This window comes from Streptomyces sp. NPDC035033 (assembly GCF_040636735.1).
Lineage (GTDB): Bacteria > Actinomycetota > Actinomycetes > Streptomycetales > Streptomycetaceae > Streptomyces.
Genome location: NZ_JBEZUZ010000026.1, coordinates 1 through 54731, shown reverse-complemented (window position 1 = coordinate 54731; position 54731 = coordinate 1). Strand labels below are relative to the sequence as shown.

Here is a 54731-nt window from a genome sequence, read left to right as displayed (position 1 = left end):
CCACGTCAGCACCTCCACCCTCCACCGGTACTGCAACGGCGACGCCGTCCCGACCGACTTCGCCCCCGTGGAACGGCTCGGGCGGCTGTGCGGGGCCACCCGGGAGGAACTCGTCGCGCTCCACCGCGCCTGGATCGTCGCCGACGAGACCCGGGGGCGGGGCGGCGAGCCGGCCGGGGCGGGTGCGGCCGGGTTTGCTGAGCTTGCCGGGGCTGGTGGGGCTGGTGGGTCTGGTGGGGCTGGCGGGCTTGACGGGTCCGGTGAGCTTGGTGGGGCTGGTGGGGCCGTCGAGCCCGTTGGGCCTGCTGAGGCCGTCGAGGCCGTCGAGTCGGTCGAAGCTGCCGGGTCGGTCGAGGCTGCCGGGTCCGTCGGGGCCGTCGTCGTGACGTCAGAGGGCGCGGGCGGTGCCGGGCCCTCGCGGGGCCGGTTCAAGAGCGCCCTCGCCGCCGTGGCCGTCGTGGCCCTCGCCGTGCCGGGGACGTATCTGGTGGTGCGGGACGGGGAGAAGGAGCCGCGCGCGGGTTCGGCCGCGCCCGCCGCGCCCGCACCGCTGAACGCCGGCATCAGCTCGTACAACTGGGCCCAGCCCTGCGGGCAGTACTACGTCCTCGACCAGAAGCCGCAGCACGTGCCGCCGCCGCCCCCGCCGCAGGACACCCGGCCGTGGGCCCGCGCGCTCGGTGGCGTCGACGGCGGGCACATGCAGCTCCAGGTCACCGTCACCGGCCGCACCCAGGAGCCCGTCGTGCTGTCGCGGCTCCGCGTCCGGGTCGTCGAGCGGGACCGGCCGCCGGCGCGGACCGCTTACTCCATGGGCGACGGCTGCGGCAGCGGGGTCACCCCGCAGACCTTCGACGTCGACCTCGACGCGCCCCGGCCGTACGCGAAGGCGGTCGCCGGACAGGACGGGGACCTGGTCGTGCCCGCCAAGGACTTCCCGTACAAGGTCGCCACCGGCGACCCGCAGGTCCTCAACCTCGACGTCCACACCGAGGAGCACGCCGTCGCCTGGTACCTGGAGCTGGAGTGGAGCACCGGGGACCGGAGGGGGACCGTACGGATCGACGACGGCGGAGAGCCGTTCCGTACGCAGGCCATCGAGGGCCGTACGGTCTACGGCTACTGGCCGGACAAGGGCGAGTGGGTCGCTCAGGAGTGACCCACCCGCCCCGGCGGCGTCAGAGGCGCTCGGGCGTCCGGATGCCGAGCAGGGCCATGCCCCGGTGGAGCGTGCGGGCCGTGAGGTCGCACAGGAAGAGGCGGTTCTCGACCTGCTCCGGGGTGTCGGCCTTGAGGACCGGGCACTCCGAGTAGAACGTCGTGTACAGCGAGGCCAGCTGGTACAGGTACGCCGCCAGCTTGTGCGGGGCGTACTCCGCGGCGGTCTCCGCGATCACCTCGCCGAAACCGTCCAGGTGCAGGCCCAGCGCCCGCTCCGACGGCGCCAGCTCCAGCTCCGGGCGGGCCGCCGGCTTCGCGTCCCCGGCCTTCCGCAGGATCGACTGGATGCGGGCGTACGCGTACTGGAGGTACACCGACGTGTCGCCGTTGAGCGAGACCATCTGGTCCAGGTCGAACTTGTAGTCACGGGCCGCCGAGGTCGACAGGTCCGCGTACTTCACCGCGCCGATGCCCACCTGGGTGCCGCGCTCGGCGATCTCCTCCTCGGTGAGGTCCTGGGCCTTCTCGCGGACCACGGCCGAGGCCCGGTCGATCGCCTCGTCCAGCAGGTCCACCAGCCGGACCGTCTCGCCCTCACGCGTCTTGAACGGCTTGCCGTCCTTGCCGAGGACCGTGCCGAAGGCCAGCTGGACGGCCTTCACCTCGTCGTTCAGCCAGCCGGCCCGGCGGGCCGTCTCGAAGACCATCTTGAAGTGCAGCGACTGGCGGGCGTCCACCACGTACAGCAGCGTCGACGCCTTCAGGTTCCGCACCCGGTCGCGGATCGCCGACAGGTCCGTCGCCGCGTAGCCGAAACCGCCGTCGGACTTCTGGACGATCAGCGGGACCGGGTTGCCGTCCGGGCCCTTGATGTCGTCGAAGAAGACGCACAGCGCGCCCTCGGAGCGGACCGCGACGCCCGACTCCTCCAGGATCCGGCACGTCTCCTGGAGCATGTCGTTGTAGCCGGACTCACCGACGATGTCGGGGTCCCGGATGTCCATGTCGAGCTTCTCGAAGACCGAGTAGAAGTAGATCTTCGACTCGTCCACGAACCGCTGCCACAGCGCGAGGGTCTCCTCGTCCCCGGCCTGGAGGTCCACCACGCGGGCGCGTGCCCGGGTCTTGAACTCCTCGTCCGCGTCGAACAGGGCGCGGGACGCCTTGTACAGCCGGTTCAGGTTCGACATGGCCTCCTCGCCGGAGACCTCGCCCCCCTCGGAGTGGTCCAGCTCGTGCGGGTGCTCGATCAGGTACTGGATGAGCATGCCGAACTGGGTGCCCCAGTCGCCGATGTGGTGCCGGCGGACCACGGTCTCGCCCGTGAACTCCAGGATCTCCACCATCGCCGCGCCGATCACCGCCGACCGCAGGTGGCCGACGTGCATCTCCTTCGCCACGTTCGGCTGCGCGTAGTCGATGACCGTCGTGCCCGCCGCCTCGTTCAGCGGCACGCCGAGGCGCGCGTCGGCCGCGCGGGCCGCCAGCGTCCGCACGATCGCCGCGTCCGACACCGTGATGTTGAGGAAGCCGGGGCCGGAGACCTCGATCTCCTTCAGCACGTCGTTCGCCGGGATCGACTCGACGACCTTCGTCGCCAGCTCACGCGGGTTGCCCTTGAGCCGCTTGGCCAGCGCCAGGATGCCGTTGGCCTGGAAATCGGCCCGGTCGCTTCGTCGCAGCAGCGGGTCGGCGGAACCGGCCTCCGGCAGGGCTGCCGAGAGGCCTTCCGCGAGGCGCTGCTGCACGGTCGAAGCGAGGGAAGGGACCGAGGCCATGAGCTTCCGTTCCTGTTGTGTCGTGTCCGGGTGTCCCGGTGGTCTATATCGCTTGTCAAGTGTCCCATGGGTGGGCAACGTGTTTTCCCCGCCTGTGGACAAGCCGCGGCCCGGCCGCCGAGGAGAATCCCGCCTGTGGACAACCTCGGGGCGACCGGTTCCGTCTGGGACAATGGCTGTCGTAAGGCTTCGAGGGATTCCCGCAAGGATCTGGAAAGAAGGACGTACCGACCGTGGCTCAGAGCAGCACCGAGACCGACTGGGTCTCCCGTTTCGCGGACGAGGTCATCACCGAGTCGGAGCGACGTGCGCCTGGCAAACCGGTCGTCGTCGCCTCCGGCCTCTCCCCCTCCGGCCCGATCCACCTCGGCAACCTCCGCGAGGTCATGACCCCGCACCTGGTCGCCGACGAGATCCGCCGCCGCGGGTACACCGTCCGCCACCTCATCTCGTGGGACGACTACGACCGCTACCGCAAGGTGCCCAACGGCGTCGAGGGCATCGACGAGACCTGGGCCGACCACATCGGCAAGCCCCTGACCTCCGTCCCCGCCCCCGCCGGCTCGCCCCACCCCAACTGGGCCGAGCACTTCAAGGCCGCCATGGTCGAGGCCCTGGCCGAGCTCGGCGTCGAGTACGAGCCGATCAGCCAGACCGAGCAGTACACCTCCGGCGTCTACCGCGAGCAGATCCTGCACGCCATGCGCCGCCGCGGCGACATCGACGCCATCCTCGACCAGTACCGGACGAAGAAGGCCCCGAAGAAGCAGTCCCAGAAGCCGGTCGACGAGGCCGAGCTGGAGGCCGCCGAGGGCTCCGGCGCGGCCGGCGAGGACGACGGCTCCGGCGGCGGCGCCGGCTACTTCCCGTACAAGCCCTACTGCGGGCAGTGCGAGAAGGACTTCACCACCGTCACCGCCTACGACGACGACACCACCGAGCTGAGCTACACCTGCTCCGCCTGCGGCTTCGCCGAGACCGTCAAGCTCAGCGAGTTCAACCGCGGCAAGCTCGTCTGGAAGGTCGACTGGCCCATGCGCTGGGCCTACGAGGGCGTCATCTTCGAGCCCTCCGGCGTCGACCACTCCTCGCCCGGCTCCTCCTTCCAGGTCGGCGGCCAGATCGTCACCCTCTTCGACGGCGTCCAGCCCATCGGCCCCATGTACGCCTTCGTCGGCATCAGCGGCATGGCCAAGATGTCCTCCTCCAAGGGCGGTGTGCCCACCGCGGCCGACGCCCTGAAGATCATGGAGCCGCAGCTCCTCCGCTGGCTCTACGCCCGCCGCAAGCCCAACCAGTCCTTCAAGATCGCCTTCGACCAGGAGATCCAGCGGCTCTACGACGAGTGGGACAAGCTGGAGGCCAAGGTCGCCGACGGCACCGTGCTGCCCGCCGACGCCGCCGCGCACGCGCGCGCCGCCCGCACCGCGGCCGGCGAGCTGCCGCGCACCCCGCGCCCGCTCCCGTACCGCACCCTCGCCTCCGTCGTCGACATCACCGCCGGCCACGACGAGCAGACCCTCCGGATCCTCACCGACCTCGACCCGGAGTCCCCCGTCACCTCCCTCGACGAGGTCCGGCCGCGCCTCGACCGCGCCGAGAACTGGATCACCACCCAGGTCCCGGCCGACCAGCGCACCATCGTCCGCGAGGAGCCCGACACCGAACTCCTCGGCTCCCTCGACGACGAGGGCCGCGAGTCGCTCCGGCTGCTCCTGGAGGGCCTCGACAGCCACTGGTCGCTCGACGGGCTCACCACGCTCGTCTACGGCGTCCCCAAGGTCATGGCCGGCCTCACCCCCGAGGCCAAGCCCACCCCCGAACTGAAGGTCGCCCAGCGCTCCTTCTTCGCCCTCCTCTACAAGCTCCTCGTGAGCCGCGAGACGGGCCCCCGCCTGCCCACCCTCCTCCTCGCCGTCGGCGCGGACCGGGTGCGCAAGCTCCTCGGCGCGTGACCTGACCACACACCGAAGGGCCGCCCCCGCGCTCGGGGGCGGCCCTTCGGCGTGTGCGTGCGCGCGGCGCGCGGATCAGGAGGCGTCGAACTCCTCCATGTCCTGGCGGACGCGCTCCTGCACCTCCGGCGTCATCCGCTGGAGCAGGTCCGACTGCGTGGCCGGGAACCGCTGGATGCCGTACGCGTACGCCATCAGCTGCTCCAGCTCGTACGGCGTGGGGAAACGCCGGTGCTCCTGCGCGAAGCCGTACGTGACCTTGTACGCGGTCTCCTGGAAGTCGTCCAGCGGCACCTCGGGCTGCGGCTCGGCCTGCTCGCCGTACTCCTCGTACTGGACGAACTCCTCCGGGAGGTTAGGGTCCTCCGGGACCTGCTGCTCCTCGGCCGACACGGCCTGCGGGCTGTACGTGCCGCCGTACCCCTCCGGCGTGACCTGCGGGGTGTCGAACCAAGGGCTCTCGTGGTTCGGGTGGAGCTGCTCCTGCGGCAGTTCGCCCTGCGGGAGCCCCTCCTGCGGGAGCCCCTTCTGCTGGGGGTGGGGCTGCTGGGGGTGGGGCTGGGCCTGCTGAGCGGCCTGTGGCTGCGGCTGGGCCTGCTGCGCGGGCTGAGGCTGGGGTTGTGCCTGGGGCTGCGGCTGCGGCTGAGGCTGTGCCGCCGGAAGCTCCTGCGGGCCTGCGGCCGGAGCCTGCGCCACCGCCTGGACGATCCCGGGAGCCTGGGCCTGCGCCTGGGCCGCGACCAGGGTCGGGTTCGGCGGCAGCAGAACCGGCTCCACACCGGCCGCCGCCAGACCCGCCGGAGCCGTCTCCGACAGCGGGACGCCGTACCGGGCCAGTCGCAGCGGCATCAGCGCCTCCACCGGCGCCTTCCGCCGCCAGCCACGCCCGAAACGGGCCTGGAGCCGCGCCTGATAGATCAACCGTTCCTGCTCCAGCTTGATCACCTGGTCGTACGAGCGCAGCTCCCACAGCTTCATCCGCCGCCACAGCCGGAACGTCGGCACCGGCGACAGCAGCCAGCGGGTCAGCCGCACGCCCTCCATGTGCTTGTCCGCCGTGATGTCGGCGATCCGGCCGACCGCGTGCCGCGCCGCCTCGACCGCCACCACGAACAGCACCGGGATCACCGCGTGCATGCCGACGCCCAACGGGTCCGGCCACGCCGCCGCGCCGTTGAACGCGATCGTCGCCGCCGTCAGGATCCACGCCGTCTGCCGCAGCAGCGGGAACGGGATCCGCAGCCACGTCAGCAGCAGGTCCAGCGCGAGCAGCACACAGATGCCCGCGTCGATGCCGATCGGGAAGAAGTACGAGAACGTACCGAAGCCCTTGTGCACGGCAAGCTCGCGCACGGCCGCGTACGAACCCGCGAAACCGATCCCCGCGATGATCACCGCGCCGCCGATGACCAGCCCGATGAGTATGCGGTGTGTGCGTGTCAGCTCCATCGCGGCCACCCGCGATCCCCTCCCGTGTTCGACGTCTCGCGGGCCCCAGAGTGGCACACATGAACGAAGCCCGACCCCCTGGGGAGGGACGGGCTCCGCTCGCACACACCTGTCTGTGTTGATTTGTGTCGCTACCCGACGCGACCGAACCGGGTTGGCCGCCACCGGAGACGGGTACGACTCCTTGATGGCCGCTCCCCGCCGGCCCCTCCGTGCCGGTCGCCGGTCGCCGGCGGTTACTTGTTGGCCGCGGCCACCGCCGCCACCGCTTCCTTCGCCGCCTTCGTCGCACCCTCGACGATCTTCTTCGTCTCCGGCGTCGGCGCACCCGCGTACCCGGCGCCGTTGTACGACAGCAGCACCAGCACATTGCCCGTACGCGCCACCACCGAGGCGTAGACGAAGTCCTCGCCGGTCTTCTTCACCGTGTACGTGACCGTCTTCGCCTCGTCACCGATGCCCGCCGCCGCCACGGTGTTCATCTTCTTCGCGCCCGTGGTGGCCTGCACCTTCCCGAGCTCCTTGACGAAGTTCTCCCGCGCCCGCTCCTGGCCGCTGCCCAGCGACACCTCGGAGTCGTACCGGTAGAACGACACGTCGAGCCAGCGGTACTGCGAACCCTTGACGCCCTTGTCCTCCAGGCCGTTCCACGAGCAGCCGCCGCGCTGCGACAGATCCGTGGAGGCCGCGGCCGTGCCCTTCGGGCTCTTCGCCTTCGGAACCAGCGAGCCCGTCGTCTTCGCCGCGATCGCCTTGCACGCCGACGGCAGCTCCGAGAACTTCGCGGGCTCCACCGTCGGGGTCGGCGAAGGGGTCGCCGACGCCGAAGCCGACGCGGACGCCTTGCCCGGCGCCGTACCGCCGGACCCCTCCCCGCCGCTGCCCGAATCCGAGGAGCAGCCGGCGACGACGAGCATCACCGGGACGGCTGCGGCGGCGAGAATGCGGGTGAGACGCGGAGCTGATCGCTGCATGGTTCCTTCAGTCGCTTGTCGAACGGCCGGCGCCGGTCGGCGGCCCTGGGTACGCCGACACGTTACGTGGTCCCCTCGCCCACCGGGGGGCCGCGCGGATCGGAGGGCGATCCGCTACTCCTCCAGCCGGTCGGCCAGCAGGCGGGCCAGGTTCTCCGCCCTGTCCTGCAGTTCCTTGCTGTCCGGAGCCGGCGCCACACCCGTCGTCCGCTGCTGGTACTCGACCGTCACGATGACGTTCGATGTGCGGAACACCACGCTCACGATCCGCTGCTGCCCGTTCGTGCTCGCCGTGTCGAGCCTGTCGTCGACGAACGCGACGTCACCGAGACCGCCCAGCAGCCGCGGCTCCAGACCGGTCGTCGCCGGCGCGGCCGGAGAGGCCGGACCGGAGGCGCCGGACGGGGCGCCGGAGGCGGGGGTGCCGGAGACGGGGGTGGTACCGGTGGTGGTGGTCGCGGCGGTGCCGGTGGGCGTGGGCTGGGTGGTGGGCACGCCCGTGCTCGTGGCCGTGGCCGTGGATGTGCTTGTGGCGGTGGCCGTGGGCGTCGGCGGGGGTGTGGTCGGTACGGCGATCCCGGCCGCGAGCTGCTTGCGGTTGTAGACCTCCTCCGCCCGCGTGGCGTCGCTCACCGTCGGGTCGTACGAGACCACCCGCTCCACGTCGAGCACCAGCCGGTGCGCCCCGTCCTCGGCGTCCGCGCTCCAGGTGCAGCCGACGCGCCGGTCGGTGTCGTACGTGACGGCGGCGGTCCCCCGGAGCGCCTTGGCCCGCTCGGGCTCGGCCAGGGCGGCGGTGCCGGGGAGCAGCTCCCGGAGGGTCGCCTGCGGGACGGCGCCGCAGGGCTCGAAGAGGGTGCGGTAGCGGCCGGGCGGCGCGACGGGCGCGGCGGCGGCGCCCGCCTTCGCGTCGAGGGTGACGTCCTCGGCGCTGTCGGCGGCCGAGCAGCCGGTCAGGGCGCCGAGCGTGACGGCGAGACCGGCGCCGAGGCCGAGGAGGGCGGCGGGGGCGCGGCCGGGTGTGTACCTCTTTCGCTGCACCGTCCCAGGCTCCCTTCTCCCCGAAGTCTTTCCCGAAAACTGTTTGCCGCCCTCTGAAGGCGGATGGACACAATGTCTATCGCACGCACAGCCGTTGATGCCGGTCCGCCGTCACCTGTACGGGCTTTGGCTCCGGTTTTTGCGTTATCAGGCTTTTCGGGGGAATTGAGGGAGTATGTCGTACGTAGAGGTACCGGGCGCGCGGGTGCCCATCCGGATGTGGGCCGATCCTTCCACGGTGGAGGGCGGCGCGATGCAGCAGCTGCGGAACGTGGCGACGCTGCCGTGGATCAAGGGCCTGGCGGTCATGCCGGACGTGCATTACGGCAAGGGCGCCACGGTCGGCTCGGTGATCGCGATGAAGGACGCCGTCTGCCCGGCGGCGGTCGGCGTGGACATCGGCTGCGGCATGTCCGCGGTGAAGACCTCCCTGACCGCGAACGACCTCCCGGGCGACCTCTCCCGCCTCCGCTCCAAGATCGAGCAGGCGATCCCGGTCGGCCGCGGCATGCACCGCGAGGAGGTCGACCCGAAGCGGCTGTACCAGTTCCCGACGGCCGGATGGGACGACTTCTGGTCCCGGTTCGACGGGGTGGCGGACGCGGTGAAGTTCCGGCGGGAGCGGGCGGCGCTGCAGATCGGAACGCTCGGATCCGGAAATCATTTCGTGGAGCTTTGTATAGATACGTCCGATTCGGTGTGGCTCATGCTGCATTCGGGTTCCCGCAACATCGGCAAGGAGCTCGCCGAGCATCACATCGGAGTGGCGCAGAAACTGCCGCACAACCAGGGGCTGATCGACCGGGATCTGGCGGTGTTCGTGGCGGAGACGCCGCAGATGGCCGCCTACCGGCACGACCTCTTCTGGGCGCAGGAGTACGCGAAGTACAACCGCGCGATCATGATGGCGCTCTTCCAGGAGGTCGTCCGCAGGGAGTTCCGGAAGGCGAAGGTGACCTTCGACCCGGTGATCTCCTGCCACCACAACTACGTGGCGGAGGAGCGGTACGAGGGCATGGACCTGCTCGTGACCCGTAAGGGCGCGATCCGGGCCGGCTCCGGGGAGTTCGGCATCATCCCGGGCTCGATGGGCACCGGCTCCTACATCGTGAAGGGCCTCGGCAACGCTGCCTCGTTCAACTCCGCCTCGCACGGCGCGGGCCGGAAGATGAGCCGCAGCGCGGCGAAGCGGCGCTTCTCGACGCGGGACCTGGAGGAGCAGACGCGGGGCGTGGAGTGCCGCAAGGATTCCGGCGTCGTGGACGAGATCCCCGGCGCGTACAAGCCGATCGAGAAGGTCATCGAGCAGCAGACGGACCTCGTGGAGGTCGTCGCCAAGCTCAAGCAGGTCATCTGTGTGAAGGGGTGACGGCTTGAAGGGCTGACCGCCGGGGGGCGGGGTTGAAGGGCTGCGGGGTTGAAGGGCTGCGGGGCGCCGAGGGCGTCCCGCAGCCCTTCTGTCGCTCGGCGGGGGTCGTGGTCCGGCCGGTGCGCGGTCCTACGGCTCGCGGTGGAGCTTGGTGTTGGAGGCCTGGGCGCGGGGGCGGACCACCAGGAGGTCGATGTTGACGTGCGGGGGGCGGGTGCAGGCCCAGGTGATGGTGTCGGCGACGTCGTCGGCGGTGAGGGGTTCGGCGACACCGGCGTAGACGGCGGCGGCGCGGTCGGTGTCGCCGCGGAAGCGGGTGGTGGCGAACTCGTCGGTCTTGACCAGGCCGGGGGCGATCTCGATGACGCGGACGGGGGTGCCGACGATCTCCAGGCGGAGGGTCTCGGCGAGGACGCGGGCGCCGTTCTTGGCGGCGACGTAGCCGGCGCCGCCCTCGTAGGTGCCGTGGCCTGCGGTGGAGGAGAGGACGACGACGGTGCCGTCGCCGCTCGCGGTGAGGGCGGGCAGCAGGGCCTGGGTCATGTGGAGGGTGCCGAGGACGTTGACGTCGTACATGCGGCGCCAGTCCTCGGGGTCGCCGGTGGCGACGGGGTCGAGGCCGAGGGCGCCGCCGGCGTTGTTGACGAGGACGGCGAGGGTGCGGAAGGCGGTGGCGAACTCGTCGACGGCGGCGCGGTCGGTGACGTCGAGGGCGTAGGCGGTGGCCTGGTGGCCGGCTTCGTTGATCTCGGCGGCGAGGGCTTCGATGCGGTCCTTGCGGCGGGCGGTGAGGACCACGCGGTAGCCGGCGGCGGCCAGCTGCCGGGCCGTGGCGGCGCCGATGCCGCTGCTCGCTCCGGTGATGACGGCGATGGGGGCGGACATGGCGGTGGCTCCTCGCACAGGTGGTCGGTCGGTGTGGTGGTCAGGATAGGCGGCGGGGCGGGGCGGCCCGGAGGTGCGCGGGGCGGGCGGGGGACACGCGGTCTGACGGGTTGTCAGAAAATGGGATGTTCTGTGGTTACTTTTGACGTATGCGTGTGATGTCGAAGGGTGTGCTGGGGGCCGCGCTCGCGGCGCTCGTGGTGCTGGGTGCCGGGACGGCCGCCGGTGCGGCCGGCGGCGCGGCGGGTGACGTGGTGGGCGAGGCGGTCGGGGGCGAGGCGGACCTGGCCCATCACGGGCACGTGTCGCTGTGGGACGGGCGGGTCGGGGTGTGGCTGGTGACGGAGAACCGCGGTCCGTCCGACGTCGCCGACGCCACCGTCCGGCTGGCCTTCTCCGTGCCGATGGCGGGTGGGCAGGAGTTGCCGCCCGGCTGTCTGTGGAGCAGTGCCCGGGTGGTGTCCTGCCGGACGGGGGCGCTGGCGGGCGGTGGGGCGGCGGGGGAGCTGGCGCTGGACCTGCGGGCGGTGGGACGGCCGCAGGAGCTGACGGTGGAGGTCGGTACGGCCTGGCGGGCCGGCGGGGTGGACCGGAACCCCCTCAACGACCGGCACCGGGTGCTGGTGCTCGCGACCGGGGATCCGTACGTCTTCTGAGGGCGGGGGCCGGTCACCGGTCGGTCCACAGGACGTAGCCGTCGGGGCGGACGAGGACGGTGGTGCGGCGGGCGGGGTCGGGCCAGGTGGCGTGGACGGTGCGGGCGGTGGTGGTCGGGGCGGTCGGGGGGAGGGCCGGGGCGGCGCCCTGGGGGGTGATGAGGACGAATTCGCCCGCGCGCAGGAGTGCGTGGAGGCGGCCCTCGCGGAGGGCGACGTCGGGGGCGCGGCGGCCGGAGGTGCGGCCGCCGCCGGGGGCGGGGGCGTAGGAGATGCCGAGGCCGCTGAGGGTGCCGAGGGCCTTGGCGGAGGCGGGGCGGAGCGTGTCGAGCGCGGTGGTGGCGAGGGCGCGCAGGGCGCGGGTGGCGGGGGTGTGGGCCATGGCGAGGCGGATGAGGGCGCCGCTGGTGCGCAGGACCATGGCGCCGACGGGGTGGCGTTCGGCCTGGTAGCTGTCGAGGAGGGCTTCGGGGTCGGGGGCTTCGCCGCGGTGGACGGCGATGAGCTTCCAGGAGAGGTTGGCGGCGTCCTGGAGGCCGGTGTTCATGCCCTGGCCGCCGGCGGGGGAGTGGACGTGGGCGGCGTCGCCGGCGAGGAAGACGCGGCCCACGCGGTAGGCGGGGGCCTGGCGCTCGTCGCTGTGGAAGCGGGAGATCCAGCGGGCGTCGTGCATGCCGTGATCGGTGCCGAGGGCCCGGCGGGCGAGGGCGCGGACCTCGTCGAGGTCGACGGGTTCGCTGTCGGGTACCTGGCGGGTGCGGTCCCAGCCCATGACGCGGTACCAGCCGTCGCCGAAGGGGGCGACGAAGGCGAAGGTGTCGCCGTTGCCGTTGACGGTGAGGGACGCGGCGGGCTCGTCGGTGAGGCGGACGTCGGCGAGGACGATCGAGCGGATGACGCTGGTGCCGGGGAAGGGGAGGCCGAGGGCGGTGCGGACGGTGCTGCGGTGGCCGTCGGTGCCGACGAGGTGGTGGGCGCGGAGGGTGCGGGGGGTGCCGTCGGGGTCGGTGAGGTGGGCGGTGACGCCGTCGGCGTCCTGCTGGAGGGCGTCGAGGGCGGTGCCGTGGCGGAAGGTGACGCCGGCGTCGGCGGCGCGCTGCTCCAGGAGGCGTTCCACCTCGTACTGGGGGGTGATGAGGAGGTGGTTGTAGCGGGAGGGGAGGCGGCTGAGGTCGAGGGAGAGGTGGCCGAAGAGCCGCATCCGGGTGAGGCGGGTGCCGGTGACTTCGAGGGCGTCGGCGAGGCCGCGGGTGTCGAGGAGTTCGAGGGTGCGGGCGTGGACGCCGAAGGCGCGGGTGAGGTTGGAGCGGCCGGCCGGGCGGCGCTCGACGAGGGTGACGCGGAGTCCGGCGGCGGCGAGGTCGCCGGCGAGGAGGAGTCCGGTGGGGCCGGCGCCGACGACGATGACGTCGGTGTCGGTGGTGGGGCGGTCGCCGGTGCGGGTGTCGGTGGTGCTCATGGCTGGCCTCCGATCGGTCAACGCTTGTTGGCCTACGCTTGTTGACAAAGGTAGGGGTGTCCGGCGTGAAGTGTCAACGCCTGTTGGCCTACACTTGTGGGCATGACGACCGCACGCCGCTCCGACGCCACCCGCGCCGCGATTCTGGAGGCCGCCCGCGAGCGCTTCGCCGCCGACGGGTACGAGCGCGCCACGATCCGGGCCATCGCCCGCGACGCGGGGATCGACCCGTCGATGGTCATGCGCTACTACGGCAACAAGGAGGGGCTGTTCGCCGCCGCCTCCGAGATCGACCTGGCCCTGCCCGCCGTCGGCGCGCTGCCCTCCCGGCACATCGGCGCCGTACTCGTGAACCACTTCCTCGACCGCTGGGAGCGGGACGACGTGCTCACCGGCCTGCTCAGGGTCGGCGTCACCAACGAGGCGGGCGCCGCCCGCATGCAGGCGATCTTCGGCGCGCAGCTCGGGCCCGTCGCCCTCGGCGTCTGCCCGAAGCCGGAGGAGGCCCCGGCCCGGGCGGCGCTCGTCGCCTCCCAGATCCTCGGCATGGCGCTCGCCCGCTACGTGCTCCGGCTGAAGCCGGCCGTGGACATGAGCCGGGACGAACTGGTGGCCTGGCTGGCGCCGACCGTGCAGAGGTACCTCACCGCCGAGACCCCCTGAGGGGGCGGCGGGCCCGTCAGGAGGCGGCGGCGCCGAACTCCCGCACCGCCTCGTCGACGATCGCCTCCAGGCGGGCGTGGTGGGCGCCCCGCCAGTAGACCCGGTCGCACTCCTCGCACCGGGCGAAGACGTCGTACGTCTTCTCGGTGCCCCGCTCCAGGCGCTCGCGGACCTCGTCCTTGCCCGTCTCGGTCAGCAGCCCGTTGCAGGCGGTGCAGCGGGTCCAGGGGGCCAGCGGGGGCGTGAAGCGCTCCAGGACGTCACGGAGCTGGTCGTCGGGCCGGTCGCTGTACACGTACGCCCCCGCCCACAGCTCGCGGCGGCGCAGCAGCCCCCGGTCGCGGGAGAGCATGACCCGCCGCTCCCGGGCGGAGAGCGCGGCGAGGGCCGGATCGCCGATGTCCTCGCTCTCGTACGCGGCGTCGACGCCCAGCAGCCGCAGCCGCCGGGCCAGGGTGCCCAGGTGGACGTCGAGCAGGAACCGGAGGGGAGCGCCGGGCACCGGCTGCGGGCGGGCGACGCCCTCGACCTCGACGGTCTCGCCGGCCGCCGGCACGTGCGCGGGAGCCACGGGGCGGCCGTCGACGAGGAGCCGCCCGGCCTCGGTGAGCGGGACGCCGAGGGACTCGACGACGTGGCCCAGCGAGGAGACGCCGTCGGTGACGACGGCCGTGCGCCCCGAGCGCCGCTCGGCGGCGACGAAGACGGCCAGGCCGGGGGCGAAGCTGATCTGGATCTCCGGTCCGTTCACGGGGACAGGATCGCACCGGGCCGGGACGGCGGGCCAGGCATTTCCCGGCTCCGGCACGGGGAGGACCGGTCACGGGGGCGGCCGGGGAGCCGGCCGGCGCCGGCGGGGAAGGGGCGTGGCTGGGGAAGGGGCGTGGCTGGGGAAGGGGCGTGGCTGGGGAAGGGGCGCGGCCGGGGAAGGGGTGTGGCCGGGGAAGGGGCGCGGCCGGGTTACCGTCCCCGCATGAAGATCATCGACCTCGAACCCGGCGACCCCCGGCTGGAGAGCGATCTCCTGCCGGTCCTCGTCGAACTGCGCCCGCATCTCACCCCCGCCCTCTTCCAGGAGGTGTACGAGCGCGGCCACGCGCAGGGCCTGCGCTTCTCGGCCGCCTACGGCGACGACGGCCGCTGCGTCGGCGCGGCCGGCTGGCGGCTCGTCTTCAACACCAGCTCGCTCAGCAAGCTGTACGTCGACGACCTGGTGACCGCCTCCGCCGTGCGCTCCACCGGCGTCGGCCACGCGCTCCTCGCCCACCTGGAGGACCACGCCCGCGCGGCCGGCTGCCACGAGCTGAACCTCGACTCCGGCACCCACCGCACCGGCGCCCACCGCTTCTACCTGCGCGAACGCTTCGACATCGCGGCCTTCCACTTCGTGCGGCCGCTCACCGATCCGCGGTAGCCCCGAGGTCGAGCCGCCAGTCGCTGCAGCGCATCGGCCGTCCCGGCGGGTATTCGAGGTCCTGCTCCCCGAGCAGGACGAACCCCGCCTTGCGGCACACCGCGTTCGACGCGGCGTTCTCCACCGACGGGAAGGCGTGCAGGTGGCGGTGGAGGCCCGCGGCCCGGGCCCGCTCCGCCACCGCGCGCGTGGCCAGGGTCGCGATCCCGCGGCCCTGGAAACCGGGCAGGACCGCCCAGCCCGTCTCGTAGACCGGCTCGTCCCGCCACGTGCTCGCCCAGAAGCCGATGCTGCCCATGGCCCGCTCCTCCGGCAGCAGCACGATCCGGAACATCCGGCCCTTGCCCGTGGTGTCGGCGCTCAGGTCCACGTACCGGCGGTGGCGGCGGTCCAGCTGCTCCTCGGTCTCCGGCCCGCCCAGGTGCTCCATCAGCTCCGGCGCGTTCAGGGCGCGCAGCAGTCCGGCGTCCTCCTCGGACCAGGCTTCGAGGCGTACGGCCGTCTCAGGGGTTCCGCTGCTCAGCTCGCTCATGGGCGCACCGTACGTCAGGGCACCGACAGTCCCCGGGCGTAGGCGGTGGGGGAGAGGCCCAGGGCGGCGGTGAAGTCGCGGACGAGATGGGCCTGGTCGCTGTAGCCGAGTTCGGCCGCCACGCCCGCCCAGTCCGGCGCGGTGTCCGTCCCGGCCCGTTCCAGGGCCTCGTGGAGGCGGTAGCGGAGGATCACCCACTTCGGGCCGACGCCGACGTGGGAGGCGAAGAGCCGCTGGAGGGAGCGGGGGGAGAGCCCCGAGAGGCGCGCGAGCCGGCTCACCCGCCGGACGGTCCGGTCGGCGCGGACCAGTTCCACCAGCTCCGTAGCCAGTGCGGCGGCGGGGTCGGGGGCGGGCCCGCGGGCGAGGAGGAAGGCATCGAGCGCCGCCACGCGCGCGCGGTCGTCTTCGGGGGCGAGGACGGCGGAGAGGACGGCCTCGTCGGCGGACGGGCCGTGGGGGAGCGCCGCGGTGTCCGGGAACACCTCGGGCAGGGGGACCCGGCGGCCCGTCCACGCCGAGACCGGCCGCGCCGGGGCGAAGGGACGGAAGCCGCCGGGCCGGAACTGCACCCCGCAGACCCGGCCCGCTCCTTCGAGCCGTCGCGTGAAGAGCCCCAGCCCGATCCCGGACACCTCGGCGGCCGAGCGGGCGCGGGAGGGGGAACCGAGCGGCCCGTACCGCTCGAAGACGACGTTCACCGACGGGTGCGGGACGACGTGGGTGGTGTACGGCTCCGGCAGCGCCCAGTCGATCAGCCAGTAGTGCTCCAGGTACGGGCGCAGCTCCGGCGCCGGGAGGTGCCGGCGGAAGCGGACGCGGGAGAGCAGTTCGGCCGGGGCGACGATGCCCCGGGTGTCCCGGCGCGGGGCGGGGTCGGGCATGGTGCCGATCCTAGGCAGCCGGACGGCGTGGGCGGCCGGACGGTGCCGGGCGGACAGGCGTCGTCCGGGTGGTCAGGCGGCGGACGACGGCGGCCGGTCAGGCGGTGGGTGGTCGGACGGCGTCCGGACCCGGGGGCGGGTGGGCTTTGGCCCGGGCTGCCCCTAGGGGGGCGGGATCCGGGGCGGGCCGGGGTCGTGACGCGTTTTTTCAAGACGGGCCCGGGGAGTTTTCCTAGCGTCGGGGCCATGACGTACGACGACACGCACTCGGGCACCGACAGCACGAACGTTCGCCACGACGACACGCACCTTGGTCTCGAGAATACGGATCACCGCATCAGCGATCTCCTCCGCGCCGCCGCCGACCGGGCCGTCCCCCTGGTCGGGGGCCTGGAGGACGCCTCGCTCGGCGCGCCCACGCCCTGCGCCGAGTACGACGTGCGCGCGCTGCTGAACCACCTGTTCTCGGTGGTGGTGAACTTCCAGGCGCTGGCGGCCAAGGGGACGCCGGACTTCTCCACGACGCCGGACCGGGTCGCGGAGCCCGGCTGGCGGGAGGGGTTCGCGGTGGAGACGGGGCGGCTGGTCGAGGCATGGGCGGCGCCGGGGGCCGAGGAGGGGACCTCGGGGGCGATGGGGTTGCCGGCCCGGACGGTCGGCTCGATGGTGCTGCTCGACCTCACCGTGCACGCGTGGGACCTGGCGCGGGCGACCGGGCGGGAGTTCGTGCCCGATCCGGCGGTGGTGGCCGGGCTGACGGACGAGGTGGAGCGGATGGCGCCGATGGCCCGGAGGATGAACGTCTTCGCGGAGACCGTCGACCTGCCGGCCGGGGCGAGCGCCTTCGAGCGGCTGATGGCCACGACGGGCCGGGACCCGAGGGCCTGGCCGGCCGGCCGAGGGGCCGGGCGGGGCGTCAGCGCAGGCGGCCCGAGGAGGTGAGGGAGAGGCGGGAGACGACCTGGCCGAAGGCGAGCTCCTCCGCCGGGGTCAGCGGCACCGACTCCTGCGGGTGCCAGACGCGGTCCAGCGGCGTCGGCGTCCGGGCCCGGCGGCGGGCGCGCAGGCCCATCGTCAGCCAGATGCCGGTCGCGACGGCGAGGACGGCGAAGAGGGTGAGGACACGGGGGTCGGAGAACTGGCCGGGCACGGTCATGACGGTGACTCCAGGGCGAAAGGGCCGGCGTGCGGGGCACGCCCCGGCAGGTGGCGCGCGCGGGCACGGCGGCGCAGACGATTCCTACTGCTTCCTCCCGACCCGTTCAGTTAACACCAAGCCGGGGGACTTTCGGCAGGGGGGCCGGGACCTAAGTCCCGAGCGGGGCCCCGGGAGGCGCTCCGGGGCTGGGGGGGAGAGGCCCTCTTGTGCGGGGCGGGGAAGCGCTCGAAGGTGGCGGGGAGGCAGATTCCGGCCGGGGAGGAGCAGCCGCATGTCCGGAACGGGTGCGCACGGATGGGGTTTCACGGACGACAGGGGGGCGGAGCTGAGGGCGCCGGCCGGGCCGGCGAGGGTCCTCGCCTACGTACGGGCCGGGGCCGCCCTGCTCGACCTGGGGGTGGTGCCGGTGGCGGTGTACGGCTCCGCGCACGACGGGGCGGAGCCGGATCCCGCGAAGGACGGCGGGCTCACGGTGGCCGGGGTGCCGTACCTGGGGCCGGGGCGGGCCCTGGACGAGGAGCGGCTGCGGGAGCTGCGGCCGGAGCTGGTGGTGGACGTCACCTATGACGGGAAGAGCCCGTACGCCGTGGACGAGGGGGTCGCGGAGCGGCTGGGGGTGCCGCTGGCGGCGCTCTCCGTCGGCGGCGACCTGAGCCTGGCGGCGATCGTCGGCCGCTTCGGGGAGCTGGGGGCGGCGCTCGGCGCCCCGGTTCCGGCGGCGGGCGCGGGGGAGCTGGCGGCGGCGGAGGCGGAGGTGCGGGCGGCGGCCGGGGCGGCCGGGGCCGGGTGCGGGGTGCTGGCGCTCTCCGGGGGCGGCGTCGATCAGGTGCACCTGGCGCGCCCGGCGGCCTGGCCGGAGCTGGCGCGGCTGGCCGGGCTGGGCGTCCGGCTGCTCGACCCGGGGCCGGGGCCCGGCGCGAGCTGGCTGACCACGGGGTGGGACCGGGCCCTCGGCCTCGCCCCCGCGCTGGTCCTGTACGACAGCAGGGCCCACGCGCTCCGGCCCGAGGGCCCGGAGCGGCTGCCGGCGGGCGCCCGGCTGGTCCCCTGGAACCCGGAGCTCCCGCCGAGCCCGACGGCCTATGCCCGCTTCTTCCGCGCCCTGGCCGAAGCCTTGCGCCCCTGACGTCGTTCCCGCCCGTCGCCCGTCGCCCGTGGCCCGTGGCCCGTCGCCCTACCGGACCCAACTCGGCAGGCCCCACTCGGCGGGCCCCATCGGGCCCCATCGGGCCCCATTGAGTCCCTTCAGGCCGGAGGGGTGGGGTGGTGGGGTCAGGGGGTGAGGCGGGAGCGGAGGGAGGTGGCGAACTCCTCGGCGCGGGCGAGTTCCACGCGGAGGTCGGCGACGCGGGCGGCGGCGGCCTCCTCGTAGCGGCGGACGCGGGCGACGAGGGCCTCGCGTTCCTCCGGGTCGAGGGCGGTGTCCGTGTCGGGGAGGTCGGCGGCCAGGCGGTCCATGGCGGTGAGGAGTTCGCGGGTCTCGGCCAGGCCGAAGCCGAGCGGCTGCATGCGGCGGATGACCATCAGCCGGGCCACGTCGTCGTCCGTGTAGAGCGGGAAGCCGCCCGGGGAGGCGGCCGAGGGGCCGACGAGCCCGCAGTCCTCGTACTGCCGGATGGTGCGCAGGGGCAGTTCGGTGCGGGCGGCGACCTCGGAGAGTTGCATGGGCCGGCCGGCGGCGGTGCCGGTGCCGGTGCGGGCTCCGGGCATACGGGCTGCGGACGTTCGTGTTCCGGTCACGGCGGGGACCTCCTCGTACGGCGCCTCTGTGATCCAACCTCCACGCATTACATCCGATTCGTCCTAATTTCAGGCGCTATGACGGTAGGAAACGCGGGGAGAGCCAGCCGTCAGGGCCAGACCAGGCAGTACGGCTGGTGACCGGCCTCGTGGAGGCGGACGGAGAAGTCCTGCCACTCGTGGAGCAGCTGGTAGACGTCGAAGGCGTCGCGCGGGCCGCCGCGGTCGGGGACGGTGGACCAGATGAAGGCGGCGGCGCCGACCGACTCCTCGCCGATCGCGCGCAGCGGGTCGACCACGGTCGTGGGGAGCTTCACCACCGCGTAGTCGGGGTGCAGGACGACCAGTTCCAGCGGAGGGACCTTGTGCAGCGGCAGGCCCTGGATGCCGGTGAGGACCATGGCCGCTATCGTCTCGGGCTTGATCTTGGAGAACATGCCGCCCATGCCGAGCTCGTCGCCACCGAGCTCCTCCGGGCGCATCGAGATCGGGACGCGGGCCGCGGTGGCGCCGTCGGGCGCGCCGAAGTACCTGTACGTCACCGCCAAGCCGCGGCCCCCGAGGGGCGGATCCGAGGGGGGCTGCTCCGGGGACGCGCGATGGTCCGGCGTGGCCGGGTCCTCGGCCCGTCGCCGCCGGTGCCTCCCCCGCCGGACAGGCTCCGGACCCAGATCGTCCGTCCCCTCGCCCGGTCCGCCACCGCGATGCATATCTCCACCCGACTGCTTTTTCTCGGCAACACGACCCCGCCGCGCAACCCGATCACCGTGTCAGTGACCTCCCCCACGTTCTTACGGTGAAACACCTGTCCGCAAGAAACGACGTGGCCTCTGACACCATGGATTGTGTGAGCCATCCCTATGACGCCCCAGTCGCCCCAGTTTCGCAGACGCGGAGGACCGCCGCCCCGGCGTGATTCACAGGGTGCCCACACCGTCCCTCCGTACCAGACGTCGTACTCGCAGGTCAGGATCACTGTGTCGTATTCATACGAAGCCCCAGTCTCACAGACGCTTTTCGACCGCGCGTCCCTTGTGACGCCCGGCGGCGTGAACTCACCGGTGCGGGCCTTCCGGGCTGTGGGCGGAACGCCCCGGTTCATGGTGTCCGGCACCGGTCCGTACCTCACCGATGCGGACGGTCGCGAGTACGTCGACCTCGTCTGCTCCTGGGGACCGATGATTCTCGGCCACGCCCACCCCGAGGTGACCGCCGCCGTGCAGGCCGCGGTGGCCCGCGGCACCTCCTTCGGCACCCCCGGCGAGGGGGAGGTCGCGCTCGCCGAGGAGATCGTGGCCCGCGTGGAGCCGGTGGAGCAGGTGCGCCTGGTCTCCTCCGGGACCGAGGCCACGATGTCCGCGATCCGGCTCGCCCGCGGGTTCACCGGACGCGCGAAGGTCGTCAAGTTCGCGGGCTGCTACCACGGGCACGTGGACGCGCTGCTCGCCGCCGCCGGCTCCGGCGTCGCCACCTTCGGCCTGCCCGACACGCCCGGCGTGACCGGAGCGCAGGCCGGCGACACGATCGTGCTGCCGTACAACGACCTGGAGGCCGTGCGGGCCGCGTTCGCCGCGCACCCGGGCGAGATCGCCTGTGTGATCACCGAGGCGTCCCCGGGCAACATGGGCGTCGTCCCGCCGCTGCCCGGTTTCAACCAGGGCCTGGCGGACCTGTGCCGGGAGAACGGCGCGCTGTACATCTCCGACGAGGTCATGACCGGCTTCCGTACCAGCCGCGCCGGCTGGTACGGCGTGGACGGCGTGAAGCCGGACCTGATGACCTTCGGCAAGGTCATGGGCGGCGGCTTCCCGGCCGCGGCCTTCGGCGGCCGCGCGGACGTCATGGGCCACCTCGCCCCGGCCGGCCCCGTCTACCAGGCGGGCACCCTCTCCGGCAATCCGATCGCCACCGCCGCCGGGCTCGCGCAGCTGCGGCTGCTCGACGACGCCGCTTACGCGAAGGTGAACGCGGTCTCGGAGGAGATCCAGGGCCTGGTCACCGGCGCGCTCGCCAAGGAGGGCGTGGCGCACCGCCTGCAGACCGCGTCCAACATGTTCTCGGTCTTCTTCACCGCCGACGAGGTGCGGAACTACGACGAGGCGAAGAAGCAGGAGGCGTTCCGCTTCAACGCCTTCTTCCACTCGATGCTGGCCGACGGGGTGTACCTGCCGCCGTCCGCGTTCGAGTCGTGGTTCGTGTCCGCGGCGCACGACGAGCGCGCGGTCGAGCGGATCGCCGCCGCGCTGCCGGCCGCCGCCCGCGCCGCCGCGGAGGCCACCGCATGAGCGACGACGCGCGGGGCACCGGGGAGGTGCGGGCACCGGAGGCCGCCGAGGGCACGAAGGGCGCCGACGACATCACCGTCGTCCACCTCATGCGCCACGGCGAGGTGCACAACCCGGACGGCGTGCTGTACGGGCGCCGGGCCGGCTACCACCTCTCCGAGCTGGGCCGGAAGATGGCGGACCGGGTCGCCGAGGCGCTGGCCGACCGGGACGTCACGCACGTCGTCGCCTCCCCGCTGGAGCGGGCGCAGGAGACGGCCGCGCCGATCGCCAGGTCGCACGGCCTGGACGTCGCCACGGACCCGCGGCTGATCGAGGCGGCGAACGTCTTCGAGGGCAAGACCTTCGGCGTCGGCGACGGGGCGCTGCGCCGTCCGGCCAACTGGCGGCACCTCACCAACCCGTTCCAGCCGTCGTGGGGCGAGCCGTACATCGAGCAGGTCGTGCGGATGATGGCGGCGCTGGACGCGGCGAAGGACGCGGCGCGCGGCCACGAGGCGGTGCTCGTCAGCCACCAGCTGCCGATCTGGATCGTGCGCTCCTTCGTGGAGCGGCGCCGGCTGTGGCACGACCCGCGGCGCCGGCAGTGCACGCTGGCCTCGCTGACCTCGTTCACGTACAAGGGCGACAAGATCGTCTCGGTCGGGTACAGCGAGCCGGCGCTCGACCTGGTGCCGGTGCACCTGCGGGCCGGCGCGAAGCCGGTGAAGGGCAAGGCGAAGGCCTTCGGCGCGTAGCGCGCGGTCCCGGGCCCCTGGACAGGGGGCCCCGGGAGGTCCACAGTTCAGGGCGTTCGGATGATGTACATGTCATTCGAGCGCCCTGAAATTTTTGTGCGAGTGACCGGAACCTCCGTGTTCATCCCTGCATCTCACTCATTGTCGGTTTGGATGATGTTTCGGGTCATACAGCAGCGCGAATGGGGATGACATGCGCGGGATCAGTCGAAGGGGCCTTCTCGGGGCGGGCGTCGGAGCGGCCGCCGCGCTCGGGATCGCCGGGTGCAGCGACAAGGGCCAGGGCGGCCCGGGCAGTTCGGGCCCGGACAAGGGCGGCGCCCCCACGGCCGGGAACGGCACCGCCACGCCCGCCCCGACCAAGGACGACGTCCGCCTCATCGGCGACGGTTCCACCGCGGACACCGGCAAGCAGCCGCACCAGCCCGACACCCCCGTCCCGCTGGAACCGGGCCAGACCCCGCCCCAGTTCGTGGTCTTCTCCTGGGACGGCGCCGGCGAGGTCGGCAACGGCCTCTTCCCCCGCTTCCTCGAACTGGCCCGCAACCACGACGCGGCCATGACCTTCTTCCTCTCCGGCATCTACCTGCTGCCCGAGTCGAAGAAGAACCTCTACCGGCCGCCGAACAACCGCGTCGGCGCCTCCGACATCGGCTACCTCACCGACGCCCACATCAAGGACACCCTCAAGCACGTCCGCCAGGCCTGGCTCGACGGCCACGAGATCGGCACCCACTTCAACGGGCACTTCTGCGGCGGCTCCGGCTCCGTCGGGAACTGGACCCCGGCGCAGTGGCAGAGCGAGATCGACCAGGCGGTGAAGTTCGTCACCGAGTGGAAGACCAACAGCGGCTGGACCGACCTCGACCCGCTGCCCTTCGACTACTCCAAGGAGCTCGTCGGCGGCCGCACCCCCTGCCTCCTCGGCCAGGACAACCTGCTGCCCACCGCCAAGCGCCTCGGCTGGCGCTACGACGCCAGCTCGCCCGGCGGCCGCCAGGTCTGGCCCGTCAAGCGCCAGGGCATCTGGGACTTCCCCCTCCAGGCCGTGCCCTTCCCCGGCCACTCCTTCGAGGTCCTGTCCATGGACTACAACATGCTCGCCAACCAGTCGAAGAACTCGACCCAGGGCATGCCCTCCCGCTATCCCGGCTGGCGCAAGCAGGCCACCGACGCCCTGGTCGCCGGCTTCACGCGCGCCTACGAGACCAACCGCGCGCCCTTCTTCGTCGGCAACCACTTCGAGCAGTGGAACGGCGGCATCTACATGGACGCCGTCGAGGAGGCGCTCAAGACGATGGCCGGCAAGAAGGACGTCCGGCTGGTGTCGTTCCGCCAGTTCACGGACTGGATGGACGCCCAGGACCCCCGCCTCCTCGCCCGCCTCCGCGGCCTCGACGTCGGCCAGAAGCCGGCCGGCGGCTGGACCTCGTACCTCACAGCCGCTTAGCCGATCTTGACAAGGGGCGTTACGGGCACGTAGGGGGGTGCCCAAGATCCCCCAAACGCCCATGCGAAACTTTTCACATGAGCCTTAGCCGTGGCCTCCGTCCTGCCCCCCGACGCGCCCTCGCCGCCGTCGGCGTGCTGTCCGCCGCCCTCGTGCTCTCCGCCTGCGGCGGCGGCGAGGACACGGCGGGCGCCGGCGCGGGCACCAACTTCGTCACCAGCAAGGGCGGCATCTCCACCGTTCCCAAGGGCGAGCGCGCCGGCATCAACACGATCGCCGGCGAGACCCTGGAGGGCGAGAAGCTCGACGTCGCCGACCTCAAGGGCAAGGTCGTCGTCCTCAACGTCTGGGGCTCCTGGTGCGGCCCCTGCCGCGCCGAGGCCCCGCACTTCGCCAAGGTCGCGAACGACCTCAAGGGCAAGGACGTGGCCTTCGTCGGCCTCAACACCCGCGACGGCAACAAGCAGCAGGCGCTCGCCTTCGAGAACGACTACGAGATCCCCTACCCGAGCCTCTACGACCGGGACGGCAAGCTGATCCTCTTCGGCTTCCCCAAGGGCACCCTCAGCCCCAAGGGCATCCCTTCCACCGTCGTCCTCGACAAGGAGGGCAAGATCGCCGCCCGCGCGCTCATGGCCATCGACGACGTCAAGCTGCGGTCCATGATCGACCCGCTCCTCGAGGAGAAGTGAGCCGGTGAACGAGACCGTCACCAGCGGAGCCCTCCTGCTCGCCTTTCCCGTCGCCCTCCTGGCGGGCCTGGTCTCCTTCTTCTCCCCGTGCGTGCTCCCGCTCGTCCCCGGCTACCTGTCGTACGTCACCGGCGTCTCCGGCACCGACCTCGCCGACAGCCGCCGGGGCCGGATGACCGCCGGCGCCGTCCTCTTCGTCGCCGGCTTCACCGCCGTCTTCGTCTCCGGCGGCGCCCTCTTCGGCTACTTCGGCTCCACCCTCCAGGCGTACAGCGACACCCTGAGCACCGTGCTCGGCGTCCTGATGGTCCTGATGGGCCTCTTCTTCGCCGGACTGATGCCCTGGTTCACCCAGCGCGAGTTCCGCTTCCACCGGAAGCCCGTCGCCGGTCTCCTCGGCGCCCCGGTCCTCGGCGCGCTCTTCGGCATCGGCTGGACCCCGTGCATCGGCCCGACCCTCGCCTCGGTCAACGCGCTCGCCGTCGAACAGGCCAGCGCCGGGCGCGGGGCCGTACTGGCCCTCGCGTACTGCCTCGGCCTCGGCGTCCCCTTCGTCCTCGCCGCCATCGCCTTCCGCAAGGCCCTCGGCGCGTTCGGCTGGGTCAAGAAGCACTACGTGTGGGTGATGCGGATCGGCGGCGGCATGATGATCGTCACCGGCGTCCTCCTCCTCACAGGCGTCTGGGACAGCATGGTCTCCACGATGCAGGGCTGGTCCAGCGGCTTCACGGTGGGAATCTGATCCATGAGCAAGACCGACACGAGCACGACCGACACGGGCACGCCCGACGAGACGGGCACGACCGACACGGGCACGCCCGACGAGACGGGCACGACCGACGCGCACCGGGCGCCCGGTGACGAGGCCGCGGGCGCGGACCTCTCCACCGCGCCCCGGGAGGAGACCGGGACGGAGACCCTCGGCGGCCCCGTCCTCGGGGTCGTCGGCTGGATCCGCTGGTTCTGGCGCCAGCTCACCTCGATGCGGGTGGCGCTGATCCTGCTCTTCCTGCTCTCCCTCGGCGCCGTCCCCGGCTCCCTCATCCCGCAGACCAGCGCGGACGAGATGAAGGTCGCCGACTTCAAGAAGGCGCACGAGACCCTCACCCCGCTCTACGAGAAGCTCCAGCTCTTCGACGTCTACAGCTCGGTGTGGTTCTCCGCGATCTACATCCTGCTCTTCGTCTCCCTCATCGGCTGCATCGTCCCGCGCACCTGGCAGTTCGTCGGCCAGCTGCGCGGCCTGCCGCCGGGCGCCCCCAAGCGGCTCACCCGCCTCCCCGCGTACACGACCTGGCGCACCGAGGCCGGTCCCGAGGAGGTCCGCGAGGCGGCCCTCGCCGTCCTCAAGGGCCGCCGCTTCCGGGCCCGTACCGCCGGGGACGCCGTCGCCGCCGAGAAGGGCTACCTCCGCGAGGCCGGCAACCTGGTCTTCCACCTCGCCCTGATCGTGATGCTGGTGGCCTTCGCCTGGGGCCAGCTCTTCAAGTCCGAGGGCGGCAAGCTGATCGTCGAGGGCGACGGCTTCTCCAACACGCTCACCCAGTACGACGACTTCAAGGCCGGCTCCCAGTTCGGCGTCGACGAGCTGGAACCGTTCAGCTTCACCCTGGACAGCTTCACCGGCACGTACGAGAAGAGCGGCCCGCAGCGCGGCACCCCCCGCACCTTCGAGGCGGCCGTCACCTACACCCGGGGCGACGGCGGGGACAGGAAGGCGATCGTCCGGGTCAACGAGCCGCTGGAGATCGGCGACTCCAAGGTCTACCTGATCGCCCACGGCTACGCGCCCGTCGTCACCGTCAAGGACGGCAAGGGCAAGGTCGTCTTCAAGGGCGCCGTCCCGCTGCTGCCGATCGACAACAACATCACCTCCACCGGCGCGATCAAGGTCATGGACGGCTACCGCGACAAGAACGGCGAGAAGCAGCAGCTCGGCTTCAAGGCGTTCTTCGTGCCCACCTTCGCGGGCGCCGGGCAGGGCAACATGTTCTCCCAGTTCCCCGCCCTCGACTTCCCCGTGCTGGCCCTCACCGGCTACCACGGCAGCCTGGGCGTCGACTCCGGACTGCCGCAGAACGTGTACCAGCTCGACACCTCCAAGATGGAGCAGTTCAAGATCGAGGAAGGCACCGGCGTCGCCCAGCGGCTGCTGCCCGGCAAGACGATGACCCTGCCCGACGGCGCCGGCTCGATCACCTTCGAGAAGGACATCAAGGAGTGGGCGTCCTTCCAGGTCACGCAGCAGCCGGGCAACGGCCTCGCCCTCACCGGCGCCATCGCCGCCATCGCCGGCCTGACCGGCTCGCTCTTCATCCAGCGCCGCCGGGTCTGGGTCCGCGCCGTCCGCGGCGAGGACGGCACGACCGTCGTCGAGATGGCGGGCCTCGGCCGCAGCGAGTCCGCCAAGCTGCCCGAGGAGCTCGCCGATCTCGCGGTCGCGCTCACCGCCACGGCGCCCCCGGCGCCCGAACCCGCCGAAGCCGAAGCAGAAGCATCAGAAGGGGCCGAGAAGTGATCCTCGCCGCCGAGACCAACGAGAGCCTGGCGCAGATGAGCAACACGCTCGTCTACTCCTCGATGGCCGTCTACACCCTGGCCTTCCTCGCCCACATCGCCGAGTGGGTGTTCGGCAGCCGCAGCAAGGTCGGCCGCACGGCCGCCGCGCTCACGCCGGAGACGGCCGGGGCCACCGTCTCGGTGCGGGTCAAGCAGGCCGGCGGCACCGCCGTCCTGGAGAAGCCGAAGGTCGTCACCCGCTCCGCGGCCGGCGTCCGCGACGTCCCGGACGGCCCCGGCGCCGCCGGCGGCACCGTCAAGGGCGACCTGTACGGCCGGATCGCCGTCTCGCTCACCGTCCTCGCCTTCCTCCTGGAGGCGGCCGGCGTGGTCGCCCGCGCCATCTCGGTGCAGCGCGCCCCCTGGGGCAACATGTACGAGTTCTCCACCACCTTCTCCACGGTGGCGGTCGGCGTGTACCTGGCCTTCCTGCTCGCGGGGAAGAACGTCCGCTGGATCGGCCTGCCGCTGGTGACGACGGTCCTGCTCGACCTGGGCGTGGCCACCACCCTGCTGTACACCGAGAGCGACCAGCTGGTGCCGGCCCTCGACTCGTACTGGCTGTGGATCCACGTCTCCACCGCGATCTTCTGCGGCGCCGTGCTCTACCTCGGCGCCGTCGCCACCCTGCTGTACCTCTTCCGCGACTCGTACGAGAACAAGCTCGCGAACGGCGGCACGCCGAGCGGCTTCGCCCGCTCCGTCCTGGAGCGGCTGCCCGCCGCCGCCACCCTCGACAAGTTCGCCTACCGGGTCAACGCGGCGATCTTCCCGCTCTGGACCTTCACGATCATCGCGGGCGCCATCTGGGCCGGCGACGCCTGGGGCCGCTACTGGGGCTGGGACGCCAAGGAGGTCTGGTCCTTCATCACCTGGGTCGGGTACGCCGCCTACCTGCACGCCCGGGCCACGGCCGGCTGGAAGGGCCGCAAGGCCGCGTACATCGCGCTCGTCGCCTTCGGCTGCTTCCTCTTCAACTACTACGGCGTCAACATCTTCGTCAGCAGCAAGCACTCCTACGCCGGCGTCTGAGCTGGCACGGCCCCCTTCGGGGGGCCACGCTGGAGGTATGAGCGAGATACCCCGGGGCAGGAGCGAGACCCACGACGGCGACACGCACCTGCTGCGGTACGTGATCGAGCTGCCGCACCCCCAGGAGGCGGTGTGGGCGAGGGTCGCCTCGCCCGAGGGGCTGCCCTCCTGGCTCTGCGAGGCGGACCCGCTGGAGCCGAGGCTGGGCGGCCGGGTGGTGCTGCGCTGGCTGAACGGCGACATCGAGGCCGCGGGCCGGGTGACCGCCTGGGACCCGGACCACGTGGCCGAGTACACGGTCGGCGCCCCGCACGGACGGATCCGGTTCCATCTGGAACCGGCCGACGGCGGGGCGGCGACCGTGCTGCGTTTCACCGGCGAGTTCCGCGGCGACCGGGAGCTGCTCCTCGACCGCCTGGCCGGCTGGCACGACCACTTCGAGCGGCTGCGGGACGCGCTGGACGGCCGCCCGACGAACTGGCGGGAGTGGACGACCGAGCGCTGGGGCGAGCTGCGGGAGCTGTACGCGCGGGACGAGGCCCCCTGGCCCCGGTGGGTGCCGTAGCCGGCGGACCGGGGAGCCCCCCCCGCCTATCCCTTCTTCGGCGGCAGGCAGGACGCCGCCGGCGGCCTGCCCTCCGGCCAGGCGGTCTGGACGAAGCGCTGGGTGCCGTCCGGGGCGAGCTCCACGATCGGGACCGCCTTGTTGTACGGGTTGCCGTGGTTGTCGAGGCAGATCCAGCCGCTCGCGCCCTGCACCCGCAGCGAGCCCTTGACCTGCGGCCACTGGGTGCCGACGTCGGCGAGCTCCGGGTAGGGGGCGTTCGCCGGGGTGGCCTGGCGGATCGCGTGGACCGCCGTCGCCATGGCGTCGTACGCGATGATCGCCTGCCCGTCCCGGAGCGGCACCGGCTTCGCGTCGGCGCGGGCGATGTCGGTCAGGAAGGTCTCGAAGGCGACCACCGAGCCGCCGGTCGTGGGCACCGGCCGGCCCGGCGCGGGCTTCCAGGCGTCGGGGTGGGCGAGGGCCGCGTACCGGACGGTGAGCTTCTTGCCGAGGGCCGCCCGGTTCAGCTTCTCGTCGGCGCCGAGGTAGGAGCCCTCGTCGCCGGTGAGGACGGTGAAGGCGCGGTCGGCGCAGCCGCGGGAGCCGAGCGCGTTGATGAACTGGCGCAGCTGGGTGTGGCGGCCCGCGAAGAAGACGGTCTCGGCGCGGGTGTCGCAGATCAGGTGGGTGATCTGGCGGAAGGTGTTGGCGGTGGTGCCCTCCTCGGTGTTGTCGGGCGGCGAGGTGTAGAGCTGCGGCTCGTAGGGGGCGCCCTTGAGGGAGGCGGCGAAGGCGGACCGCAGGGTGTCGATGTAGTGGTCGCCGGTGCGGGAGTCCTGGACGAGGATCGCGCGGGCGGCGTCGACCTCGCCGAAGTGGGCGAGGGCCTTCGCCTCGTCGCTGTTGGTGGGGGCGACCCGGGCGAGGCCGGGGAAGCGGTCGCGGCCGGGCCCGTTGGCGAGGTCGTCGGCGGTGATGGTGGTGCCGACGACGGCGATCCCGGCGCCGGTGAGGGCGGTGACCGCCTCCCGCACCTCGGGGGAGGAGGTGGCGACGCCGGAGACGGCGCGGAGCCGGTCGGGGGCGCCGGTCATGGTGGTGAGCCGGTCGACGACGGTGCGCCAGTGGGCGTTCTTGTTGCCGGTGTTGGCGAGGGCGAGCCGGATCTTGGGGGTCTCGCTGTTGGACTCGTGGTTGGCCCGGTACTGGTAGGCGTAGGCGCCCTGGAGCTCGCGGAGGACCTTCTCGCGGGTGCCGGGGTCGGTGGCGGTGAGCGGGAGCAGCACGGCGACGGTGGCGTACTCGCCGTCCTTGAGGGACGCGTTCTCGCGGCCGATGGCGGCGGCGACCGCGGTGAGGGCGGGGACGCGGAAGTCGTGCCCGGTGCCGTCCACGCCGACGCACTCCTCGCTGCCGGCGGGCCGGGCGACCCCCGGGGCGCAGGAACGGTCCTCCGGGGCGAGGTACGTCGTGAGTCCCCAGCCGCCGAGGCCGACGACGAGGGCGGTGGCGACGAGGAGGGTGAGGAATTTCTGCCGGGGGGTCCAGAAGAAGCGGCGGCGCAGTCGGTCGAGCATGGCGTCAGACTCCGTCCTCGCGCCCCGGCGGGAGCGAGAGCTCCCGCCAGGCGCGGATGTCCCGCGGCCAGTGGCCGGCCGCGTCCCACAGTGGACCGCTGCCGGTGAGGTGGCGGCCGGAGAGCCGGCGCAGTTCGTGCGCCAGCCGGTCGGCGACCTCCTCGTCGGGCAGCGCGAGCGGATCGGTGAGCAGCCATACGGCGTGCAGCAGCCGCCGTACGGAGAGGTGCAGTTCGGCGGCGTCGGGGCCGAGGCCGTCGGGGAGCGCCGGGTCGGGGTCCTGGCCGAGGGCGACGGCCCGGCGCGGATCGGGGCCGGTGCGGCCGCGCTCGCGCGGATAGGGGGCGGTGGCGACGAACCGCAGCAGGCCGAGCCAGCCGAGGACGTCGGGGCCGGGGAAGGCGAGCCGGAGGTGGGCGACGGCCTCGGCGGTCTCGCCGAGGGCCAGGTCGTGGTGGAGCCGGTACGGGCCGGGCTGCGGCCCGTAGTGGCGGCGGAGGGTCTCGTGGACGGCCCGCCAGGCGGAGTAGCCGGGGTGGTCGTCGTCCGCGAAGCGGAGCCGGTGCAGCAGCAGCGAGCGCAGCAGCGGATCGCCGACGAAGTGGCCGGGGTGCTCGGCCCAGTGCTCGGCGCGCAGCCGGTCGCGGACGCGGAGGGCGACGTCGCCGTCGGTGGACTCGGCGGGCAGCCGGGCCTGGGCGAGGCGGCGGGCGGACTCCTCGTCGTGGGCGGCGGCCAGCACCGCGTACGGCTCCGTCCGGGGGACCGGCAGGAGGGCGGCGAGCAGGGCGGGGGCGACGGGGACGGGGGCGGTGTCCTCGCGGAGGTCCACGGTGAGGTCGAGGAGGTCGGCGGGGGTGAGGCCGGCGCGGGCCGCGGGCGGGGCCTCGCCGGCGGCCCGGGCGAGCAGGTCGATGCCGAGGGGGCGGCCGCCGGTGAGCCGGTGGACGGCCCGGGACAGGGTGGCGGGGGTGCGGCCGGCCGGGTCGTGGCGGTCGAAGGCGGCGCGGGCCTGGACGGGGGTGAGCGGGGTGAGGTCGACGGCGAGCAGGCCGGAGCCGATCCGGCTGGTGCGCGGGCAGGGGGCCTGGTGGGCGGTCTCCGGCAGCCGGACGCGGGTGGCGTGGCGCAGCGCCTCGTGCTCCCGCAGCCGGGAGGCGGCGAGGACGACGGTCCGGTCGCGGCGGCCGTCGGCACGGGCCCGCAGAATCGGTTCGACGAGGGCGCGGCCGGCGGGCTCGTGGACGTTGTCGAGGAGGATCAGGGGCCGGCCGACGCGGCTGCCGGCCTTCAGCCCGGTGTAGGCGCGGCGCAGGTCCTCGGTGAGGGTGAGGACGAGGAAGGACTCGGCCTCCTCGCGGCGCGGGCCGCCCTGGGCGAAGTCGACGGCGAGCTGCTGGAGCCCGGCGCGGCCGCGGCCGCCAGCGGTGCGGTAGCCGCCGAACCAGTCCTCGGGCGGCTTCCTGAGGAGGCCGAAGAACTCCTCGACGACGGTCTCGACGGTGGCCTCGGCGACCAGCCCGGCGAAGGGCGCGCCGGCCTCGGCGGCGGTGCCGGCGAGTTTGGCGAGGACCTTGCCGACCCAGGAGGCGGCGGCGGTCCGCCCGGAGTCGACGGTGGCGAGCAGCGGCCCGAGCCGCAGCAGGTCGCGGCGGGCCCCCTCGTCGTCCTCCCGGGTCCAGCCGACCGAGGTGACGGCGACGAGGCCGAGCGAGAGCCGGGGGAAGGGCACGGCCTTGACGGCCCCGGACCGCTCCCCGAGCTGGACGGCCAGTTCGGCGAGGGCGCCGGTGACCGGGGACCAGCCGGCCCCGTGGTCGGCGGGCTCCTCGATCCGGGCGCAGTCGAGCAGGGCGAGCGGGGTGAAGGAGCGGTAGCGGTTGCGGACCTCCTTGAGCAGCACGGTCTTGCCCATGCCGCGCCCGCCGGTGAAGACGGTGACGGGCGGGTCCTCGCCGTGCTCGTAGGGCACGCGGCCCTTTCCGTACGGTCCGAGTCCGACGAGCCGCGCGGCGAGCCCGCGCGCCTCTAGGACCGCCTCGCGGCCGTACAGCTCTCTGTCCACCCGCCACCCCCCGGCTCCCACGAGATGCGCCCCGTCACATCCTCAAGTGACGATTATCGGCGGTGAGTTGACCTTCGGCCAGGGATTCGCCCGGATCGGCGGCGGGCGGACGCGCCTCACCCGCCGCCGATGTCCTCGTGCCACAGGGCCGGGTTCTTCCCGATGAACTCCCGCATGAGGGAGGCGCACCGGGGATCGTCGAGCACCACGACCTCCACGCCGTGCTCCGCCAGCCAGCCGTGCCCGCCGCGGAAGGTCTCCGCCTCCCCGACGACCACCCGCGAAATCCCGAACTGCCGCACGAGGCCGGAGCAGTACCAGCAGGGCGAGAGGGTCGTCACCATGGTCGTCCCCCGGTACGAGCGCTGCCGGCCGGCGGCGCGGAAGGCGGCGGTCTCCGCGTGCGCCGACGGGTCCCCGTCCTGCACGCGCCGGTTGTGCCCCCGCCCGAGCACCCTCCCGTCCGCCCCGTAGAGCGCGGCCCCGATCGGGATCCCGCCCTCGGCGAGCCCCGCGCGGGCCTCGGAGACGGCGGTGGCGAGCCACCGCCGTGCCAGTTCCTGGTCCATGCGGGGAGCCTTCCCCGGCGGGGGCCCGGCGTCACGCCCGGCGGGCGCAGGGCCGGGCGGGTCAGGCGGTGAGGCCGGCGGGCCGCTCGTGGGGGAAGCGGGCCAGGGGGGCGTCGCCGGCGAAGAAGGTGCGGGCGCGGTCCATCGCCCGCTCGTCGGCGCGGATCCGGCCGGGGCGGGAGGCGGTGCCGGTCAGGACGCCGCCGAACCGCATCCGCAGGTAGGCCGCCGAGTGGTGCAGCGCGGTCGTCAGCCCGTCCGCGACGGCGTGCTCGTCGTCCGCCATCGCCGTCACCCCCCACAGCGTGCCGCCCGCCATCCGCTCCTTGAAGTCCGAACCCGGCACGTTCAGCCAGCCCGACCAGTAGTCGAGGTAGCGCTTGGTCTGCGCGGAGAGGGTGTACCAGTACAGGGGGGAGACGATGACGACGTCGGTGGCCTCCACCGTGGCCCTCAGCAGCTCCTCCTCGACCTCCCCGGCCCGGTGGCCGGCGGTCTCGTGCCGGCCGTCCTGGAAGTCGGGCAGGGCCAGGCGGTTGAGGTCCACCCAGCGCCGCGGGACACCGGCGGGCAGGTGCGCGGCGGCCTCGCGGGCCAGAATCTCGGAGTTGCCGCCGGAGCGGGAGCTGCCGAGGACGAAGAGGAACGAGCGGTCCGCGCCGCTTCCGGCGTCGAGGGTCATGTCTGCTCCGATCCGGTGGAGGGACGGCCTGGGGTGTTCCGTTGCCAACCAGGCCCCCACCAGGGGTATTCCGGGCCCCATCGGCAGGGCCGATGGGGCCATCGGCAGGACGCCCCACCGGCTCGTGGACCGCCCCCGGCCCCCCTCCGTAGCGTCGTCGGCATGAGAAACGAAACGCGGGGAACCGTCGAACTCACCCTGGCCATGGTGCTCTCCGGCACCCTCGGCGTCTTCGTCGTCGAGTCGGGGGCCTCGCCCTTCGAGGTGGTGTTCTTCCGGTGCCTGTTCGGGGCGGTCGCGCTCGGCCTGTACAGCCTGGCGCGGGGCCACTTCAGGGGCCACGGCTTCACAAGGCGGACGCTCGGGCTGGCCCTCCTCGGCGGGGTGTTCATCGTCTTCAACTGGGTCTTCCTCTTCGAGGCGTACGCGGCGTCCTCGATCTCGCTGGCCACCGTCGCCTACCACACGCAGCCGTTCTTCCTGGTGCTGCTGAGCGCGCTCTTCCTGCGGGAGCGGATCCCGGCCGGGAAGCTGGGCTGGCTGGCGGTCGCCTTCGCCGGGCTCGTGCTGGTCTCCGGGGTGCGGCCGGGCGACACCGCCTCGCTCACCGGCCTCGGGTACGCGCTCGCCGCCGCCGTCCTGTACGCGCTCGCCACCTTCGTGACCAAGCGGATCGGAGGCGTGCGCCCGCACCTGATCGCCCTGGTGCAGGTGGCGGCCGGGGTGCCGCTGCTGCTGCCCTTCGCCGACCTCGGCGCGGTCTCCGGGCTCGGCGCCGGATGGGCGTGGCTGGCCGGCCTCGGCCTGATCCACACCGGGCTGATGTACGTGCTCATGTACGCGGCCTACGCCAAGCTGCCCACCCCGAAGATCGCGGTGCTCGCCTTCACCTACCCGGCGGTCGCGATGCTCGTCGACTGGGCGGTGTACGGGCACCACATCGGGCTCGTCCAGGCGCTCGGCGTGCCGCTGATCGTCCTCGCGAGCCTGAAGGTCACTCTCGGGCGAGCCGCCGCGCCTGCTCCACGAACAGTCGCACGTGGGCCGGAAGCCGCTTCCCCCGTCGCCACGCGAGCTGCGTGAAGAGCGTGAACGGCGCCTCCCAGGCGAGCGCCACCAGTGCCCCGGACGCCAGTTCCTCCTGGACGGTGATCCGGGGCAGCAGCGCGATCCCGAGCCCGGAGGCCACGGCCCGCTTGCTCGCCTCGATCGTGCCGAACTCCAGGAACTCCGCCCCGGACCCCGCCAGCTCCGCCTCGAAGAGGTCCCGGTAGGCGCAGCCCGGTTCGGTGCCGACCAGCGCGGTGCCCGCCAGGTCGGCCGTGCTCAGCTCCGTACGGCCGGCGAGCGGGTGGCCCGGCGCGGCGACCAGGGCCAGCGGCTCGGGCGCCAGGACCTCCGACTCCAGGCCCTCGTGCTCGGTCCCGGCCTCCATGAGGAAACCGAGGTCGTACGTGCCCTGCCGCAGCGCCTGCCGGGTCGCGTCGCCGAGGGTGGGGCGCAGCGAGAGCCGGACGGCCGGGTGGCGGTGGTGGACGTACTCCAGGAGCGGCGGGAGCCGGTAGGTGGTGAGGGACTCCATGGTGCCGATGGTGATCGTCCCGGCCGTCTCCCCGGCGGCGACGGCCGCCCGCGCCTCCTCGGCCAGCTCGGCCATGCGGCGCGCGTACGGCAGCAGCCGCTCGCCGGCCCCGGTGAGCCGGATGCGGCCGCCGAGCCGGTCGAACAGCTCGGCGCCGAGGGCGGTCTCCAGGGCCTTGACCTGCGCGGTCACGCTGGACTGGGCGTAGCCCAGCTCGGTGGCGGCACGGGTGAAGGAGAGGACTTCGGCGACCTTCTCGAAGGTGGCGAGGAGCCGCAGCTCCATCAGGCGTCCTTCTCCCCGTCGCCTTCCTCGCGCTTGCGCGGCTCGTCCTCGCGGCGCTCGGGGCCGGTCTCCCCGTCCTTGAGGAGGGCGTCGTCCCGGCGCGCCTGCTCCTGGCCGAGCGACTTCAGGAACTCGGGGTTGTCGTCGGGCGCGACCCAGCCGCCCCGCCCGCCGCGGGAGCCGGCGCGGCGCCGTTCCTTCCCGGTGGCGAGCCAGCCCACCGAGCCGACCAGCGGGAAGAGGAGGACCACGAGGACCCAGACCACCTTCGGGAGGTGCTTGACCTCGTCCTCGGGCGTGTTCAGGCAGTCGATGAAGGCGTAGATGAGCAGCGCCAGCGGCAGGAGGAACATCAGCGCCCTGAGCATGTGGACCAGCCCTCTGGAAGCGGTGGCGGAGGCGCGTCGAGGCGGCCCCGGTGACGAGTCCAGCCTAGCCGGTGACCGATACTTGCCCGTATGGCTTACGACGATCTCCGCTCGCTGCTCAGGGCCCTGGAGCGCGAAGGCGACCTCAAGCGCATCAAGGCCGAAGTCGACCCGTACCTGGAGGTCGGGGAGATCGTCGACCGGGTGAACAAGGCGGGAGGGCCCGCGCTCCTCTTCGAGAACGTGAAGGGCTCCTCGATGCCCCTCGCGATGAACGTGTTCGGCACGGACCGGCGGCTTCTCAAGGCCCTCGGCCTGAAGTCGTACGAGGAGATCAGCGAGAAGATCGGCGGGCTGCTCAAGCCGGAGCTGCCGCACGGTTTCGTCGGCGTCCGCGAGGCCTTCGGCAAGCTGGGCTCGATGGTCCACGTGCCGCCGAAGAAGGTGAAGGACGCCCCCGTGCAGGAGGTGGTCCTCACCGGCGACGACGTCGACCTCGACCGGCTGCCCGCGCTCTTCACCTGGCCGAAGGACGGCGGCTCCTTCTTCAACCTGGGCCTCACCCACACCAAGCACCCGGAGACGGGCGTGCGGAACCTGGGCCTGTACCGGCTCCAGCGGCACGACAAGCGCACCATCGGCATGCACTGGCAGATCCACAAGGACAGCCGGAACCACTACGCGGTGGCCGCCGAGCGCGGCGAGCGGCTGCCGGTGGCGATCGCCTTCGGCTGCCCGCCGGCCGTCACGTACGCCTCCACCGCCCCGCTCCCGGGCGACATCGACGAGTACCTCTTCGCCGGCTTCGTGCAGGGCAAGCGGATCGAGATGGTCGACTGCAAGACCGTCCCGCTCCAGGTCCCGGCCAACGCCGAGGTCGTGATCGAGGGCTGGCTGGAGCCGGGCGAGATGCTCCCCGAGGGTCCCTTCGGCGACCACACCGGCTTCTACACCCCGCAGGAACCGTTCCCCGCGCTGAAGATCGACTGCGTCACGATGCGGAAGCGCCCGCTGCTCCAGTCGATCGTGGTGGGCCGGCCGCCGACCGAGGACGGGCCGCTGGGGCGGGCGACGGAGCGCTTCTTCCTGCCGCTGCTCAAGATCATCGTGCCGGACATCGTCGACTACCACCTGCCGGAGTCGGGCGGCTTCCACAACTGCGCGATCGTCTCGATCGACAAGAAGTACCCGAAGCACGCGCAGAAGGTCATGCACGCCATCTGGGGCGCGCACATGATGTCGCTGACCAAGCTGATCGTCGTGGTCGACAAGGACTGCGACGTGCACGACCTGCACGAGGTGGCCTGGCGGGCCCTCGGCAACACCGACTACGCCCGGGACCTGACCGTCGTCGAGGGCCCGGTCGACCACCTGGACCACGCCTCCTACCAGCAGTTCTGGGGCGGCAAGGCGGGCATCGACGCCACGAGGAAGCTGCCGGAGGAGGGCTACACCCGGGACGGCGGCTGGCCGGACATGGTGGAGTCGGACCCGGCGACGGCCGCCCTGGTGGACCGCCGCTGGAAGGAGTACGGGCTGTGACCACGGCCGCCGTGCCCGGCGCGCAGCCCGGCCGTACCCGGGCGTTCCTCCGGCTCGTGATGATCGAGCACTCGGTCTTCGCGCTGCCCTTCGCCTACATCGCCTCGCTCACCGCGATGTTCCAGCTGGACAAGAAGATCGACTGGTGGACGCTCTTCCTCGTCACCGTCTGCATGGTGGGCCTGCGCACCTTCGCGATGGCCTGCAACCGGATCATCGACCGCGAGATCGACGCGCGTAATCCGCGCACGGCGGGCCGCGAGCTGGTCACCGGCGCGGTGTCGGTGCGCTCGGCGTGGACCGGGGCCGGGATCGCGGTGGTCGTCTTCCTCGGCGCCGCCGCGCTGCTCAACCCGCTCTGCCTGGCGCTCGCGCCGCTCGCCGTCATCCCGATGGTGGTCTACCCGTACGGCAAGCGGTTCACGAACTTCCCGCACGCGATCCTCGGCCTCGCGCAGGCCATAGGGCCCATCGGCGCCTGGCTCGCGGTGACCGGGGAGTGGTCGTGGGACGCGGTGATCCTGGGGCTCGCGGTCGGCGTCTGGATCGGCGGCTTCGACCTGATCTTCGCCTGCCAGGACGTGCAGGCGGACCGGGCGCACGGCGTGATGTCGGTGCCGGCCCGCTTCGGGATCCCGGCGGCGCTGTGGGGCGCCCGGGCCTCGGCGGCCGTCACCACCGGCCTGCTGGTCTGGTACGCGCTGGCGACGGACGCGGGCCTCTTCTTCTGGGCCGGCCTGGTGATCGTGGTCGCGGCCTTCTGCTACGAGCACTCGATCGTGAAGCCGCACGACCTGTCGAGGCTGAACAGGGCCTTCTTCACGACGAACGGCTTCATCGGGATCTCCCTCTTCGTCTGCGCCCTGCTCGACCTGCTGGTCCGCGGGCTCACCCTCTAGGCTCGGCGCCATGGACGACGGCAAGCGCATCCCCTGGGTCGTGGGGGTCTCCGGGGCGTCGGGGACGCCGTACGCCGCTTCGGTGCTGAGGGGGCTGCTCGCCGCGGGGGAGAGCGTGGACCTGGTGGTCTCGCGGGCCTCGCGGCTGACGCTGCTCGACGAGACGGGGATCGCCTTCCGGGACGCGCACTGGCGCGAGGACCTGGCGGCCTGGCTGGCGCGGGGGGCGGACGGGAAGCCGGACGCCTTCGACGTGCCGGTGGAGTCCCTGGAGGACGTGCGGTACTGGGCGGCCGGCGACCTGGCGGCGGGACCGTCCTCGGGGTCGTACCCGGCGCGGGGGATGCTGATCGTGCCGGCCTCGACCGCCGCGGTGGCGGGAGTGGCGCTCGGTCTGTCGAAGGACCTGTTGCAGCGGGTGGCGAGCGTGACGCTCAAGGAGCGGCGGCCGCTGGTGGTCGCGGTGCGGGAGACCCCGCTGAGCGGGCAGACGCTGAAGCAGATGGTGGCGCTGGACGAGGCGGGCGCCGTGGTGCTGCCCGCCTCTCCGGCGTTCTACGCGGGGGCGACGCACATCCAGGATCTGGTGGACTTCGTCGCGGGGCGGGTGCTCGACGCGGCAGGGGTGCCGCACGGGCTGTACCGCCGGTGGCGGGGGGAGCTCGGAGGAGCCGCCCGTGCCGATTAGCGCTTCTTCGCGGCCTTCTTCGGGGCGCGCTTCGAGGCGGAGGCGGTCTGGTGGGCACGCGAGCGGTTGGCCAGGTCCTGGAGCTCGCGCATGCGGGCGTAGGCCATCTCGATCGTGTACACGGTGTTTTCACTCCTGAAAGATCGTCGTTGATCTGTTGAAAGATTCGCAGGGTGACGGCCCTGCATGCCTTAGATTCTACACCCAAACTTGCGGTATCGCTGGACAATGGAAGGTCGTATACCTATGGACGCCGTGGACAGGCAGCTCATCCAGGCCCTGCGCGAGAACGGCCGCGCCTCGTACGCCGAGCTGGGCCGGCTCGTCGGGCTCTCCGGCCCCTCCGTCACCGACCGCATCAACCGCCTGGAGGCGGCCGGGGTCATCACCGGCTACCGCGCCACCGTGGACGCGGCCTCCCTCGGCCTCGGTGTCACCGCCCTCATCGGCATCTCGCTCTCCGACGCCGCCGACCACGAGGACGTGGCCCGCCGCCTGAAGGACCTCGCCGAGATCGAGGACTGCTGGTTCATCGCCGGCGACGACTCCTTCATGCTCAAGGTCCGCGCCAGCGACGTCGACGGCCTGGAGAAGACGATCCGCCGGCTCTCCGGCACCAAGGGCGTCTCCCGCACCCGCACCACGATCGTGCTCTCCACCAAGTGGGAGAACCGGGTCGGAGACCTGCCCGAAGAAGCCTGAGAGTACGGTGGGTGAAGCCTGATTTCGTCGGAAACATCATGGGAGGCGGCCGCATGGACGCGGGGCTCAAGCGGGAGCTGGAGCAGAAGGTGCTCGCCGGTGAACGGCTGAGCCGCGAGGACGGCATCGCCCTCTACGACTCCGACGACCTGGCCTGGCTCGGCGGACTGGCCCACGAGGTCAGGACCCGCAAGAACGGCGACGTGGTCCACTTCAACGTCAACCGGCATCTGAACATGACCAACGTCTGCACCGCCTCCTGCGCCTACTGCTCGTTCCAGCGCAAGCCGGGCGAGAAGGACGCGTACACGATGCGCATCGAGGAGGCCGTGCGCCTCGCCAAGGCGATGGAGAGCGAGAACCTCACCGAGCTGCACATCGTCAACGGGCTCCACCCCAACCTGCCCTGGCGGTACTACCCGCGCTCGCTCTCCGAGCTGAAGAAGGCGCTGCCGAACGTCTCCCTCAAGGCCTTCACCGCCACCGAGATCCACCACTTCGAGACCATCTCGGGGATGTCGGCCTCCGACATCCTCGACGAGCTCATCGAGGCCGGCCTGGAGTCGCTGACCGGCGGCGGCGCCGAGATCTTCGACTGGGAGGTCCGGCAGCACATCGTGGACCACCGCACCCACTGGGAGGACTGGTCCCGGATCCACCGCCTCGCCCACTCCAAGGGCCTGAAGACCCCCTCGACGATGCTGTACGGGCACATCGAGGAGCCGCGCCACCGCGTCGACCACGTGCTGCGGCTGCGGGAGCTCCAGGACGAGACCGGCGGCTTCCAGGTCTTCATCCCGCTGCGCTACCAGCACGACTTCGTGGACATGCAGGACGGCAAGGTCCGCAACAAGCTCCAGGCGCGCACGACGATGGCGACCGGCGCCGAGGCGCTGAAGACCTTCGCGGTCTCCCGGCTCCTCTTCGACAACGTGCCGCACGTCAAGGTCTTCTGGGTCATGCACGGCGTGCAGACCGCCCAGCTCGCGCTCCAGCACGGCGCCGACGACATGGACGGCTCGGTGGTCGAGTACAAGATCACGCACGACGCCGACAACTACGGCACGCCGAACAAGCTCACCCGCGAGGACCTGCTGGAGCTGATCCGCGACGCGGGCTTCCGGCCGGTCGAGCGGAACACCCGGTACGAGATCATCCGCGAGTACCCGGGACCGGACCCGGACCGGCGCGAGACGCCGCAGGCGATGCGCGTCTGACGTTCCTCCGGCGTTCCCGCGCGAAGAGGCCCGGTGGGTGATCCCCGCCGGGCCTCTTCGTCACGCCTTCGCGTGCTCCACCGGGATCCACAGCTCCGCCGCCGCCGTCCTCCAGTCCGCCGCCGGGCGGACGGAGAGGATCTCCGGGCCGGGCCGGCTGACGTACGGGTTGGACGGGAACCACTCGGTGAAGACGTCCCGCCACAGGTACTGGAGCGCCTGCGGGTAGGGGCCCTCGTTCTCGAAGACGGCCCAGGTGCCGGCGGGGAGGTCGAGCGCGCCGAAACCGTCCGGGTCGGCGCCCGGGCCCGCGGTCACGCCGTACCAGTGGTCCAGCTCGGTGCCCTCCTCGCGGTCGCAGGAGAGGTGGACGACGGCGGAGACGAGCCCGGCCGGCTCCCCCGTCGACAGGCCGGCGAGCCGGTCCAGGGCCTCCCGGCCGAGCCCGCGGATCTGCGCGGCGATCGCCGGGTTCTCGCCCTCGTGGACGAGCGGGACCCTGGCCCGGTCGCCGACGATCCGGAAGGCGTCCTTCTGGACGGTGCGGTACTTCATGCTGCTGTTCCCTTCGACGACGAGGCGGAAGGACATGCGCGGCTGGGCGGTGAGCGCGGCGCCGGTGCGGCGGGCCTCGCCGGGTCCGATGCCGTGGACCGCGCGGAACGCGCGGGCGAACGCCTCCCCGGAGCCGTAGCCGTACCGGACGGCGATCTCCAGCAGCGTCCGTTCGCCGGCGAGCACCTCGGCGCCGGCGACGGTGAGCCGCCGCCGGCGCACGTACTCCGACAGCGGCATCCCCGCGAGAGCGGAGAAGAGCCGCCGGAAGTGGTACTCCGACGTGGCCGCGATCCGGGCCAGCTCGGCCGGGTCGAGGTCGCCGTCGAGGCGCGCCTCGACGTGGTCGAGGGCCCGGTTCAGTCCGTCCAGCACGGCCGGTCCTTCCTGTCCGATGCGTTGTCCTCACCGTAGGGACGGGGTGCGGGCCGGCACCCGACAATCCGTGCCCGGTCAGGTCAGGGGCAGCAGCATGGTGATGTCGTCGCGGTAGTCGTCGGGGGCGACGCGGATGGCGCCGGGGACGCGCCCGACCTCCTTGTACCCGGCCTTCGCGTAGAAGGCGTCGGTGCCGGTGCCGCCGCGGACGCCGAGCCGGATGGCCTCGATCGCCTCGAAGCCGGGGGCGGTGCGGGCGGTGCGCTCGACGGCGGCCATCAGGTCGAGCCCGTACCCCTTGCCCTGGTGCTTCGGGTGCACCATCACGGTGTAGAGCCACACCCAGTGGGTCATCAGGCGGTGGGTGTTGAAGGCGAAGACGGCGGTGGCGGCTGTCGCGCCGTCCTCGTCCCGGCCGATCAGGAGCCGGTGGGTGCCCTGGGCCATGCCGGCGAGGTGCTGGCGGAGGGCGGGGCGGATGTCGTCGGTGGTGACGGGCGCGACGAAGCCGACGGCGCCGCCGGCGTTGGTGACGTCGGCCCAGAGGGCGAGGATGCCGTCGGTCAGGGCGGTGTCGACGGCCGGATCGGCCTCAAAGGTAAGGGTCATAGATGGACAGTATCCATTACCTCGGTGTCGGATCAAGGTACTCCCGCCACCCCCTTCCGGCCCCCGCCCCGCCACGTGCTTCACTGGAGTGGGCTCGTCCCGTATGGGAAGGTTCGGCACGGCTCGGAACGGCTCGGAACTGCTTCGGAAGGGAAGCGTGGACTGACATGCTCCGCTACTCGCTGATGCGGCTCGGCATCTTCGCCGGCTGCTTCTTCGCCCTGTGGGGCCTCGTCTACGTCGGCGCGCTCCCGCGCGGCCTCGGCGACTCCAACCTCCTGTGGGTCCTCCTCCTCTCCATCGTCGTCTCGGCCCCCCTGAGCTTCGTCCTGCTCCGCAAGCAGCGCGACTCCCTGAGCGCCGAGATCGTCGAGAAGGTCGACCGCGCCAAGGACCGCCTCCACGAGAACCGCACCCGCGAGGACGCGGTCTAGAACGCCCCGCCGCGCCCGGGGCGGGCCGCCTCGCGACCCGGGGAGCCGGCCGCCGCGCCGCCGCGCGCACCTTCCCGGGGCGCCCGACCGCAGTGAGAGCCGGAGGCAGGGACATGGCGGGCGATGCCTGGATCAGCGAGACCGCGCCGTACCTGGCCCCGCGTGAGCCCGGCCGGAGCGACGCGTGGACCGACGAGGCGGCCCGGCGCGGGCGCCGGGGCGGCCAGCGGCTCCTCCACGCGGGCGAGACGGAGGCGCCCGACGCCGTCCGTGCCGCCCTGGGACTGCCCGCCGGCGAGCGGGTGATCGTGAGGCGCCGGCTGATCCTGCTGGACGACCGCCCCGTGGAGCTGGCCGACTCCTACTACCCCCTCTCCGTCGCCGGCGGCACGCCCCTGGCGGAGCCCCGCAAGGTGCCCGGCGGTGCCGTCACCCTGCTCGCGCGACTGGGGTACGCCGGTGCCGAGGTCGTCGAGGACGTGAGCGCGGACCTGGCCACCGCGGAGGAGCGCGAACACCTGGAACTGCCCGGGGGCGGCGCCGTCCTCCGCCTGCTCCGCCTGACGCGGACCGCCGACGGGACGCCGATGGAGGCGTCCCTGATGACCATGCCGGCCGGGCGGCACCTCACGTACCGGCTCGGGGGGCGGGACGCGTGAGGGCCGGGGAGCCCGGCGCCGGATGTGACGGCCGGGTGTAAAGGCTGCGTAAGGTTCCTCACAGATCGCTCGCCCCTGGTGGGAGCTTCCCGGCTCTCACCAGGGGTGTTCTGTTTCGGGCAGGGGGTGACCGGTTCTCGCTCTCAAAGAACGGCTTTGAGGTTCTCAAAGTTCAAGTGTTAACGTATCGGCCATGACGACAGCAGTGCGCCTCTCTCACGCCCCGGGCATCCCGCTCGTGGCGCGCCTGCACGTCGATCTCTGCCGCTGTATGTCCGCGGCCTGTTGTCGCCGCGCGTCCTGAGGCTCCGGCCTCCCCGGCAGCATGCAGCGGCCCCCGCGCGTCAGCGCGGAAGTGTGCCGCACCCCGTCCCGTATTTCCCGATGCGCACCTGTGGAGTGTGTCCGTGTCCGCGTCCGCGTCCGCCACCGAGGCCAAGCCCTCGTCCCGGATACCCAAGGTCCCCTTCTGGGCCCAGATCGTCGCCGGCCTCGTGCTCGGCGTGCTGCTCGGCTGGATCGCCCGGAGCCAGGACGTCTCCTGGCTGAAGGAGACCCTCGCCCAGGTCGGCGACATCTTCGTCCAGCTGCTCAAGCTGGCCGTCGCCCCGCTGGTCTTCTTCGCGATCCTGGTCTCGATCACCAACCTGCGGAAGGTGAACAACGCCGCCCGGCTCGCCACCCGCACCCTGCTCTGGTTCATGATCACCTCGCTGATCGCGGTCGCCATCGGCCTCGCGATCGGCCTGATCACCAACCCGGGCGCCGGCACCGGCCTCACCCCGCAGGACGGCAAGCTGCCCAAGCGCGAGGGCTCCTGGATCGACTTCCTCACCGGCATCGTCCCGACGGACGTCATCACGCCCTTCACCGAGCTGAACGTCCTCCAGATCGTCTTCATGGCCGCCGTCGCCGGCATCGCCGCCCTCAAGCTCGGCGAGAAGGCCCAGCCGATCCTCACCCTCTCCGAGTCGGTCCTGGAGCTCCTCCAGAAGGCCCTGTGGTGGGTCATCCGCCTCGCCCCGCTCGGCACCGTCGGCCTCATCGGCTTCGCCATCGCCGACTACGGCTGGGACCTGATCGGCAAGTACGCGACCTTCACCGCCGACGTCTACATCGGCTGCGCCCTGGTCCTCTTCGGCGTCTACCCGCTGCTGCTCGCCACCGTCGCCAAGGTCAACCCGCTCCAGTTCTTCAAGGGCGCCTGGCCCGCCATCCAGCTGGCCTTCGTCTCCCGCTCCTCGGTCGGCACCATGCCGGTCACCCAGAAGGTCACCGAGCGCCTCGGCGTCCCGAAGGAGTACGCCTCCTTCGCCGTCCCGTTCGGCGCCACCACCAAGATGGACGGCTGCGCCGCGATCTACCCGGCGCTCGCCGCGATCTTCATCGCGCAGATCTTCGACGTGCAGCTCGGCGTCGGCGACTACCTGCTGATCGCCTTCGTCTCGGTCATCGGCTCCGCCGCCACCGCCGGCCTCACCGGCGCCACGGTCATGCTGACCCTGACCCTCTCCACCCTCGGCCTCCCCCTGGAGGGCGTCGGCCTCCTCATGGCGATCGACCCGATCCTGGACATGGTCCGGACGGCCACGAACGTCGCGGGCCAGGCGCTGGTCCCGGTGATCGTCTCCGCCCGCGAGAAGATCCTCGACGTCGACCGGTACGACGCCGTGTCGGCCTCCCCCGTCGACGAGCGCGAGCCGGCGCTGGCCGCCTGACGCCTCCCGCGCCGCACGCACCACGTGCCCCGCACCCGTTCCGGGGGCGGGGCACGTAGGCTTTGGCGGGCGCGCCGGATGATCATGGGCGGGACAGCGAGGGCGGAGAGAGACGTGGCGGGGACCAAGAGGCTGCCGCGGGCCGTGCGGGAGCGGCAGATGATGGACGCCGCCGTGGCGTGCTTCGCGCGGTCGGGGTACCAGGCGGCGTCGATGGACGAGATCGCCGAGCTGGCCGGGGTGTCGAAGCCGCTGGTCTACCTGTACCTGAACTCCAAGGAGGAGCTCTTCACCGCCTGCATCCGGCGGGAGGCGCAGGCGCTGCTCGGGGCCGTCGCCGCGGCGGTCGCCGACGGGTCCGCGCCGCCGGACGAGCGGCTGTGGGCCGGGCTGCTCGCCTTCTTCGGGCACGCGGCCGACCACCCGGACGCCTGGGCGGTGCTCAGCCGGCACGCCCGGACGCAGGGGGAGCCGTTCGCGACCGAGGCGGCGCGGATGCGGGAGGAGATCGCCGACTTCGTGGCGGGGCTGATCGGCGAGGCGGCGCGGGCGGCGCACGGGCCGGTCGGGATCGGCGAGCGGGACGTGGCGGCGCTGACGCAGGCGCTGGTGGGGGCGGCCGAGTCGCTGGCGACCTGGGCCAACGAGACGCCCGGGGCGACCGCCCGGGAGGCGGCCGCCACGCTCATGAACCTCGCCTGGTCCGGGCTCGGGAACCTCATGAAAAACGAACGCTGGTCTCCCCGTTGAGCCTTACCGCGCAGTAAGGTTACCGGCTAGTCAGACCTCCGCACGGCCGCACGACTCCGCTCCACGACGCACGACCCTTCGTCCATCGCGCAGACCGAGGAGCCGCCCGTGCCGACCGACCTCGCCATCGTCCGCGTCGACGGCCGGGTGCGGGAGGTCTCCGCCCCCGCCCTCGTGCCCCGGGTGGACCGCGGCTCGCTCGCCGACCTCCCGTACGACAACGCCCGCCAGGAACCCGACGCCGTCGTCTTCTCCCGGAAGGACGCGGAGGGGAACTGGCGGGACGTCACCGCCGCCCGGTTCGCCGCCGAGGTGCACTCCGTCGCCAAGGGGCTCGTCGCCCACGGGCTGCGCCCCGGCGACCGGCTCGCGCTGATGGCCCGGACGACCTACGAGTGGACGCTGCTCGACTTCGCCGCCTGGGCCGCCGGGCTCGTCACCGTCCCCGTGTACCCGACCTCCTCCGCCTTCCAGACCCGCTGGATCCTCCAGGACTCCGGAGCCGTCGCCTGCGTCGTCGAGGACGCGGAACAGGCCCGGCTGGTCTCCGCCGAGCGCCGGCAGCTGCCCGGCCTCACCCACCTGTGGGTGCTGGACGCCGGGGCGGTGGAGCAGCTGCGGCGGGCCGGGCAGCGGGTCCCCGACGAGACGGTGACCGCCCGGCGGGGGCTGCTCGCCCCGGACGCGCTCGCCACCCTCGTCTACACCTCGGGCACCACCGGCCGGCCCAAGGGCTGCGCCCTCACCCACGCCAACTTCTTCGCCGAGGTCGACAACGCGGTCCGGCTCCTCCACCCGGTCTTCGCCCCCGAGGGCGGCGAACCCCCGTCCACGCTGCTCTTCCTGCCGCTCTCGCACGTCTTCGGGCGGATGGTGGCGGTGGGCTGCGTCCGGGCGCGGGTGCGGGTCGGGCACGCGCCGTCGGTGGAGGGCGAGGAGCTCCTCGACGACCTGGCCGGCTTCCGGCCGACGTTCCTCCTCGCCATCCCGTACGTGATGGAGAAGGTCTACGACCGGGCGCGAGCCACCGCCGAACGGGCCGGGCGGGGCGCCGCCTTCGACCGGGCCGCCCGGACCGCCCGCCGCTTCGGACGGACCGAGGCGCCCCCGCTCTCCGTGCGGGCGGCGCGCGCCCTGTACGACCCGCTGGTCTACCGCCGGATCCGGCAGGCGCTGGGCGGGCGGGTGCGGTACGTGATCTGCGGCGGCGCGGCGCTGGGCGTGCGGCTCGCGGAGTTCTTCCGGGGCGCGGGCGTCGAGGTCTTCGAGGGGTACGGCCTGACGGAGACGACGGCCGCGTCCACGGTCACCCCGCCGCTCGCCCCGCGCACCGGCACGGTCGGCCTGCCGCTGCCGGGCACGGGGGTGCGGATCGCGGACGACGGGGAGGTGTGGCTGAGCGGGCCGCACGTCTTCGCCGGCTACTGGGACGCGGGGCGCGGCACCGCCGTGCCGTACACGGACGCCGGGGGCTGGTTCCCCACCGGCGACCTCGGCTCCCTCGACGAGGACGGCTACCTCACCCTCACCGGCCGCAAGAAGGACCTGATCGTCACCTCGGCCGGCAAGAACGTGGCCCCGGCCCCGCTGGAGGACTGGCTGCGGGCCCATCCGCTGGTCGCCCAGTGCATGGTGGTCGGCGACGGCCGGCCGTACGTCTCCGCGCTGATCACCCTGGACCACGAGGGGCTCTCCCACTGGCGGCGGATGCGGGGGAAGGAGCACCTGGCGCTGTGGGAACTGGCCCGGGACGAGGAGCTGCTCGCGGTGGTGCGCAAGGCGGTGGACGACGCCAACCGGCTGGTCTCGCGCGCCGAGTCGATCCGCGCCTTCCGGGTGCTGACCACCGAGTTCTCCGAGTCCTCGGGGCACCTGACGCCCTCGCTGAAGCTCAGACGGCGCGCGGTGCTGCGGGACTTCGCGCGGGAGGTCGAGGAGATGTACGGGGCGGAGCACGGCGCCCGGGACGCGTAGGCCGTTCCTTCCGGACCGGACCGGTCCGGACCGGACCGAGGAGCGGCGTCCGGCGCGCGGGTGCGTGCCGGGCGCCGCGGGACCGGCCCGGGGGCCCCGCGGGCCGCGCTCACACCGTGAGGGGCACCTCGTGGATCTCGTCGGGCGCGTGCCCGGTCCGCTCGTGGATCCGCTGCACGGCCTCGGCGGAGGGACCGGTCGACAGGCAGTAGACGGTGCCCGACGCGGGGTCCGCCCACGCCTTCTGGAAGTGGACGCCTTCCTCCTTCTCGATGGCGAGGTCGGCGCGGTGGGCTTCGAGGAGCTGCTCCTCCGTGATCCCGACCATGCCGCGGTGCACGTCCATGTAGGTGGCCATGGTTCTCACACCTCCCCTTCCATGGTGCGCCCTCAGGGCCAGAGCAGCTCCCTGGCCCAGCCGGCGGGGGCGGCGGGGTCCCGGCGGTAGCGGAGGCGGAGGTGGCGGCGGCGGGCGTCGCCCTGGAAGAACTCGACCTCGGCCGGCTCGACCACGTACAGGGTCCAGGTGGGGGCGTCGGCGTCCGGCTCGGCCTCGGCGCGGCGCCAGGCCGCCTCGCTCGCCTCGGCGAGGGCCGCGGGGGAGGCGAGGACCTCGCTCTGCCGGCCGGTGAGGGCGGCGGCGAGGGCGCCGGTGGTGCGGGCGTGCAGGTCCGCGTACGCCTCCTCGCGGCTCGCGGTGGCGACGGGGCCGCGGACGCGGACCTGGCGGCCCTGGACGGGCCAGTAGAAGCCGAGCGCGGCCTCGGGGCGGGCGGCGAGCTGGCGGCCTTTGGCGCTGGTGGCGTGGGAGGCGAAGTGCCAGCCGCGCTCGTCGGCGTCGTGCAGCATCACGGTGCGGACGTCGGGACGGCCGTCCGCGCCGGCGGTGGCGAGGGAGAGCGTGTGGGGCTCCGTCTGCCCGGCGCCGACGGCCGCGAGGAACCAGCCGTGGAAGAGGGCGAGCGGGTCGGCCGGCGCGGTCGCCGGGTCGAAGGCGGGCAGCTCGGTGTCCCAGACGCGCAGCGAGCGCAGGGCGTGGTGGAAGTCGCTCATGGGCCGAGCGTAGGGGGTGGGCGCGGGCCGCGGCGGTCAGTCGCGGCCCAGGACCACCGTGCCCGAGGAGCAGAACCAGCCGCCCGTGCCGGAGGCCACCGCGAGCCGGGGGAGGGAGCCGTCGGGGCGGCGGACCTGGAGGCCGGGGGCCTCGCCGCGGAGCTGGCGGACGGCCTCGACGAGGAGGAAGAGGCCGCGCATGCCGGGGTGGCAGGCGGAGAGGCCGCCGCCGTCGGTGTTGACCGGCACCGCGTCCTTCCCGGCGAAGTAGGCGCCGCCCTCGCCCTTGGGGCAGAAGCCGAGGTCCTCCAGGGTGACCAGGGTCATGTAGGTGAAGGCGTCGTAGATCTCGGCGACGTCGATGTCGGCGGGGGTGACGCCGGCGCGCTCGAAGGCGAGGCGGCCGCTGACGGCGGCGGGGGAGACGGTGAAGTCCTCCCACGCGGACATCGCGGTGTGGGAGACGTGTTCGCCGGTGCCGAGGACCCAGACGGGGGCCTTCGCGGTGTCGGGGACGTACTCCTCGGCGACGAGCAGGACCGCGCAGCCGCCGTCGCTGCGGATGCAGCAGTGCAGCTTGGTGAAGGGGTCGGCGATCATCGGGCCGGAGAGGACGTCGTCGACGGTGATCGGCTCCCGGAACATGGCCTCCGGGTTGAGGGCCGCGTGCGCCCGCGCCCGGACGGCGACCTCGGCGAGCTGCTCCGGGGTGGTGCCGTACGCGTGCATGTGGCGGCGGGCGGCCATCGCGTACTTGGCGACCAGGGTGTGGCCGTGGGGGACCTCGAACTGGAGCGGGCCGCGGGCGCCGAAGGAGAGGTCGGAGGTGCGGCGGCGGGCCCTGATGTCGGCGCGGGCGGTGGAGCCGTAGACGAGCAGCACCGCGTTGGCGTGTCCGGCGGCGATGGCGTCGGCGGCGTGGGCGGCCATGACCTCCCAGGTGGCGCCGCCGACGGCGGTGGAGTCGACCCAGGTGGGCCGCAGGCCCAGGTACTCGGCGACCTCGACGGGGGCGAGGGTGCCGAGTCCGGCGGAGGCGAGGCCGTCGACGAGGGAGCGGTCGAGGCCGCTGTCGGCGAGGGCGCGGCGGGCGGCCTGGGCGTGGAGCGCGTACGGGGTGGCCTCGTCGACCCGGCCGCAGTCGGAGAGCGCGACGCCGGCGACGGCGACCCGGCGCCGGCCCCGGCCGTGGGGTGAGGTGGTTCCGAGGGCGGTCATGGATCTGACGGTACATCAGATCTCTGCGATCGGGACCCGCGTCTCTCTGGGCAACCGGCGTGACTCCGCCCTAACATGACGCTCCGTCAGATACGGAGGGAGCCCCATGGAGATCGCCGACGGCGCGGAGCCCGCCGCGCTCACCGAGGAACAGCGGGAGATCCGCCGCACCCTGCGGAAGCTGCTCGCCCGGCACGCCGGACCCCCGGACGCCGCCACCGCCCCCGAGGGGTACGACCCCGCCCTGTGGGCCCGCATGTCCGGCGAACTCGGCCTCGCCGCACTCGCCCTCCCCGAGGAGTACGGAGGCACCGGCCGCGGCACCCCGGAACTCGCCCTCGCCTGCGAGGAGACCGGCCGCGCCCTCGCCCCCTCCCCGCTCCTCGCCACCAGCGCCCTCGCCGCCCCCCTGATCGCCGCCCTCGGCACCCCCGCCCAGCGCGCCGCCCTGCTGCCCCGCATCGCCGACGGCGGCCTCACCTGCGCCCTCGCCCTCCCCGGCGGCTCCCTCGCCCACGCCCTCGGCCTCACCGGCGACAACACCACCGGCGCCTGGTCCGGCGACGGCCGGGCCGGCGGCGTCCAGGCCCGGCCCGCCCCCGACGGCGACGGATGGCTCCTCTACGGCGAGGCCGAGCAGGTCCTCGACGGACACAGCGCCGGACTCCTCCTCGTCGCCGCCCACACCGGCGGCTTCGCCCGCAGCCGCACCCTCCTCCACCTCGTGACGCCCGGGGAGGCGGGCCCCGGCCTCGTCCGCGTCCGCCGGGCCGGCCTCGACCCCACCCGCTCCCAGGCCGGCGTCCAGCTCCGCGACGTACGGGCCGAACTCCTCGGCGAGGACCCCGCCGACCCCGCCGACGTCACCCGCGCCCTCGCCGCCGCCGGCCGCACCGCCGCCGTCCTGCTCGCCGCCGAGGCCGCCGGAGCCGCCCGCGGCGCCCTGGACCGCGCCCTCGGCCACGCCGGACCCGCGCGGCCCGGCCGGCCCGCGGACCACCGCCTCGCCGACCTGTACGCCCAGGTCGAGGCCGCCCGCTCGCTGACGTACCGCGCCGCCCGCGAACCCGGACCCGGCCCCGAGTGCGGCCCCCTCGCCCTCGCCCAGGCCCTCGACGCCCTGCGCGCCGCCGCCGGCGAGGCCGCCCGGCCGCACGGCGGACCCGGCGCGCCCCCGGCCCGCGACGCCCACCTCTACGCCGGCCGCGCCGCCGCCGACGAACTCCTCTTCGGCCCCGCGGGCCGCCTCCGGGACCGCGCGGCGCAGCGCACCGGACTCCTCGGAGAGGCGGCCGCCTGATGCCCGTCGGAGTGAGACTCGTCCAGAAGGTCTCCTCGACCCGGACCTTCGCCCGGATCGCGCCCCACGTCGTCCCCGCCCTCGACAAGGCCGTCCACCGGCTCACCCGGGGGAGGACGCTGCTCAGCACCCGGATGCTGCCCGGCGTCGTGCTCACCGCCACGGGCGCGCGGAGCGGCCGGGAGCGGACCACCCCGCTCGCCTGCGTGCCGGAGCCCGACCGGGGGACCTGGCTGCTCGTCGGCTCCAACTTCGGCCGCCCCGGCCACCCCGCCTGGACGGCCAACCTGCTCGCCCACCCGGACGCCGCCATCAGCTGGAAGGGCGAGACCGTCCCCGTGCGGGCCGAACGGCTGACGGGGGAGGAGCGGGCGGCGGCCTGGGCGGCGGCCCTCGCCTTCTGGCCCCCGTACGCCGCCTACCAGGCCCGGGTCGACCGCGAGATCCGGCTCTTCCGCCTCACCCGGCGCTGAGCGGACCCGGACGCGAGGACCGGACCCGGCGCCGGACGGGCCCGGACACGACGACGCCGACGGCGGCCCCGCCCCTCGCGGGGGCGGCGGCCGGCGTCGGCGTCGACGACAGGACGGGTGAAGGAGAGGGCTCCGGGCTATCTGGCCGGCTTCTTGCCGGTGATGCCCAGGTGGACCAACAGGGCCAGGTTGGGCTTGAGTTCGGCCTGCTTCACACCCCAGGTGGTGAAGCCCTTCTGGTGGCCGGCGACGGCGGCCAGCATCGCCACCAGCGAGCCCGCCATGGCGGCCGCGCTGACCTCCTTGTCGACCTTGCCCTTGGCCTGGAGCTCCTTCACCGCGTCCGTCAGGGAGTTGGTGACCGAGTTCAGGATCTTCATGCGGATCTTGTAGAACCGCTTGTCGCCCTCGGCGGCACCGAGGTCCACGACCCGGAGGATCGCGTCGTGCTTCCGCCAGAAGTCGAGGAAGCCGTCGACGAGTTCCTCGGAGGTCTGCCAGGCCGCCTTGCCGACCCAGGAGCGTCCGGAGACCAGCTCGGTCAACCCGGCGCCCTCCTTCGCCATTTCCTCCGCGATCTCCAGGACGGCGCCCTCGACGTCCGGGAAGTACTGATAGAACGTCGCGGGTGAAGTACCCGCCTTCCGGGCCACGTCGATCACCTTGACGTCCCGGTACGGCGAGGAGCTGAGCATCTCACCGAGGCAGTCGAGCAGCTTCTGCCGCGTCGCCTGGCCGCGTCGTCCGGCCACGCGGCCGTCGACGGTGCGTACTTGTCCTGTCATGCCGTCAGCTTACCGAGGGGGGGTCGGCGCGCGATTCGGCCGACTGCAAATGGGGTGCACCCCGTTCCCCGAGGTCGGCGGGGGTGTCCCCGGCGGGTCGCGGGGGCCGGATCCGGCCACGGGGACCGGACCCCCTCCCCGTGCCGACCACCCCTCTTATGAACAGGCTGTGGACAACTTCGGTGGACAACCCACCGGCCGCTCCCCGGACGGCGCACACCGGGGGCGCCCCCGGCCCCGCCGCCCTAGCGTGGAGACATGGCGGCATTCACAGAGGGCACCCCCTGCTGGGTGGAGGCGCAGCTCCCCGACCTGGAGGCGGGCAAGCGCTTCTACGGCGAGCTCTTCGGCTGGACCTTCGACGAGGACCGCGACGAGGCCCTGCTCGACGGGCGCCGGGTCGCCGGGCTCCTCCCCAAGCGGGACGGCCGCATGCCCACCACCTGGACCGTCTACCTCGCCACCGCCGACGCCGGCACCGTCGCCGCCCGGGTGAAGGCCGCCGGCGGGCAGATGGTCATGGAGCCGTATCCCGCCGGCCCCTTCGGCGTCCTCGCCCTCGCCGCCGACCCCGGCGGCGCCGTCCTCGGCCTGCGCCAGTCCGGCGACGAGGACGGCTTCGAGGTCGTCAACGAACCCGGCTCCTTCTGCTGGATGGAGGTGTACACCCGCCGCCCCGGGCCCGTGGACACCTTCTACGCCTCCGTCTTCGGCTGGCTCGGCCGCCAGGCCGACCCCGCGGAGGAGGGCAAGGAGCCCGGCTTCGACTACCGCGTCTGGTCCCCGCCCGGCTCCCGCCCCGGCGACGACAGCGCCTTCGGCGGCCGGGCCGTCATCACCGACGCCTTCCCCGCCGAGATGCCCGGCCACGTCCTCGTCTACTTCGCGGTCCGCGACTGCGACGCGGCCTGCGCCACCACCGTCCGGCTCGGCGGCCGGGTCGCCGAACCCCCCGTCGACACCCCCTACGGCCGGATCGCCGTCCTCCACGACAACCAGGGCGCCCGCTTCGCCGTCCTCGCCGAACCGGACGCCGCCCCCGTCCCCCCCGAGCCCCTCCTCGCCGAGCCGGAGGCCGCCGCCCCCTCCACCGACACCGTCCCCCTCACCCGCCCCGCCCCCGCCGCGTCCGTCCCCCCGGAGCCGCCCGCCACCGGGTGAGCGATCCGCTCCGTATGAGGTGTGACACCCCGATCCGCCCCCGGGTTCGCAACCAGGGCTCCGGACAGGAAGAATCAGGGGCCGGGGCCGTATCGTCATGGCCCGTACGGGGAGGTGGCAGGCAAGTGGAACAGCTGACGCAGCACGACCCGAGACGCATCGGGCCCTTCGAGGTGCTGGGCCGGCTCGGCGCGGGCGGCATGGGTCTGGTCTATCTCGCGCGGTCGGCGTCGGGCCGGCGCGTGGCGATCAAGACCGTGCGCACGGAGCTCGCGGAGGACCAGCTGTTCCGGGTCCGGTTCACCCGGGAGGTCGAGGCCGCCCGGGCGGTCTCCGGTTTCTACACGGCCGCCGTCGTCGACGCCGACCCGCGCGCCGCCGTGCCGTGGCTCGCGACCGCGTACGTGCCGGCGCCCTCGCTGGAAGAGATAGTGAACGAGTGCGGGCCGCTCCCGGCCCAGGCCGTCCGCTGGCTCGCCGCCGGCGTCGCCGAGGCCCTCCAGTCCATCCACGGCGCCGGGCTCGTCCACCGCGACCTCAAGCCGTCCAACGTCCTCGTCGTCGAGGACGGCCCCCGGGTGATCGACTTCGGCATCGCGTCCGGCGTCTCCAACACACGGCTGACGATGACCAACGTCGCCGTGGGCACCCCGGCCTACATGTCGCCCGAGCAGGCCCGCGACTCGCGCAGCGTCACCGGCGCCAGCGACGTCTTCTCGCTCGGCTCCATGCTGGTCTTCGCCGCCACCGGACACGCCCCCTTCCACGGCGCCAACCCGGTCGAGACCGTCTTCATGCTGCTGCGCGAGGGCCCCGACCTGGAGGGCCTGCCCGAGGAGCTGCGGCCGCTCATCGAGGCGTGCATGCAGATGGACGTGGCCCAGCGGCCCACCCCGGCCGACCTCCAGGCCATGCTCGCCCCGCACCTCTTCGGGCCGGGCAGCGACGACAGCGGCACCGCCTCCGCGTGGCTGCCGGCGCAGCGCCTCGGGGGCCTCGTGCTCGTTGCGCCCGTCGGTGAGGAGCACGCCGTGCCGGATGGCGAGGTCCTCGCCGTCGAGCAGGGC

Annotated in this window: 56 protein-coding genes (1 of these 56 running past the window's edge); 31 read left to right on the top strand and 25 right to left on the bottom strand. The window is 73.1% G+C overall.

What is annotated here, in order from left to right; translation table 11 throughout:
• Positions 1-1159: the 3' portion of a helix-turn-helix transcriptional regulator gene (locus AB0E83_RS13790; RefSeq protein ID WP_362109930.1), read on the top strand. It extends 86 nt beyond the left edge of the window; the window shows 1159 of its 1245 coding nt (coding positions 87-1245); the start codon falls outside the window, past its left edge; it ends in the stop codon at positions 1157-1159.
• Positions 1160-1178: 19 nt separating this feature from the next.
• Here AB0E83_RS13790 and argS read toward each other — a convergent pair whose 3' ends face one another.
• Complete coding sequence (gene argS / locus AB0E83_RS13785) at positions 1179-2939, bottom strand: arginine--tRNA ligase (RefSeq protein ID WP_362109928.1); 1761 nt, start codon at positions 2937-2939, stop codon at positions 1179-1181.
• A 233-nt stretch (positions 2940-3172) separates the two neighbouring features.
• Here argS and lysS point away from each other — a divergent pair, with 233 nt between their 5' ends.
• A complete protein-coding gene (gene lysS, locus AB0E83_RS13780; RefSeq protein WP_362109926.1) occupies positions 3173-4894 on the top strand; it encodes a lysine--tRNA ligase in 1722 nt (573 codons plus the stop codon).
• A gap of 75 nt (positions 4895-4969) precedes the next feature.
• Here lysS and AB0E83_RS13775 read toward each other — a convergent pair whose 3' ends face one another.
• The 3 genes from AB0E83_RS13775 to AB0E83_RS13765 all read right to left on the bottom strand — a co-directional run bounded on the left by AB0E83_RS13775 (position 4970) and on the right by AB0E83_RS13765 (position 8358).
• Positions 4970-6352, bottom strand: coding sequence for a DUF2637 domain-containing protein (locus tag AB0E83_RS13775; RefSeq protein ID WP_362109924.1), 1383 nt, complete (start codon positions 6350-6352; stop codon positions 4970-4972).
• Between the two features lie 227 nt (positions 6353-6579).
• A complete protein-coding gene (locus AB0E83_RS13770; protein WP_362109922.1) occupies positions 6580-7317 on the bottom strand; it encodes a DUF3558 domain-containing protein in 738 nt (245 codons plus the stop codon).
• A gap of 114 nt (positions 7318-7431) precedes the next feature.
• Positions 7432-8358, bottom strand: coding sequence for a DUF3558 domain-containing protein (locus AB0E83_RS13765; protein ID WP_362109920.1), 927 nt, complete (start codon positions 8356-8358; stop codon positions 7432-7434).
• A 175-nt stretch (positions 8359-8533) separates the two neighbouring features.
• Here AB0E83_RS13765 and AB0E83_RS13760 point away from each other — a divergent pair, with 175 nt between their 5' ends.
• Positions 8534-9727: an RtcB family protein gene (locus AB0E83_RS13760; protein ID WP_362109918.1), complete on the top strand. Its 1194-nt coding sequence runs from the start codon at positions 8534-8536 to the stop codon at positions 9725-9727.
• A 129-nt stretch (positions 9728-9856) separates the two neighbouring features.
• Here the strand turns inward: AB0E83_RS13760 and AB0E83_RS13755 are convergent, their stop codons facing one another.
• Complete coding sequence (locus AB0E83_RS13755; RefSeq protein WP_362109916.1) at positions 9857-10612, bottom strand: SDR family NAD(P)-dependent oxidoreductase; 756 nt, start codon at positions 10610-10612, stop codon at positions 9857-9859.
• Between the two features lie 149 nt (positions 10613-10761).
• On the opposite strand from AB0E83_RS13755, the gene AB0E83_RS13750 reads away from it, so the two are divergent.
• Positions 10762-11268, top strand: coding sequence for a hypothetical protein (locus AB0E83_RS13750; RefSeq protein ID WP_362109914.1), 507 nt, complete (start codon positions 10762-10764; stop codon positions 11266-11268).
• A gap of 13 nt (positions 11269-11281) precedes the next feature.
• Here the strand turns inward: AB0E83_RS13750 and AB0E83_RS13745 are convergent, their stop codons facing one another.
• On the bottom strand, positions 11282-12727 hold the full coding sequence (locus tag AB0E83_RS13745; protein WP_362109912.1) for an FAD-dependent oxidoreductase: 1446 nt from the start codon (positions 12725-12727) through the stop codon (positions 11282-11284).
• Between the two features lie 102 nt (positions 12728-12829).
• Here AB0E83_RS13745 and AB0E83_RS13740 point away from each other — a divergent pair, with 102 nt between their 5' ends.
• Complete coding sequence (locus AB0E83_RS13740) at positions 12830-13390, top strand: TetR family transcriptional regulator (RefSeq protein WP_362109910.1); 561 nt, start codon at positions 12830-12832, stop codon at positions 13388-13390.
• Between the two features lie 16 nt (positions 13391-13406).
• On the opposite strand, the gene AB0E83_RS13735 is transcribed toward AB0E83_RS13740, so the two are convergent.
• Positions 13407-14141 carry a Mut7-C RNAse domain-containing protein gene (locus tag AB0E83_RS13735; protein ID WP_362109908.1) on the bottom strand — a complete coding sequence of 245 codons (735 nt, stop codon included), beginning with the start codon at positions 14139-14141 and terminating at the stop codon, positions 13407-13409.
• Positions 14142-14363: 222 nt separating this feature from the next.
• Between AB0E83_RS13735 and AB0E83_RS13730 the strand changes: the two genes are divergently transcribed.
• Positions 14364-14804, top strand: a complete 441-nt coding sequence (locus AB0E83_RS13730) for a GNAT family N-acetyltransferase (RefSeq protein WP_362109906.1) — start codon at positions 14364-14366, stop codon at positions 14802-14804.
• Here the strand turns inward: AB0E83_RS13730 and AB0E83_RS13725 are convergent.
• On the bottom strand, positions 14788-15336 hold the full coding sequence (locus tag AB0E83_RS13725; RefSeq protein ID WP_362109904.1) for a GNAT family N-acetyltransferase: 549 nt from the start codon (positions 15334-15336) through the stop codon (positions 14788-14790). The two genes, AB0E83_RS13730 and AB0E83_RS13725, sit on opposite strands and share 17 nt — an antisense overlap.
• A gap of 14 nt (positions 15337-15350) precedes the next feature.
• Positions 15351-16220: a helix-turn-helix domain-containing protein gene (locus AB0E83_RS13720; protein WP_362109902.1), complete on the bottom strand. Its 870-nt coding sequence runs from the start codon at positions 16218-16220 to the stop codon at positions 15351-15353.
• Between the two features lie 246 nt (positions 16221-16466).
• On the opposite strand from AB0E83_RS13720, the gene AB0E83_RS13715 reads away from it, so the two are divergent.
• A complete protein-coding gene (locus AB0E83_RS13715) occupies positions 16467-17162 on the top strand; it encodes a TIGR03086 family metal-binding protein (RefSeq protein WP_362109900.1) in 696 nt (231 codons plus the stop codon).
• Here AB0E83_RS13715 and AB0E83_RS13710 read toward each other — a convergent pair.
• Positions 17137-17376, bottom strand: a complete 240-nt coding sequence (locus AB0E83_RS13710) for a hypothetical protein (protein ID WP_362109898.1) — start codon at positions 17374-17376, stop codon at positions 17137-17139. The genes AB0E83_RS13715 and AB0E83_RS13710 overlap by 26 nt on opposite strands.
• A 274-nt stretch (positions 17377-17650) precedes the next feature.
• On the opposite strand from AB0E83_RS13710, the gene AB0E83_RS13705 reads away from it, so the two are divergent.
• Positions 17651-18505: an ABC transporter substrate-binding protein gene (locus AB0E83_RS13705; protein ID WP_362109896.1), complete on the top strand. Its 855-nt coding sequence runs from the start codon at positions 17651-17653 to the stop codon at positions 18503-18505.
• A gap of 146 nt (positions 18506-18651) precedes the next feature.
• Here AB0E83_RS13705 and AB0E83_RS13700 read toward each other — a convergent pair whose 3' ends face one another.
• The gene (locus AB0E83_RS13700) at positions 18652-19089 is read right to left on the bottom strand and encodes a MerR family transcriptional regulator (protein WP_362109894.1); all 438 of its coding nucleotides are present in this window, start codon (positions 19087-19089) and stop codon (positions 18652-18654) included.
• A 140-nt stretch (positions 19090-19229) separates the two neighbouring features.
• Complete coding sequence (locus AB0E83_RS13695) at positions 19230-19829, bottom strand: hypothetical protein (RefSeq protein WP_362109892.1); 600 nt, start codon at positions 19827-19829, stop codon at positions 19230-19232.
• 267 nt (positions 19830-20096) lie between these two features.
• Between AB0E83_RS13695 and hemL the strand changes: the two genes are divergently transcribed.
• The 8 genes from hemL (at position 20097) to AB0E83_RS13655 (ending at position 28439) form a co-directional block, all read left to right on the top strand.
• On the top strand, positions 20097-21404 hold the full coding sequence (gene hemL / locus AB0E83_RS13690; protein ID WP_362109890.1) for a glutamate-1-semialdehyde 2,1-aminomutase: 1308 nt from the start codon (positions 20097-20099) through the stop codon (positions 21402-21404).
• An 89-nt stretch (positions 21405-21493) separates the two neighbouring features.
• Positions 21494-22141: a histidine phosphatase family protein gene (locus AB0E83_RS13685; RefSeq protein WP_362109969.1), complete on the top strand. Its 648-nt coding sequence runs from the start codon at positions 21494-21496 to the stop codon at positions 22139-22141.
• Positions 22142-22334: 193 nt separating this feature from the next.
• The gene (locus AB0E83_RS13680; RefSeq protein ID WP_362109888.1) at positions 22335-23591 is read left to right on the top strand and encodes a hypothetical protein; all 1257 of its coding nucleotides are present in this window, start codon (positions 22335-22337) and stop codon (positions 23589-23591) included.
• A 77-nt stretch (positions 23592-23668) separates the two neighbouring features.
• Positions 23669-24283, top strand: coding sequence for a TlpA disulfide reductase family protein (locus AB0E83_RS13675; RefSeq protein ID WP_362109886.1), 615 nt, complete (start codon positions 23669-23671; stop codon positions 24281-24283).
• A gap of 4 nt (positions 24284-24287) precedes the next feature.
• Positions 24288-25025, top strand: coding sequence for a cytochrome c biogenesis protein CcdA (locus AB0E83_RS13670; RefSeq protein WP_362109884.1), 738 nt, complete (start codon positions 24288-24290; stop codon positions 25023-25025).
• A gap of 3 nt (positions 25026-25028) precedes the next feature.
• Complete coding sequence (locus tag AB0E83_RS13665) at positions 25029-26801, top strand: cytochrome c biogenesis protein ResB (protein WP_362109882.1); 1773 nt, start codon at positions 25029-25031, stop codon at positions 26799-26801.
• Positions 26798-27874 carry a c-type cytochrome biogenesis protein CcsB gene (gene ccsB / locus AB0E83_RS13660; RefSeq protein WP_362109880.1) on the top strand — a complete coding sequence of 359 codons (1077 nt, stop codon included), beginning with the start codon at positions 26798-26800 and terminating at the stop codon, positions 27872-27874. The genes AB0E83_RS13665 and ccsB overlap by 4 nt, the downstream gene beginning before the upstream one ends.
• Positions 27875-27911: 37 nt before the next feature.
• Complete coding sequence (locus AB0E83_RS13655) at positions 27912-28439, top strand: SRPBCC domain-containing protein (RefSeq protein WP_362109878.1); 528 nt, start codon at positions 27912-27914, stop codon at positions 28437-28439.
• 26 nt (positions 28440-28465) lie between these two features.
• On the opposite strand, the gene AB0E83_RS13650 is transcribed toward AB0E83_RS13655, so the two are convergent.
• The 4 genes from AB0E83_RS13650 to AB0E83_RS13635 all read right to left on the bottom strand — a co-directional run bounded on the left by AB0E83_RS13650 (position 28466) and on the right by AB0E83_RS13635 (position 33314).
• The gene (locus tag AB0E83_RS13650) at positions 28466-29998 is read right to left on the bottom strand and encodes a hypothetical protein (RefSeq protein WP_362109876.1); all 1533 of its coding nucleotides are present in this window, start codon (positions 29996-29998) and stop codon (positions 28466-28468) included.
• A gap of 4 nt (positions 29999-30002) precedes the next feature.
• The gene (locus AB0E83_RS13645) at positions 30003-32063 is read right to left on the bottom strand and encodes a hypothetical protein (RefSeq protein ID WP_362109874.1); all 2061 of its coding nucleotides are present in this window, start codon (positions 32061-32063) and stop codon (positions 30003-30005) included.
• 116 nt (positions 32064-32179) lie between these two features.
• Positions 32180-32632 carry a nucleoside deaminase gene (locus AB0E83_RS13640; RefSeq protein WP_362109872.1) on the bottom strand — a complete coding sequence of 151 codons (453 nt, stop codon included), beginning with the start codon at positions 32630-32632 and terminating at the stop codon, positions 32180-32182.
• A 61-nt stretch (positions 32633-32693) separates the two neighbouring features.
• Positions 32694-33314 carry an NAD(P)H-dependent oxidoreductase gene (locus AB0E83_RS13635; protein ID WP_362109870.1) on the bottom strand — a complete coding sequence of 207 codons (621 nt, stop codon included), beginning with the start codon at positions 33312-33314 and terminating at the stop codon, positions 32694-32696.
• Positions 33315-33476: 162 nt separating this feature from the next.
• Here AB0E83_RS13635 and AB0E83_RS13630 point away from each other — a divergent pair, with 162 nt between their 5' ends.
• Positions 33477-34397, top strand: coding sequence for a DMT family transporter (locus AB0E83_RS13630; protein WP_362109868.1), 921 nt, complete (start codon positions 33477-33479; stop codon positions 34395-34397).
• On the opposite strand, the gene AB0E83_RS13625 is transcribed toward AB0E83_RS13630, so the two are convergent.
• Together AB0E83_RS13625 and AB0E83_RS13620 are read right to left on the bottom strand one after the other, a co-directional pair.
• A complete protein-coding gene (locus AB0E83_RS13625; protein ID WP_362109866.1) occupies positions 34309-35181 on the bottom strand; it encodes a LysR family transcriptional regulator in 873 nt (290 codons plus the stop codon). The genes AB0E83_RS13630 and AB0E83_RS13625 overlap by 89 nt on opposite strands.
• A complete protein-coding gene (locus AB0E83_RS13620; protein WP_362109864.1) occupies positions 35181-35549 on the bottom strand; it encodes a PLDc N-terminal domain-containing protein in 369 nt (122 codons plus the stop codon). The genes AB0E83_RS13625 and AB0E83_RS13620 overlap by 1 nt, the downstream gene beginning before the upstream one ends.
• Before the next feature lie 90 nt (positions 35550-35639).
• Between AB0E83_RS13620 and AB0E83_RS13615 the strand changes: the two genes are divergently transcribed.
• From AB0E83_RS13615 to AB0E83_RS13605, 3 genes are read left to right on the top strand one after another with little or no spacing between them, the layout of a single operon-like run.
• Entirely contained in the window at positions 35640-37091 is a 1452-nt protein-coding gene (locus AB0E83_RS13615; RefSeq protein ID WP_362109862.1) for a menaquinone biosynthesis decarboxylase, read from the top strand.
• The gene (gene mqnP, locus AB0E83_RS13610; protein WP_362109860.1) at positions 37088-37990 is read left to right on the top strand and encodes a menaquinone biosynthesis prenyltransferase MqnP; all 903 of its coding nucleotides are present in this window, start codon (positions 37088-37090) and stop codon (positions 37988-37990) included. Before AB0E83_RS13615 ends, mqnP begins: the two co-directional genes overlap by 4 nt.
• 10 nt (positions 37991-38000) lie before the next feature.
• Positions 38001-38678 carry a UbiX family flavin prenyltransferase gene (locus AB0E83_RS13605; RefSeq protein ID WP_362109858.1) on the top strand — a complete coding sequence of 226 codons (678 nt, stop codon included), beginning with the start codon at positions 38001-38003 and terminating at the stop codon, positions 38676-38678.
• Here the strand turns inward: AB0E83_RS13605 and AB0E83_RS13600 are convergent.
• Complete coding sequence (locus tag AB0E83_RS13600; protein ID WP_267883599.1) at positions 38675-38800, bottom strand: hypothetical protein; 126 nt, start codon at positions 38798-38800, stop codon at positions 38675-38677. The two genes, AB0E83_RS13605 and AB0E83_RS13600, sit on opposite strands and share 4 nt — an antisense overlap.
• 124 nt (positions 38801-38924) lie before the next feature.
• Between AB0E83_RS13600 and AB0E83_RS13595 the strand changes: the two genes are divergently transcribed.
• Positions 38925-39380, top strand: a complete 456-nt coding sequence (locus AB0E83_RS13595; RefSeq protein WP_169094305.1) for an Lrp/AsnC family transcriptional regulator — start codon at positions 38925-38927, stop codon at positions 39378-39380.
• A 53-nt stretch (positions 39381-39433) separates the two neighbouring features.
• A complete protein-coding gene (mqnE, locus tag AB0E83_RS13590) occupies positions 39434-40597 on the top strand; it encodes an aminofutalosine synthase MqnE (RefSeq protein ID WP_030495193.1) in 1164 nt (387 codons plus the stop codon).
• A 60-nt stretch (positions 40598-40657) separates the two neighbouring features.
• On the opposite strand, the gene AB0E83_RS13585 is transcribed toward mqnE, so the two are convergent.
• Both AB0E83_RS13585 and AB0E83_RS13580 read right to left on the bottom strand, forming a co-directional pair.
• Entirely contained in the window at positions 40658-41527 is an 870-nt protein-coding gene (locus AB0E83_RS13585; RefSeq protein ID WP_362109856.1) for an AraC family transcriptional regulator, read from the bottom strand.
• A 78-nt stretch (positions 41528-41605) separates the two neighbouring features.
• Positions 41606-42139, bottom strand: coding sequence for a GNAT family N-acetyltransferase (locus tag AB0E83_RS13580; protein WP_362109854.1), 534 nt, complete (start codon positions 42137-42139; stop codon positions 41606-41608).
• A 167-nt stretch (positions 42140-42306) separates the two neighbouring features.
• Between AB0E83_RS13580 and AB0E83_RS13575 the strand changes: the two genes are divergently transcribed.
• From AB0E83_RS13575 to AB0E83_RS13555, 5 genes are all read left to right on the top strand, one after another.
• On the top strand, positions 42307-42573 hold the full coding sequence (locus tag AB0E83_RS13575; RefSeq protein ID WP_362109852.1) for a DUF4229 domain-containing protein: 267 nt from the start codon (positions 42307-42309) through the stop codon (positions 42571-42573).
• Positions 42574-42686: 113 nt separating this feature from the next.
• Positions 42687-43232 (top strand): UTRA domain-containing protein, encoded by a 546-nt coding sequence (locus AB0E83_RS13570; protein ID WP_362109850.1) that lies wholly within the window; start codon positions 42687-42689, stop codon positions 43230-43232.
• Between the two features lie 407 nt (positions 43233-43639).
• Positions 43640-44950, top strand: coding sequence for a dicarboxylate/amino acid:cation symporter (locus AB0E83_RS13565; RefSeq protein WP_362109848.1), 1311 nt, complete (start codon positions 43640-43642; stop codon positions 44948-44950).
• A 132-nt stretch (positions 44951-45082) separates the two neighbouring features.
• The gene (locus AB0E83_RS13560) at positions 45083-45700 is read left to right on the top strand and encodes a TetR/AcrR family transcriptional regulator (RefSeq protein WP_362109967.1); all 618 of its coding nucleotides are present in this window, start codon (positions 45083-45085) and stop codon (positions 45698-45700) included.
• A 147-nt stretch (positions 45701-45847) separates the two neighbouring features.
• Positions 45848-47674, top strand: a complete 1827-nt coding sequence (locus AB0E83_RS13555; protein ID WP_362109965.1) for an AMP-dependent synthetase/ligase — start codon at positions 45848-45850, stop codon at positions 47672-47674.
• Positions 47675-47783: 109 nt separating this feature from the next.
• On the opposite strand, the gene AB0E83_RS13550 is transcribed toward AB0E83_RS13555, so the two are convergent.
• The 3 genes from AB0E83_RS13550 to AB0E83_RS13540 are packed head-to-tail and all read right to left on the bottom strand — an operon-like array spanning position 47784 to position 49945.
• Positions 47784-48032: an SCO4226 family nickel-binding protein gene (locus AB0E83_RS13550; protein WP_362109846.1), complete on the bottom strand. Its 249-nt coding sequence runs from the start codon at positions 48030-48032 to the stop codon at positions 47784-47786.
• 32 nt (positions 48033-48064) lie between these two features.
• A complete protein-coding gene (locus AB0E83_RS13545; RefSeq protein ID WP_362109845.1) occupies positions 48065-48727 on the bottom strand; it encodes a pyridoxal 5'-phosphate synthase in 663 nt (220 codons plus the stop codon).
• A gap of 36 nt (positions 48728-48763) precedes the next feature.
• A complete protein-coding gene (locus AB0E83_RS13540; protein WP_362109844.1) occupies positions 48764-49945 on the bottom strand; it encodes an acetyl-CoA acetyltransferase in 1182 nt (393 codons plus the stop codon).
• Positions 49946-50051: 106 nt separating this feature from the next.
• On the opposite strand from AB0E83_RS13540, the gene AB0E83_RS13535 reads away from it, so the two are divergent.
• On the top strand, positions 50052-51245 hold the full coding sequence (locus tag AB0E83_RS13535) for an acyl-CoA dehydrogenase family protein (protein WP_362109842.1): 1194 nt from the start codon (positions 50052-50054) through the stop codon (positions 51243-51245).
• Positions 51245-51718, top strand: a complete 474-nt coding sequence (locus tag AB0E83_RS13530; protein WP_362109840.1) for a nitroreductase family deazaflavin-dependent oxidoreductase — start codon at positions 51245-51247, stop codon at positions 51716-51718. The genes AB0E83_RS13535 and AB0E83_RS13530 overlap by 1 nt, the downstream gene beginning before the upstream one ends.
• Before the next feature lie 137 nt (positions 51719-51855).
• Here the strand turns inward: AB0E83_RS13530 and AB0E83_RS13525 are convergent, their stop codons facing one another.
• Entirely contained in the window at positions 51856-52503 is a 648-nt protein-coding gene (locus tag AB0E83_RS13525; RefSeq protein WP_362109838.1) for a TetR family transcriptional regulator, read from the bottom strand.
• A gap of 258 nt (positions 52504-52761) precedes the next feature.
• On the opposite strand from AB0E83_RS13525, the gene AB0E83_RS13520 reads away from it, so the two are divergent.
• Positions 52762-53664 (top strand): VOC family protein, encoded by a 903-nt coding sequence (locus AB0E83_RS13520; protein ID WP_362109836.1) that lies wholly within the window; start codon positions 52762-52764, stop codon positions 53662-53664.
• A gap of 125 nt (positions 53665-53789) precedes the next feature.
• The coding region (locus AB0E83_RS13515) for a serine/threonine-protein kinase (protein ID WP_362109834.1) at positions 53790-54731 on the top strand (942 nt) is incomplete at its 3' end.

Coding starts and splice junctions, on each gene's coding strand:
- argS (WP_362109928.1), bottom strand. CDS start 2,939: ATGGCCTCGGTCCCTTCCCTCGCTTCGACCGTGCAGCAGCGCCTCGCG.
- AB0E83_RS13770 (WP_362109922.1), bottom strand. CDS start 7,317: ATGCAGCGATCAGCTCCGCGTCTCACCCGCATTCTCGCCGCCGCAGCC.
- AB0E83_RS13760 (WP_362109918.1), top strand. CDS start 8,534: ATGTCGTACGTAGAGGTACCGGGCGCGCGGGTGCCCATCCGGATGTGG.
- AB0E83_RS13755 (WP_362109916.1), bottom strand. CDS start 10,612: ATGTCCGCCCCCATCGCCGTCATCACCGGAGCGAGCAGCGGCATCGGC.
- AB0E83_RS13750 (WP_362109914.1), top strand. CDS start 10,762: ATGCGTGTGATGTCGAAGGGTGTGCTGGGGGCCGCGCTCGCGGCGCTC.
- AB0E83_RS13745 (WP_362109912.1), bottom strand. CDS start 12,727: ATGAGCACCACCGACACCCGCACCGGCGACCGCCCCACCACCGACACC.
- AB0E83_RS13740 (WP_362109910.1), top strand. CDS start 12,830: ATGACGACCGCACGCCGCTCCGACGCCACCCGCGCCGCGATTCTGGAG.
- AB0E83_RS13730 (WP_362109906.1), top strand. CDS start 14,364: ATGAAGATCATCGACCTCGAACCCGGCGACCCCCGGCTGGAGAGCGAT.
- AB0E83_RS13725 (WP_362109904.1), bottom strand. CDS start 15,336: ATGAGCGAGCTGAGCAGCGGAACCCCTGAGACGGCCGTACGCCTCGAA.
- AB0E83_RS13720 (WP_362109902.1), bottom strand. CDS start 16,220: ATGCCCGACCCCGCCCCGCGCCGGGACACCCGGGGCATCGTCGCCCCG.
- AB0E83_RS13715 (WP_362109900.1), top strand. CDS start 16,467: ATGACGTACGACGACACGCACTCGGGCACCGACAGCACGAACGTTCGC.
- AB0E83_RS13710 (WP_362109898.1), bottom strand. CDS start 17,376: ATGACCGTGCCCGGCCAGTTCTCCGACCCCCGTGTCCTCACCCTCTTC.
- AB0E83_RS13705 (WP_362109896.1), top strand. CDS start 17,651: ATGTCCGGAACGGGTGCGCACGGATGGGGTTTCACGGACGACAGGGGG.
- AB0E83_RS13700 (WP_362109894.1), bottom strand. CDS start 19,089: ATGCCCGGAGCCCGCACCGGCACCGGCACCGCCGCCGGCCGGCCCATG.
- AB0E83_RS13695 (WP_362109892.1), bottom strand. CDS start 19,829: ATGCATCGCGGTGGCGGACCGGGCGAGGGGACGGACGATCTGGGTCCG.
- AB0E83_RS13685 (WP_362109969.1), top strand. CDS start 21,494: ATGCGCCACGGCGAGGTGCACAACCCGGACGGCGTGCTGTACGGGCGC.
- AB0E83_RS13680 (WP_362109888.1), top strand. CDS start 22,335: ATGCGCGGGATCAGTCGAAGGGGCCTTCTCGGGGCGGGCGTCGGAGCG.
- AB0E83_RS13675 (WP_362109886.1), top strand. CDS start 23,669: ATGAGCCTTAGCCGTGGCCTCCGTCCTGCCCCCCGACGCGCCCTCGCC.
- AB0E83_RS13665 (WP_362109882.1), top strand. CDS start 25,029: ATGAGCAAGACCGACACGAGCACGACCGACACGGGCACGCCCGACGAG.
- AB0E83_RS13655 (WP_362109878.1), top strand. CDS start 27,912: ATGAGCGAGATACCCCGGGGCAGGAGCGAGACCCACGACGGCGACACG.
- AB0E83_RS13650 (WP_362109876.1), bottom strand. CDS start 29,998: ATGCTCGACCGACTGCGCCGCCGCTTCTTCTGGACCCCCCGGCAGAAA.
- AB0E83_RS13640 (WP_362109872.1), bottom strand. CDS start 32,632: ATGGACCAGGAACTGGCACGGCGGTGGCTCGCCACCGCCGTCTCCGAG.
- AB0E83_RS13635 (WP_362109870.1), bottom strand. CDS start 33,314: ATGACCCTCGACGCCGGAAGCGGCGCGGACCGCTCGTTCCTCTTCGTC.
- AB0E83_RS13630 (WP_362109868.1), top strand. CDS start 33,477: ATGAGAAACGAAACGCGGGGAACCGTCGAACTCACCCTGGCCATGGTG.
- AB0E83_RS13625 (WP_362109866.1), bottom strand. CDS start 35,181: ATGGAGCTGCGGCTCCTCGCCACCTTCGAGAAGGTCGCCGAAGTCCTC.
- AB0E83_RS13620 (WP_362109864.1), bottom strand. CDS start 35,549: ATGCTCAGGGCGCTGATGTTCCTCCTGCCGCTGGCGCTGCTCATCTAC.
- AB0E83_RS13615 (WP_362109862.1), top strand. CDS start 35,640: ATGGCTTACGACGATCTCCGCTCGCTGCTCAGGGCCCTGGAGCGCGAA.
- AB0E83_RS13605 (WP_362109858.1), top strand. CDS start 38,001: ATGGACGACGGCAAGCGCATCCCCTGGGTCGTGGGGGTCTCCGGGGCG.
- AB0E83_RS13595 (WP_169094305.1), top strand. CDS start 38,925: ATGGACGCCGTGGACAGGCAGCTCATCCAGGCCCTGCGCGAGAACGGC.
- mqnE (WP_030495193.1), top strand. CDS start 39,434: ATGGACGCGGGGCTCAAGCGGGAGCTGGAGCAGAAGGTGCTCGCCGGT.
- AB0E83_RS13580 (WP_362109854.1), bottom strand. CDS start 42,139: ATGACCCTTACCTTTGAGGCCGATCCGGCCGTCGACACCGCCCTGACC.
- AB0E83_RS13575 (WP_362109852.1), top strand. CDS start 42,307: ATGCTCCGCTACTCGCTGATGCGGCTCGGCATCTTCGCCGGCTGCTTC.
- AB0E83_RS13570 (WP_362109850.1), top strand. CDS start 42,687: ATGGCGGGCGATGCCTGGATCAGCGAGACCGCGCCGTACCTGGCCCCG.
- AB0E83_RS13550 (WP_362109846.1), bottom strand. CDS start 48,032: ATGGCCACCTACATGGACGTGCACCGCGGCATGGTCGGGATCACGGAG.
- AB0E83_RS13545 (WP_362109845.1), bottom strand. CDS start 48,727: ATGAGCGACTTCCACCACGCCCTGCGCTCGCTGCGCGTCTGGGACACC.
- AB0E83_RS13540 (WP_362109844.1), bottom strand. CDS start 49,945: ATGACCGCCCTCGGAACCACCTCACCCCACGGCCGGGGCCGGCGCCGG.
- AB0E83_RS13535 (WP_362109842.1), top strand. CDS start 50,052: ATGGAGATCGCCGACGGCGCGGAGCCCGCCGCGCTCACCGAGGAACAG.
- AB0E83_RS13530 (WP_362109840.1), top strand. CDS start 51,245: ATGCCCGTCGGAGTGAGACTCGTCCAGAAGGTCTCCTCGACCCGGACC.
- AB0E83_RS13525 (WP_362109838.1), bottom strand. CDS start 52,503: ATGACAGGACAAGTACGCACCGTCGACGGCCGCGTGGCCGGACGACGC.
- AB0E83_RS13520 (WP_362109836.1), top strand. CDS start 52,762: ATGGCGGCATTCACAGAGGGCACCCCCTGCTGGGTGGAGGCGCAGCTC.